The following is a 41,409-nucleotide window of genomic DNA, read 5'->3' on the forward strand; positions in this document are numbered from 1 at the left end:
GCCAGGCAAGCGTCGACTAAGCCATGCAGCGTGCGCGGGCTCTCCCGACGGGAAACGAAAAAGCCCGGTTTCAAACCGGGCTCGAACGAACATGCCTATTGACAATGGCTTTCTCATATTAGAAAAAAGCCCCGAGGCAACGCCCCAGGGCTCTTCACGGTTTTGATGGTGGACCTGACAAGATTCGAACTTGTGACCTCCCGGTTATCAGCCGGACGCTCTAACCAACTGAGCTACAGGTCCATCATGGTGGAGGTTAGGGGGATCGAACCCCTGACCTCAGGCTTGCAAAGCCCGCGCTCTCCCAGCTGAGCTAAACCCCCACGGAGACAGTAATAAACACCCCAGCGGCGACTCGGCTCTCGCTGGGGTGTTTATTGCGAAAGAAAGTGGTGGACCTGACAAGATTCGAACTTGTGACCTCCCGGTTATCAGCCGGACGCTCTAACCAACTGAGCTACAGGTCCATCGCGCAAGGGATATATTAGACGAGTCGTTACGCGCGCGTCAACAACTTTTTTGAAAATCTTTGGAGGGTGTGTCAGACGGCTGGGCGAGATGGGTTAGGTTTGCTGCTCGGGCAGTCCTGCGCAAGACGAAGGCCACATTAAGTGGCCTTCTTTGCGTGCGGAACTCGCGACAAACCTAACCCATCTCGCCCAGCCGTCTGACACGGGGTTCCAAGCTTGTCAAAAAAGCGGTCGGCGCGCAGTGCGCCGACCGCCGATATAAGGGGTTTGATGATTTTTACCAGTCAGGGCCTCTTACTCGTCGAGGAGATCCTCTGGCAGGTCGTTGCCGTCGCCTAGGTCGACTGGGGCTTCTTCGGTGTCGGCTGCGACCTCGGCACCTTCGCCCTCGGGCTTCTCTTTGGCGGTCGTCATGCGGGCTACGGCGCAGATGCGGTCGCTGTCGTCGACGGTCATCATCTTGACGCCCTGGGTGGCGCGGCCAGTCTGGCTGATCTCGTCGGTCTTAACGCGAATGACCGTCGCGCCCTCCGTCACGATGAACAGCTCGTGCTGTGGGCCCACCGTCTTCATGGCCGCAAGGTTACCCTTACGCTCGGTCATTTGGATGGTGTAGACGCCCTGGCCGCCGCGATTCTGCTCCGGGTAGTCCGCGACCGGCGTGCGCTTGCCGTAGCCGCGCTCGGTGATGACGAACAGATCGCCGTTGCCGTTAGTGACTTCCATGCCCAGAACGCTCACGCCGTCCTTCATACCAATACCGCGAACGCCGCTGGTATCGCGGCCGGTGGCGCGCACCTGCTCCTCGGAGAACATGATCGCCTTGCCCGCGGTGGTGGCCAGGATAATCTTGTCGCCCTCGCGCACGCGACGCACGTTCAATAGTGCGTCGTCGTCGCGCAGGTTGATGGCAATGAGTCCATCGCGGCGGCTGCGGTCATACGCGCTCATCACGGTCTTCTTGACCATGCCGCTCTTGGTGGCAAACATCAGGTACTCGTCGGCGGGGAACTCGCGGCAGCTGATGACGCTCGCGATCTTCTCGCCGTCCTCGAAGGGCAGCAGGTTGACGATCGCAGTGCCGCGGGCCTGTCGCGTACCCACCGGCAGTTCGTGCACCTTCAGGCGATAGACCTTGCCCTTGCTCGAGAAGAACAGCACGTACTCGTGCGTGGACGCAATAAACATCTCGTCGATAACGTCATCCTCTTTGAGGTTGACGCCCGACACGCCCTTGCCACCGCGCTTCTGGGCACGGTAGGCAGCCACCGGGATACGCTTCACATAGCCGGTGTGGGTGATGGTCACGACCATGTCCTCGTCGGCGATGAGGTCCTCGACATCCAGATCCTTCTCAACCTGGCTGATCTCGGTGCGGCGCTTGTCGCCGAACTTCTTGGAGATCTCGCGCATCTCCTCCTTGATGACGCCCAAGATCTTCTCCTCATGCGCCAGCAGGTCCTCATAGTAGGCGATGGCGCGGCGCAGGCCGTCCAGCTCTTCCTGGATCTTGTCGCGCTCCAAGCCGGTCAGGCGGCGCAGCTTCATCTCGAGGATGGCCGTGGTCTGCTCGGGCGTAAAGCCAAAGCGCTCGATCAGGCGGCTGCTGGCCTCGGAGTCGGTCTGCGAGGAGCGGATAATGCTGATAACCTCGTCGATATGGTCGAGGGCCATCAGGTAGCCCTCGAGGATATGCGCCCGCGCCTGGGCCTTCTTGAGGTCAAAACGAGTGCGGCGGGTGACGACGTCGACCTGGTGGTCGATATAGTGCTGCAGCATCTCGCGCAGGCTCAGGCATTTGGGCACGCCGTTGACGAGCGCCAGGTTGTTGGCGCCAAAGGTCGTCTGCAACGAGGTGTACTTGTACAGATTGTTGAGCACGACCTGCGGGATAACACCCTTCTTGAGCTCGATAACCAGGCGGATGCCCTTCTGGTTGGACTCATCGCGCATGTCCGAGATGCCCTCGATGCGCTTGTCGTTGACGAGCTGGGCGATCTTCTCCTGCAGGGTGCCCTTGTTGACCATGTAGGGGATCTCGGTAAAGACCAGGCGGTTGCGGCCGGTCTTGGTAGACTCCACATGAGCCTTGGCGCGCACGGTGATGGAGCCGCGTCCGGTCTCGTAACTCTGTTTGATGCCGGCGCTGCCCATGATGATGGCGCCGGTGGGGAAGTCCGGACCGGGCATGATCTGCATGAGCTCGTCGACGGTGGCGTCGGGATTGTCGATCAGGTAGCAGGTGGCCTCGATTGCCTCGGTGAGGTTGTGCGGGGCGATGTTGGTGGCCATGCCGACGGCGATGCCCTGGCTGCCGTTGACCAGCAGGTTGGGGAAGCGCGCGGGCAGTGCCACGGGCTCGGCGAGCGACTCGTCGTAGTTGGGCTGCCAGTCGACGGTATCCTTCTGCAGGTCACGTAGCAGCTCCATGGCGGGCTTTGCCAGGCGGCTCTCGGTGTAACGCATGGCGGCGGCGCCATCGCCATCGATGTTGCCGAAGTTGCCGTGGCCGTCGATGAGCGGTGTGCGCATGGAGAACCACTGCGCCAGGCGAACCATGGCCTCGTAGACCGCGAAGTCACCGTGCGGATGGTACTTACCGATAACTTCGCCGACCGTCCAGGCCGACTTCTTGTGTGGGCGGTTGGGGTAGATGCCGCTCTCGTTCATCGCGTACAGAATGCGGCGGTGGACCGGCTTTAGGCCGTCGCGCACGTCCGGCAGGGCGCGCGCCGTGATGACCGACATCGAATACTCGATGAACGACTGTTTCATCTCACGGCCGAACTCCGAAATCTGGAGCTGGCCGCCGTTTATATCCTCGCCGGCCGAGGCGCCACGGTCGACTTCGCCAAAACTCTCCTCGAGCTCGCCGTCGTCATCCTCTTCCTCGTCATCATCGACATCGGGGTTATAGGCGTCCGGGTCGCCGTCCTCGCCCTGCTCAGCACGGGCAAGCAGGCGCTTCAGATCGTCGGGCATGCCGGCATCGCCGGCCTCGTCCATACCCCCGTTATTGTTGATATCGTCTGCCACGTTACCTCCTCTTAAGCGTCAAGGAAACGCGCGTCATGCGCATGTTTTTCAATGTACTCGCGGCGATAGCCGACCTCGGAACCCATGAGCTCGCGCACGGCGCGGTCCGCCACCACGGCGTCCTCGATCGACACGCGCTGCAGGATGCGGGTCTTGGGGTCCATCGTCGTCGAGGCAAGCTGCTTGGGGTCCATCTCGCCCAGGCCCTTGTAGCGCTGGACGGTATAGCCCTTGCGCTTCTTGGTGATCTTGCCGTCCTTGGCCTTGCCGTCCTCGTCGTTATCGTCGGGGTTCAGGCCCAGACTCTGGATGGTATCGCGCAGGATCTCGTCTTCGGGCTGGCGGCCGTTGGGATACACGTAGTGGATCTTGTTGCGCACCTTAATGCCAAAGATGGGCGGGCAGGCAACATAGACGTAGCCGGCATCGATCAGCGGACGCATGTACTTGTAGAAGAACGTCAGCAGCAGGATGCGGATATGCGCGCCGTCGACGTCTGCATCGGTCATGATGATGATCTTGTGGTAGCGCGCCTTGGTGATATCGAAGTCGCCGCCGTCGCCGGCACTCGTCGTGACGCCGCAGCCGATCGCGGTAATCAATGACTGGATGGTGTCACTCGAGAACGCGCGATGGTCACCAACGCGTTCGACGTTCAAAATCTTGCCGCGCAGGGGCAGAATCGCCTGGATGTCTCGGCGACGGCCGTCCTTGGCCGAACCGCCTGCCGAGTCACCCTCTACGATGAAGAGCTCGGTCAGCTCGGCATCGCGCACCGAGCAGTCGGCGAGCTTACCGGGCAGGGACGCCGTCTCGAGCAGGCTCTTGCGACGGGTCGCTTCGCGCGCCTTGCGGGCGGCGTTGCGGGCCTTGCATGCCTGCTGGGCCTTCTTGACGATCTCGCGAGCGGGCTTGGGATGCTCCTCGAGGTAATCGGCGAGGCCGTCGGTCACGATCTTGAGCGTCAGCGCGCGCATATAGGAGCTGCCGAGCTTGGCCTTGGTCTGGCCCTCAAATTGCGGGTCGGGCAGCTTGACCGAGATAACGGCCGAAAGGCCCTCGCGCACATCGTCGCCGGTCAGGTTGGCGTCTTTTTCCTTGAGCAGGTTCTGTTTGCGCGCGTAGTCGTTGATCACACGGGTGAGCGCGGTGCGGAAGCCCTCAAGGTGCATGCCGCCCTCGGGGGTGTAGATGTCGTTGGCAAACGACATGACGTTCTCGCCGTAACCGCTATTCCACTGCAGGGAAACCTCAACCTCGCCCATCTTGGTCACAGGCGCGCCCGGGTCCGATTTGCCCTCGATGTAGATGGGCTCCTTAAAGGCCTCGGGGACGTCCTTGCCCTCGTTGAGGAACTTGACGAAGTCGATGATGCCGCCCTCGTAGCAAAACTCCTCCACATGGGGAGTCGCCTCGCGCTCGTCGGTCAGCACGATTTTGAGGTTCTTATTGAGGAACGCCGTCTCCTGCAGACGGTTGTGCAGCGTATCGAAATCGTAGATGCATGTCTCGAAGATCTCGTCGTCGGGCCAGAAGGTGACGGTGGTGCCCGTCGAATCCGAGGTGCCCACGACCTCCATCTTCTTAACGGTCTTGCCGCGCGAGAACTCCATCTCGTAGGTGTTGCCGTCGCGACGAACCTGAACGACCACGCGCTTGGACAGTGCGTTGACGACGGAGATGCCAACGCCGTGCAGGCCGCCCGAAACCTTATAGGCCGAGTTATCGAACTTACCGCCGGCGTGCAAGATCGTCATGACGACCTCGAGCGTCGGGATCTTTTTAACAGGGTGCTCGTCGACGGGGATGCCGCGCCCGTTGTCGACGACCGTGATGGAGTTGTCGGCGTGGACCGTCACCTGGATCTCGGTGCAGAAACCGGCCATGGCCTCGTCGACGGAGTTGTCAACGATCTCCCACACCAGGTGATGCAGACCGCTGGCGCTCGTCGAGCCGATATACATGCCCGGGCGCTTACGAACGGCCTCGAGACCTTCGAGAATCTTAATCTCGCCGCCATCGTAATCGTTTTCGTTTGCCACACGTCCTCCTTCAGTCAAGAAAATGTGTACAGCCTTACTAGTTTATCGTAAAAAAATACCCTCGGGAACGAGGGTATTTGGCTCTACAAGGCCACCAGATGCGATTTAAGGCTCTTTTTTGCTTTCTACGCCCTTGGCCCACTCGGCACTGGCTCTCATGGCATTCTCGAGGGCCTCGCGCAGTTTTTGGTCTTCGATGGGCGCCACTTGGCGCTCAATCTCGGTGCGCTCGGCCTCACTTAGGTCGGCGTGCGGGGCCGGCGGGCGCTCGGTCGTCGCCGGGCGCAGGCGCTGCTTGGCGGCGGGCGGCGTGTGACCCGGCGCGGTGGTTTTGAACACCAGGCCGTCCACATGCGCACCGGCGCGCTCCATGCGCGCGCGGATGATCTCGCGCAACAGCGTCATTTCCTGCGTCCACGAGGGCGAATCGAGATATACCAGCAGCTCATTGGACTCGGGCAGGTAGCGCAAGCCCGTCACATGCCGCCCCTCGCGCGTGCCCGAGCACACCGCGTTCCACGCGCGATAGACCGCGCGCGACTCCTCGGCAGCCTCCATCTGCGCGCGGCGCTCAGGTGTCGCGGCCGCCAGGATGCGCTGACGCTCTGCGTTCAAAAATCCACTGAAGGCAACCGTTTCGCTCTCGCGCTCGTAATTAGCACGTCTCACCCATGCTCACCACCTTGGCTCGATCAAGCAGGTCATCGGTAAAATACCCCAGGTTGGTCGTGGTTATGACCGTCTGGATATCATCGCCGATCAGCCGCAAAAAAGCACCGCGGCGTTCGCCGTCGAGTTCGCTCATCACGTCGTCCAAAAGCAGCAACGGGGCGGTGCCCAGGACATCGCGAGCCACGGCCACCTCCGCCACCTTCCAGGCCAGAACCAACGTTCGCTGCTGACCTTGGCTGGCAAATGAACGGGCGGAGCGACCCGCCACGGTAAACTCAATCTCATCGCGATGCGGTCCCACCAACGTCACGCCGCGGCGAATTTCCTCGTCGGCGTGCTCATCAAGGGCAGCCAGCATGCGCTCGTACGCCCAGCCCTTCAGCTCTTCGCGATCATCGACCTGGGGCAAATCCCCCAGCGTGGACGTATAGGTCACGTTGGCAGCCTCACCGGATGCCACTTGCCCGTAGGCAGTGTGCACATGGCCCGCCAGCCGGTCGAGCAGGGCCAACCGGTGCACAAGCAGGGCCGAGCCCGCGCGGGCAATCGAATCGTTCCACGCGCCGAGCATCTCGCGACAGCACCAGGTCTCCTTAAGCAGGGCGTTACGCTGGGTCACGCAGCGCCCATAGGTGCTCGCAAGATCGGCATAGCGTGCGCTCAGTTGCATGCCAAAGTCATCGAGGGCGGCGCGGCGCACACTGGCGCCTCTCTTAACCATGTCCAGATGGTCGGGGCAAAACAGTACGCTCGGCAGAGCCCCGCGCACACCGGCGGCAGAGCACCTCTTGCCGTTGCGGCTAAACGAGCGCTTACCGTCCTCCACGCTCAATCCCATATCAAGCACGCGGCCGTCGCCCTCGAGCCTCAGCTCGACCTTGCACGAGCCCACGCCGTCATGGACGAGCTCGGCTGCGGTCGGATGCCTAAACGAGGCGCCGCTCGTCAGCAGCTGCAGCGCCTCTATGAGATTGGTCTTTCCTGCCGCGTTGGGTCCCGCAAGTATCGTCACGCCCTCGTCCAGGGCAAGGCGATAGCTATCGAAGCTGCGGTAGTGCGCGACGGAAAGATCACGGGCGAACATGGTCATGGCGCAGCGCTAGATGCGGACCGGCATGACCAGGTACAGGTAGTTGATCTTGTCGTAGGACTTGAAGATACCCGCCTGCGAGTAGCTCTTGAGCTCCAGCGTGATCTCCTTCTCCTTGGACAGGGCGTTGAGGCAGCCGAAGATGTAGTGGTAGTTGAAGGCGATGGTACCCGACTCGCCCTCGGCCTCGACATCGATCGTCTCCTGCGCAAGGTCCTGGTCATTGGAAATGGAGGACAGGCCCATCTGCCCGTTCTCGACATCGATCTCGAACTTGACGGCGGGGTTGGCGCTCGCGATAACGGCCACGCGCTTGAGGGCGGCGTTAAAAGCGGCGACATCGATCTTGACGCTCGTCACGCACGAATCGGGGATGAGCTGCTTGTAGTTGGGATACATGCCCTCGATGCGGCGCGACACGTAGGTGGTGTTGCCGGCCTCGAAGACGACCTGGGTGTCGGTAGCCCCGATCATGATGGTCGCCTGGCTGGCCATGATGTTCAGCGCGTCGTTAAAGGCGTCAGCCGGAACGTTGAGCTCAAAGGAGCCCTCGAGGGTCGAGGTCTCGACCTGCGTATCGCACACGGCCAAGCGGAAGGAATCGGTCGCCACCAGGCGCACGGTATTGTTCTCGACCTTCATGTGCACGCCGCCCAGGATGGGGCGGGCCTTGTCGGTCGAGGTGACGCGCCACACGCGACCGACCATTTCGGACAAGATATCGGTCGGCAGCTCCACGGCGCTCTCGATGGCATAGGCCGGAAACTCGGGGAAGTCATTGGCATCGAGCGTGTTCAGCCTAAAAGAGCTCTTCTCGCAACCAATCAGCACCTGGCGCTCGGACAGCTCAAAGGTGACCGGGGCATCGGGGAGGGTCTTGGTGATATTGGAGAGCATCTTACAGGGGATAACCATCTCGCCCTCTTCTTCGACATGCGCCGCGATGCGATGACGGATCGAGATGGTGTAGTTAGAGGTCTGGAATTCCAAGATGCCGTCTTGGGCCTTGACGAGCACGCCCGACAGGATGGGAAGGGTGGATGCCGAAGCGACACCCTTCATAACGACGCCGATGGCTTGTGTAAGCGAGCTCTGGCTGACGGTGAACTTCATCTTTTAATACCTTTCTATAGATATAAATATCTTAATAATAGTAATAGCACTGACGAAACTGTTGATTACTCCCAAAGACGCAGGTCAGACCCAGAAAGAGAATCGACAGCAACCTGTGTGCAACAGGGGTGGTTTTCCACGTTCAAAACCTGCGCAAAACTTTTCATCATCGCGGGTTGGGTTTTAGACACCTTATGCCCGTGGTTTCGACAAGTTTTCAACAGGTGTCTCTATTTCCCTACGAGCGCAGTGTAATTTTATCGCGCAGCGACTTGAGGTCTTCGGTGACGGTGCGGTCTTCCTGGATCATCTTCTGGACCTTTTTGTAGCTCGTGCTGACGGTCGAGTGGTTGCGGTTGCCAAATTCGGCGCCCACCGCCGTGGTCGTCATCTCGCACATCTCGATGGCCAGATAGATGGCAATGTGGCGTGCCTTGGCGATATTGGCGTTGCGTCGCGGGCCGATGAGCTCCTCGTGCGTCACGCCGTACTGCTCTTCAATGACGGACTGAACCGTTTGCACGTTGATCTTTTTGGCCGATGTGTCGAAGTACTGGCCGGCGATGGCGTCGATATCGTCAAAGGTGAGCTCTCCGCCCTCGCGCTCGCGGTCGCCCGCCTCGCCGGCGCAGCGCTCGCAAAAGCTCTCGAGTTCGCGGATGTTGGTGCCCGAGACCTCGGCCATGTGTTTAAAGTGCTCGTCGGTCAGGTGTCCGCCGTCGCCCCCATAGGCCGCCAGCAGCGAGTCGTCGCCTGCCTCGGGAGCGGCGACGATGGTGTTTTCGTAATAGCGCTGCAAGATCTTGTATTTCATCTCGTAGCTGGGCTCTGCGACCAGGCAGAGCATGCCGGCGTTGAAGCGGCTGGTCAGACGCTCGTCCATGCTCAGGTCCTTGGGGGCGCGGTCTGCCGCGATGACGACCTTCTTGTTGTTGCGGATGAACTCGTCCATGAGCTGGAAAAAGTAGTCCACGCTCGCGCGCTTGCCGATGATGTTTTGGATGTCATCGATGATGAGTACGTCCACGCCGTGGTACGCCTGCATGATGGGAGCGTTGCTCTTCTTTTGACGGTCGAACTCGGTCATCAGGTCGTCCAGATACGCCTGGGAGTTGGCATACTTGACCTTGATCTCAGGCGACTTCTCGGCGAGCTCGTTTTTGATGGCAAGCAGCAGGTGCGTCTTGCCTAGGCCCGATTTGCCGTAGATGAACAGTGATGTGCATGTGCCGCGCTCGTCCGCGAGGGCGGCAAACTTGAGTGCCGAGCGATAGGCATGGCTGTTCTCTGGGCCGTAGACAAAGTTCTCAAAGGTAAATTTTGAGTTCGCGGCGAGCGGGGCTCCATCCGTATTCTGCTCGGCCGGCACGGTCGGTGCTGACATGGGTGAAGCGGGGGTCGCAGCTTGCGTGGATTTAGTCGGCGCTCCGCCCTTCATCTGGTTCATCATGCGACGAAAATCATCGGCCGAGAGCGTGTTTTTGATTGCAATGCCCGAATCCGCGCCCGCCGCTGCGTCGTGAGCGATGGGCATGTGCGTGACGGGTACGTTCGTTGACGTCGCCGCCGCGGTCGGCAACGGTGCCATGGTTTCACGGGAAACATCGCTGTGCTGGTGCTCGATCGTCGGTACGTCGCCTGCGGAGGCCGGCACCGCCGGGGAAGCGGCGGGAGCCGTGGCGGGCGCCGTCGTGGCAGCGGATTCCGTCGCGGCGCCTTGCGGTGCCACGACGTCGAGCGCAATCGGTGCAAAGGCGATTTCTTCCAGATAGGCCTCAATAGTCGGCTGATGCTTTTTGAGCTGCGCGATGGCAAAGCGCGAGGGTGCCTCGATCGTGAGCGTATCTTCGGTCAGGCTTATGGCGCGCGATTGCCCCAGCATGTTGATGAGGCGTGCATCTTGGCCGTCGCGCTGGCAAAAGGCGATGGCATCCCCCAGGATGATGCTTGCTTCCTCGTCCACTGTCTCTCCCGTTCTTTAGCTCTGAGCTCGCACGCGAGCGGCGCCGAGTTCGGTCAGATGGTATTTCTGGCCATGCTTGATGACCAAGCCGGCCTGCGCCAAGTCATTGAGCGTGCGTGACCAAGTGGGGGCCGAGTTTCCAAACGCCCTCGCCAGATCGGTTGCACCGCACGCTTGATTTTGCGCCAGATAGCCCAGCGCGGCGTTGCCGCGATCGCTTACGAACACGTCCGGTTGTGGCTGCGCATACTGATTTGCTGCATTAGGATACATCATTTGAGCTGCTGGTTGTTGAGAACTCTGCATCGGCGGCATTTGCTGTTGAAAACTTTGAGGCCACTGTTGGTAAGGCTGCGGAGGCATCTGCTGGGCCCAGGGGTTGTACTGCTGCTGCGGCATCTGCTGGTACGGCTGCTGATATCCCTGCTGGTACTGCTGCGGGAACTGCTGGCCATACCCCAGTGGCGGCATCTGCTGATATGGATATCCCTGTTGGTACGGCTGATAGCCCATTTGCTGGCCACCCGGCGCCCCCGTCGCCTGCTGCATTGCTGCTGCATCCTGATCCGCCAGCGGCATGGTCTCTGGCGTGTTTGTCGGCATCGACATCGATGCCGCCCGGGGTTCTTGTGTAGGTAGCATTCCGGGCTGCTGCATCTGTCCCACGGGGGGCTGCATCTGCTGCGCTGCCATGGGCTGCTGCGCAAAAGCTCCCGGCAGGGGATATGTGGGCTGTTCCGTCTCGGGCCGCACGGCAGCGCCGCGTCCGCCGGCACGCTCGATTTCCTGCACGCGTTTAGGGTTCAGGCTTACCGTAACCACGGTGCCGTTGCCCATGTTGTCCTCGATGGAAACGGCACCGCCGGCGTTTTCCAAATACTCCTGCACCATGGGAAACCCTGCTCCGGTTCCACGGATATAGCGCTTCATCTTGCTGTTTGCGCTGGTAACGCCAAAGTCGAAAGCGCGTTCCTTGTCGTCGATGCCTGGTCCTTGATCGGCAAAGCGGATGGTGTCTCCGCCGTCCAGAATCGAGATGATGGGCTCGGCAAAGTGCGCGTGTATAAAATTTTCGACAATCTCGCGGATGACCATGAGCGAGATATGGCCGCCTTGTTCTTTCATGCACTGGTAGACGGTGTTGGTCGTCTCTTCCAAATACGTGCGGACATCTTGCGGATCAATGACGATCACACGCGGTGTCGACAACATGTCGTCATAGACGGCGATGCGCGCAGCGTACATGGCTTTCGGCCCCTGCGTGGTCGTCTGTTCACCTTCGTCACGCTCTTCGCGCACGCCGGTGATGTGCTCGTTGTCGGGTGCCGGGTCTCCGGAATCGACCATGGTGTAAAAGTCGTCAGACATGCCACTCGCAATCTTCCAAAAGGTTTCGAACAAATAGTAGCTCACCGTGCAATGTTTCTCATCTTTCGACAACTTTCCAAAACCTGTTGAAAACTTTGGAAAACGGACGAAAAGTTCTCAACATTGCCAACATGACCTGTTGAAAACTCGATGAAATATCGTGAAAAGTTGCCATGCGCCGCTAAATCGAGCTTGGCTTATGGGGGAACCGTGTGAACTGCGCAACCTTTTACCTTTGATTTCTTGACATTTGAACATTGATTTCCCTACAATCTTCAAGCTCACGTGTCTATATCTGCGTCCGCGTCCCCGCGGACACTCGAAATGCAGCAGGAGGAACTTAAGATGAAGCGTACGTATCAGCCTAATAAGCGTAAGCGTGCCAAGACCCATGGCTTCCGTGCCCGTATGGCCACTAAGGGTGGTCGTGCCGTGCTCGCCCGTCGTCGCGCCAAGGGCCGCAAGCGTCTCACTGTCTAGCAGCGATACACACATCTCGCATGAAGACTATTAAGTCTCGGCAAGATTTCGAGCATGTGTTCAGTCAGGGGCGTCGTTTCAATCACCCTCTGATTCGAATGACCATATGTGAATCGGTTGGCGAAGGCGACTCCGGAAGGGTCGCCTTCGTTGGTGCTAAGCGACTCGGTTGTGCCGTCGTGCGCAACCGATCTAAGCGTGTGATGCGCGAGGCCGCCCGCAGCTGTGGATTTCCCGTTGCGGGTTATGACATCATCTTGTTTGCAACTCCCAAGACGAGGGTTTCCTCGCCGCAGGAGATGGACAAGGCGTTGCGTTCGCTTATGAAGCGCGCCGGCGTTGCCGGGGAGGAGCGATGAGCAATCACGTTTTGCGACGTGTTGCCATCGCTCCTATTCGCATATATCAACAGGTTATTTCGCCCTTATTGCCTGACGCCTGCATTTATTACCCAACGTGCTCGCAATACGCCATCCAGGCGATTGAGAAGTACGGTGTTTTGAGAGGCTGCTGGCTTGCCGTGAGGCGCATCGCTCGTTGCAATCCCCTGCACGTCGGCGGTTATGACCCTGTGCCCTAGCGGGCACTCGCTATCGGAGGAAAACTTACATGTGGGATTGGATCGTTAACATCCTTTTCGAGCTGCTCAAGCTCATCCAGACCTTTGCGGTCGACTGGGGCCTGTCCATCATCATCCTGGTGGTCATCATCCGTCTGCTGCTGACGCCGCTCATGCTCAAGTCGACCAAGTCGACGGCTCGCATGCAGGTGCTGCAGCCCAAGATGCTCGAGATCCAGGAGCGCTATGCCGACGATCCCCAGCGTCAGGCCGAGGAGATGCAGAAGTTCTACAGCGAGAACAAGTTCAACCCCATGGCTGGCTGTCTGCCGCTGCTGATTCAGATGCCTATCCTGTTCGCCCTGTTTACATTGCTGCGCAACCTGCCGCAGTACTTTAACGACGGCACGTTCTCGTTCTTCAACATCCTGCCCGACCTGACCACCACGCCGAGTGCTTCCTTTGCCGATGGCTTTATGGTTGCGCTGCCTGCGCTGATCTGCCTGATCCTGTTTGCTGTCTTGACCCTGATTCCGCAGCTGTATATGTCCCGCAATCAGACTGGTCAGCAGGCCCAGAGCATGCGCATGATGGCTGTCGTCATGACCGTCATGATGCTTTGGATGGGCTGGAGCCTGCCCGTCGGCGTTCTGCTGTACTACGATGTGTCTTCTGCCTGGCAGGTTATCCAGCAGATCTTCGTGACGCAGAAGGTTATCGACAAGGCCAAGGCCGATGAGGAGGAGCGCCTCAAGAACGCTCCGCTGCAGGTCGAGGTTACCCGTCGCGAGAAGAAGCCGCGTCCGCACAAGAAGAAGTAGTCGGGATATCAATCTTATTTAGGTACCTAACTTTTGGAGTACGTTATGTCTGAAGAGATCATCGAGGATATGATTGAGGAGGTTGCCCCGCAGATTGCGGGCGATTATCCCGAGATTGCACAGCGCTACAAGGCCGGTGAAGAGCTGACCGATGAGGAGCTCGACACCATTGCCGATGTTGCGATTTCCATTCTGCGTTCCATCCTTTCGCACTTCGATGCCGCCAACTCTCCTATTGATGAGTACGAGGGCGACGAGGGCGAGCTGATTTTGGATGTTACCGCTCCTGATCTTGCTGTTCTCATTGGCCGTCATGGTCGTACCCTTGATGCTCTTCAGGTCATGTTCTCTTTGCTGGTGAGCCGCAAGCTCGGCTTTAGGTATCCGGTTGTGGTTGACGTTGAGGGCTACAAGAGCCGTCGTCAGGACAAGGTTGCCTCAATGGCTCAGTCGGCCGCCGAGCGTGCCATCCGTACCCATAAGAGTGTTTCGCTTCCGCCCATGAATGCCTATGAGCGCCGACTGGTTCATATTGCACTTCGTGGCAATGATGCTGTCGATACCCATTCTGAGGGTTCTGACCCTGATCGCCATGTGGTGATTGTTGCTCGATAATCTACTCGAGCTTATGCTAAGGGGGCGTGGTTTCCACGTCCCCTTTTTTTGTCAAAAGTTCTCGATACACTGATTTTTGTCAGAAAGGAGCTTCTGTTGTTTGTACTTACTGATCAGCAGACTGACGAGATGCTCAGCCGTCTAACTTCCTATTGCAAAGAGTATTCCCTGAATATAACTGATGCTGATCTAAGGAAATGTATTCAGCATTTGGATTTGGTTCTAGAAACAAATAAGACAACCAACCTCACCCGTATTCTTAACGTAGAAGACGCTGCGGTACTTCATATCCTCGACTCACTTGTCTTGCTCCCTTATATCAATAAGGCTCCTGAGGGAGCTTTGCTCGATATGGGAACTGGTGCGGGTTTCCCTGGTATTCCATTAACGATAACCACGCATCGTAAAGCTACTTATATTGACTCTGTTGGCAAGAAGGTTGATGCTGTCAATTCTTTTGTTCATGCTCTTGGATTGAAATATGGTCATGCAGTTCATGATCGCCTTGAAGAATATGCTCGAAGCCATAAGAAACAGTTCTCTGTCGTAACCGCCCGCGCGCTGGCCCCTCTACCGATTCTTGTTGAGTATGCAGCTCCGTACCTCAAGGATGGAGGGCTATTTGTTATTACGAAGGGCAATCCATCGGATGAGGAGCTTACTTCCGGCATGTCAGCAGCTAAGATCTGTGGCTTCACTTTGCTTCTGAATGACGCAATCGATTTGCCTGAGGGCTTGGGCCACAGGGAGTTTATTGTTCTTAAGAAGAGTCATCCAGCATCCGTCTCATTGCCTCGTGCAAATGGCATGGCAAAGAAGAATCCGCTTGCCTAGATGTTTCACGTGAAACATAATGGATACTAACAACTTGCGGTGTTTCACGTGAAACATGGCGGTTGATATCGAATCGGAATGTTTCACGTGAAACATCCTCCGTTTGACAGCTTTAATACACACCAGGAGGGACCGTGGGATTTCGCGACGTTAAGCGTTCGAAAAGCGCAAAAGACACGCGTATTATTGCAATCATCAATCAAAAAGGCGGCGTCGGTAAGTCAACGACGGCTGTAAACCTTGCAGCAGCTCTGGGTGAACAGGGACGCAAGACGCTGATTGTCGATTTTGATCCGCAGGGAAACAGTACAAGTGGATTTGGAATTGAAAAAGAAGACCTTGATCAGTGCATCTATGATGCATTGCTGAATGACGTGCCGGCAGAATCGCTCGTTCTTGATACAAATTGCAAAAAGGTATTCGTTATTCCGGCGACAATTCAGCTTGCAGGCGCCGAAATTGAGCTCGTAAGCGCAATTGCTCGTGAAACCCGCCTCAAAGATTTGCTTGAGCCCATTCAAGACGAATTCGATTTTATTTTCATTGACTGTCCTCCTTCGCTCGGCCTGCTTACAATCAACGCTTTGACCGCAGCAGACAGCGTTTTGATTCCGATCCAGTGCGAGTATTATGCACTCGAGGGCGTAACGAAGCTGCTTGAGTCAATGAAGATGGTCAAATCGCGTCTGAACAAGGGCTTAGACACCTATGGCGTGCTTATGACCATGTATGACTCACGTACTTCTTTGTCGAATCAGGTTGTTGAGGAAGTTCAGTCGTACTTTGGTGATAAGGCTTTTAAGACCTTAATTCCTCGTACCGTAAAAATCTCTGAAGCTCCGTCTTTTGGAGAGCCGGTAATTACCTATGCGCCTCAAAATAAGGGTGCAAAAGCGTATATGAACCTTGCAAAAGAGGTGATCAAGCGTGCCTAGTGCAAAGAAACGTGGCGGATTGGGACGTGGACTCAATGCTTTGGTCTCAGAGGCCGAGTATGAGACCGGTGGTTCGGCTGCATCGGCTTCAAATGCCGCATCTGAAACAAAACTGCCTATTGAGGATATTGTCCCTAATCCAAATCAACCTCGAATTCACTTTAATGAAACAGAACTTCGCGAGTTGAGCGAGTCAATCCAAGAACATGGCGTTTTGCAACCACTATTGGTCCGCAAGCACGGAAATGGCTATGAGATTATTGCCGGTGAGCGTCGTTACCAGGCATCGAAACTCGCTGGCCTTGAAGAATTGCCAGTCATCATTAAGGAAGTTAATGATGAGGAAATGCTCGCTCTTGCACTTATCGAGAATCTTCAGCGTTCTGATTTGAACCCTGTCGAAGAGGCAAAGGGTTATCGTCAGCTCATTGATGCCAGCGGTATGACGCAGGAGGCGTTATCAAAGGCTGTCAGTAAGTCTCGTTCTGCAATTACAAATTCGCTTCGTTTGCTAGATCTTCCCGAAGTCGTACAGCAGATGATTTTCGAAGGCAAGCTTACTGCAGGTCATGCAAGAGCGATTCTTGCGGTTCCTTATGAAGATGCCAGGATTCGACTTGCTGAGAAAGTTGTCGCAGAAGGTCTTTCTGTTAGAGCGACAGAAAATCTTGCTCCGTTGTTTTCTGCCGGAGAGACGCCAAGGACTCCGAGACCGGCAACACCTCAGTCATTCAAAAAGGCCGCTCGAGTACTTCGTCAAGTTTTCAACACGAATGTACGTGTGAAGAGCTCGCGTGGCAAGAACAAAATTGAAATCGAGTTCAAAGACGAGGAGGAGCTCTCCCGTATCCTTGGCGAAATGATTCAATTTGGGCAGGAGGATCAGGATGAAGAATAAGGTTCTCGCGGCTATTGCGTTGGCAACCACCGTCGCCGCTGGTGCTTTTGCGGGGTATAAGCTTGCGACAGATGATGAACTACGCGGTCGACTGCTGCGCGGAGCTCAGGATATCGTCGATACATCAAAGAAGAAAATGGATGTGATGACCGAAGATGTCGCTATGCGCACTGCTCAGATGACTAAGAATCCCAAGATTAACCAAGACTGGGTTGACCATCAATGGGAAAATGTTGGTTATTAGGTACCTAACAATTACTTGCCTATTTTGAAGGGGCCTTGTCTGATTCATGAGACAAGGGCCCCTTATTTTGGCCATAAAGCTAAGTTCACGTAAATCAAGTCCACTAGGATGAAAACAAATGAAACAGCCCTGGTTGCATTATTTGCAACCAGGGCTGTCGGATGTTTCACATGAAACGTTATGGGGGGCAGACTCCCCTATGCGTTCTTCTGGACCTTGAAGCGTTGCTTCAGTTGACCGCAGGCGGCATCAATATCATTGCCGCGAGAATTGCGGATCGTGGTCTCGATGCCACGAGACTCAAGGCGGCGCTGAAGATCCTCAACCTTATGAATCGGCGACGGCTTGAGCGGGCTGCCCTCGATGTCGTTAAGCTGAATCAGGTTAACGTGGCACAGCGTTCCCTCGCAGAAGTCGCAGAGCGCCTGCATCTCGGGATTCGTGTCGTTGACGCCTTCGATCATGGCATACTCATAGGTCGGTCGGCGTCCGGTCTTCTCGGTGTAGAGCTGAAGCGCCTCGTGAAGGCGAAGTAGCGTGTACTTCTTAACGCCAGGCATAATCTTGTTGCGCGTGGACTGGATAGCGGAGTGCAGCGACACAGCGAGCGTGAACTGCTCGGGAATGTCGGCAAACTTGCGAATGCCTGGAATAACACCGCTGGTGGAGACAGTAAGATGACGGGCGCCGATGCCGATGCCATCGGGGTCGTTAAGGATGCGCAGTGCCTTGAGAACCTCGTCGTAGTTGGCAAACGGCTCGCCCTGACCCATGAAAACGACGCTTGTGGCGCGCTCGCCAAAGTCGTTGGATACATGAAGCACCTGGTCGACGATCTCTTGAGCGCTCAGAGAGCGCTTGAGGCCGTTGAGACCAGTAGCGCAAAAGGCGCAGCCCATGCCACAGCCAGCCTGAGTAGAAACACAGACGGAGAGTTTATTGCGGCGAGGCATGCCAACGGTCTCGACGGAAATGCCGTCGTGGTACTCGAGCAGATACTTGCGCGAGCCGTCCTTGGAAACCTGTTTGGTAAGCTCCGTCGGCGTGTCGAAGGCAAATGCCTCTTTAAGCTGCTCGCGGAAGGCCTTGGGAAGGTTAGTCATATCATCAAACGAACAAACGTTCTTCTCAAAGACCCATTCGATGAGTTGCTTGGCGCGGAAAGCGGGCTGGCCGAGTTCTGCCACGAGCTCGCGAATATCGTTTTGGCTCAAGTCGCGAATGTCCTGAGATTTAGTCCTGGGATTCATGGAAGCCTTTCGATTTTGGGGAAACGTAGAGGGTATCGCTACAATATGGTATCAGCTGCAGAAATTATAGAGGAGGAGTCTGCCCATGCCGGGTAAAAGCCTAGAGAACATGCACGTAGCGGTCTTGGCGGGCGGTCATTCCGCTGAGCGCGAGATCTCGCTCAATTCGGGAAAGAACGTCGTGGTGGCCTTGAAGGAGGCCGGCTACACTTCGGTGGAGCTGCTCGACACCGCCGCCGATGACTTTATGGTGACTATGGCGACCGGCGGCTTTGACGTGGCGTTTATCGCCATGCACGGCGCCGGCGGCGAGGATGGCGCCATGCAGGGGGCCATGGAGACCCTGGGTGTCCCCTACACGGCCTCGGGCGTGCTTGCCAGCGCCTGCGGTGCCGACAAGGAGGTCTCTAAGCTCTTGTACGCCAAGGCGGGCATCCCCATTGCCCCCGGCCTCGCGCTCGAGGTGGGCGATGAAGTCGATATCGATCATATCGTCGAGGTTTGTGGCGAGCGCTGCTTTGTGAAGCCGGCCGTCAACGGTTCCAGCTATGGCATTTCCCTGGTCCATGAGCCCTCCGAGCTGCCCGCGGCAATCGCCAAGGCGTTTGAGTACGGCGACAAAGTGCTGGTCGAGAAGTGCATCGAGGGTACCGAGATCACCGTCGGCGTGTACGGCGAGGACGACGTGCGCGCTCTGCCGATTGTCGAGATTCGTAAGCCCAAGGACTGCGAGTTCTACGATCTGGACGTGAAGTATGTCGACCCTACGGACATCCATCGCATTCCGGCGCAGATTTCACCCGAGAATTACACTCGCGCTCAGGAGCTTGCCTGCGCTGCTCACAAGGCCCTCGGTTGCCTGGGTATCTCGCGCAGCGACTTTATTGTGAGTGAGGACGGCCCCGTCATCCTCGAGACCAATACCATTCCCGGCATGACCGATACGTCGCTGTATCCGGATGAGATCCGCCACACCGACGACATGACGTTCCCGCAGGTCTGTGACAGCCTGATCCGTATGGGCCTTCGTCGAGCGGGCATTGCATGCTAATCGAGGACGCGGTTTCGTCAGGAACGCCGCAGTTTGTCATCGACTCCTATGCCACGCTTGCCGAACGCGCCAAAACGCAGTCCTTCGGCCTTATCGAGGAAGATGTAATTGTCCTCGATACCGAGACCACAGGTCTTTCGGTGCAGGACAACGAGCTGATCGAGATCTCGGCGGCCCGTCTTTCGGGCCGCGAGATCGTCGACCGCTTCGATACCTTCGTGCATCCCAAGCAGCTGATTCCCGCCGAGATTACCGAGCTCACGAGCATTACAAATGCCGATGTGGCAGATGCCCCGTCGGCCGTTGAGGCCGTAGCCGCTCTCGCCGATTTTGTCGGTGGTTGCCCGGTAATCGCACATAACGCCACGTTCGACCGCTCGTTTATCGAGTCGGTCAAAGGCGGCGTCAACGTGAGCGATATTTGGATCGATTCGCTGGCGCTGTCGCGCATCGCGCTTCCGCGCCTGGCCTCGCACAAGCTGTCTTTTATGGCCGATCTGTTTGGCTGTGACTCGGTATCACACCGTGCCAATGCCGACGTCGACGCCCTGTGTGGCGTATGGCGCGTGTTGCTCGTGGCACTCACCGACTTGCCCCAGGGCCTCATGGCGCGCCTAGCCGACATGCATCCGGACGTGCCTTGGTCCTATCGTCCAATCTTCTCATTCTTGGCGGGGCAGAACCCTGGTTCTATCTTCTCTCTCAGCGCCGCCCGTGCTGACGTTCTCAAGGCCGATCGCGCCGACGATCGGGTGGACGCCGACGAACTGCCGGTACTCAGGATGCCGAGTCGTGAGGAGATTGAGGCAGACTATGCGCCAGGTGGCCTGGTCAATCGCATGTATCCCACCTACGAGCCGCGTGATGAGCAGATCGCGATGGCGCTCGAGGTCTGCGATGCGCTGGTCACGGGCACTCATCGTGTAATTGAGGCGGGCACGGGCGTCGGCAAATCGATGGCCTATCTGGTGCCTTTTGCCGAGGCAGCACGCCGTAACAACATCACGGTTGGTATTGCGACCAAATCGAACAATCTTGCCGACCAGCTCATGTACCATGAGCTGCCAAAACTTGCCGAGCAACTGGACGGTGGCCTGTCATTTTGCGCTCTCAAGGGCTATGACCACTATCCGTGCCTGCGCAAGCTTGAGCGCATGAGCCGCGGCCAGGTCGAGATTACCACCAAGCGCGATCCGGCGGACACGCTCACGGCGGTCGCGGTCATTATGGCGTACGTCTGCCAATCAGCCGATGGCGACCTCGACTCGCTCGGCATTCGGTGGCGCAGCGTCAACCGCCCCGACTTTACGACGGCCTCGCGCGAGTGTGCTCGTCGCCTCTGCCCGTTTTTCCCTGATAAATGTTTGGTCCACGGCGCTCGACGTCGTGCGGCGCATGCCGACGTGGTGGTCACCAATCATTCCCTGCTGTTCCGCAATGTCGCGGCCGAGGGCAGGATTTTGCCTCCGATTCGTCATTGGGTAATCGACGAGGCCCATTCCATCGAGCGCGAGGCGCGCCGTCAGTGGGCGCGCGTGGTGTCGGCGGACGAATCACGCGTTCTGTTTGAGCGCCTGGGTGGCTCGAGCACCGGCGCGCTAAGCCAGGTTTCCCGTGATTTGGCAACCTCCGAGGGCTCTACGCTCTATCTGGGCCTTACTGCCAAGGCGACCTCGACGGTTGCGCGTGCGAGCATGGCGATCGCCGACGTGTTCGATGGCGTTCGCGAGCTCGGCCGCCGTGCCCGTGGGGGTTATGACAATGCCAATCTATGGATTGGCCCCGAGCTGCGCGAATCTGACGACTGGCATGATTTCTTACAGTCGGCTTACACTGCCATCGACGCATTGGAACAAGCTGACAAGAGCGTCGACGCGCTGGTACAAGCCGTCGCCGCCGACAAGCCCGAGGTTGTTGTCGACCTGGGTGATATCTCGCGCCGCCTGCACGAGCTGGCCGAGAACCTCAAGCTCATCATTGATGGCACCGATGAACACTACGTGTATTCGCTGCAGGTCAATCGCAGGCTGCGTGCCGGCGGAGAGTCAATGACCGCAGAGCGCATCGACATTGGCGAGGCCTTGGCAACCGAGTGGCTGCCCGAGGTTCACACGGCTATCTTTACCTCGGCGACCATGACGGTGTCCAAAAGCTTTGAACACTTTAACCACGCGGTCGGCCTCGATCGCATTGGTGCTTCAACATCCACATCGCTGCACTTGGACTCGAGCTACGACTTCGATTCGAACATGGCTGTAGTCGTTGCGGGCGATATCCCCGATCCGCGCGATCGTGAGAGCTATCTTACGGCGCTCGAGCGCGTGCTGGTCGACGCCCATCTTGCCATGGGCGGATCGGTGCTCACGCTGTTCACCAATCGGCGCGACATGGAAGACCTGTACGCCCGCGTTGAGCCCAAAATGGCCCGTGCGGGTCTGGAGCTCAACTGCCAGCAGCGCAACTCATCTCCTCGTCGCCTGCGCGACCGGTTTATCAACGAGCCGACCTCGTCGCTTTTTGCACTTAAGGCCTTCTGGGAGGGATTCGACGCCAGCGGCGAGACGCTGCGCTGCGTCATCATTCCCAAGCTGCCGTTCTCGAGCCCCACGGACCCGCTCTCGTGCGAGCGCAACCTGCGCGAAGACCGCGCTTGGGCGCGCTATTCGCTGCCCGAGGCGGTGCTCGAGGTCAAGCAGGCGGCCGGCCGCCTTATCCGCTCGTCGACCGATTGCGGCGTGCTGATTCTGGCCGACCCGCGCCTGGTGACGAAGGGCTACGGAAAGAAGTTCTTAACGTCGCTGCCCACGAGCTCCTACCAGCGCATCGAATCGGCGCAGATCGGGCACTATCTGCAACTGTGGCGTGCACGCCACGAGCGGCGGCGCTAAAGCGGACAGACGAGGGTTTTTGCCATATCGCACAGACGCTTTGACAGGGCGGGGTCATCCAAGATGTGGATGGCTCCGCCCGCTGCAATTATCTGGCTCAGTAGCCAACGCTCGGAGCCGTAATGCACGGTTACCGTTGCCATGTCTGCTCCGCTGCGCTCGATTAGGGTGATGCCGGCCCAGTCCAGATGCTCCGCCATATCGAATGGCATCAAGAGCTTTGCACTACGCTGCGTCCGGGCAAGGGAATCGTGGAGGGATGCGACGTCCGGTGCATGAGGCACGACGGAGTCTTCCGTCAAGGCGAGTCCCTCGATTTTATCCATGCGATAGGTGCGCTGCTCATCGACCGCGATGTCCCAGGCAATCAGGTATGTTTGGTCGCCGTTTGCCGTAATGCGCAAGGGGTCGACCAGACGCTCACGTGGCCGTGCATCGTCCATCGAGCGATACGAGATGCGGCAGCGAACGCCGTCCTGAATGGCGCAGCTCAGCTGCTGCCAGTGCGACCCGTGGTTGACGGTGTCAAAGACGCGCTGGTTATAGCCGAGCTCTTCGGGTAGAAGAGCATGCCGAATCCGGGCTGCCGTCTGTGGCTCGATCCCCAACGATTCAAGTTCGTGGTTGAGCACAGCGCCCTCGGCGGCACTCAGGCGCAACGGTAGAACACGCCCGGCGTCGCCGGTGAGGACCACACGCTCGCCGTGGCATTCGCAGATGATGCGCGCGCCCGATTCTCGGTCCGCGAGCGTCGAGACGATCTCGAGAATCTCGTCGAGTGACACCCCTGTGATGTCAAAGCGGCTGCAAATCTCGGCTCGTGTCATGCCGCTCTCGCCGGCGGCGTAGAGGGCCTCCATGATGTCGATGGCGCGCGAGAGTCTCTGCTCGCTGGTGAGTTTACGCACGGGCATGCTCGTGCACCGTCCTTTCAATGAGGCGGTTCCACGCCTGCTTGAGCGATTTGGGGGCCATGGGCCTCATGCCGTCCATGGCGTGGGCCATGCAAAATGAGGCGGCGGCTTCAAGGTCACGCACGTCAACGGTCCAGGTCCATCCCGCATCGGTGTGTGCGAGCTCACCTCGCCCGCGCGTGAGGCCGTTGATCATATCGATCTGCGTCTGAGGGGCGAACGAGAACGTGGCTGCAACGGGCGGTCGGTCGGCAAAATCGAATTCAAAGAACAGATAGTCGTTGAGATTGAAGTCCGCAGGGATGGCGTAGGCCTTCGAAGGACGCCAAGCGCGAACGATACGGTCGCAGCGGAATGTCCTGATGCCGTCGGTGACATTGTCGAGGCCGCAGAAGTACGCCACGCCCTCGCGTTCGAACATGCCGTAGACGCAGACGGTACGTTCTTTCTGCTCGCCGCGTCCGTTCTGATATAAAAATCGCAGCGCGCATCGCTCGGCAAAGGCGCTCCATACCGCATCGACGGTGGGAGAGCGGCGGATTGGTGCTTCGTCCACCGTCGTCCTACCGGTGAGATAGGCAATCTTGGAGCGAATATCGGCAAGCGGTGCGGCAAAAGTGGATGAGCCGGCCGCTAGTGTCTGGTCGATGGCGTTGAGCAGGATATCGGCGTCGTCTGCGGTGATGAGGCCGCCTGCTGCAAAGGTGTGCTCGCGGTCGATTGTCCACGAGCTTTCCTCGGTCTCCTGCGCACCGGCGGGGCGAACCTCCTTGATTAAGATGCCACGCTCGAGCAGTTTGTCACGATCGCGCCGAAACTTGCGCTTATCCGAGTCGATGTTGCCGGAGCCATATCCCAGGTCGGAATCCAAGACGATCTGCTCGGTCGTCAGCGGTTCGGGGGAGCTGTTGAGCACAAAGAAAAGATTGAGGATGCGCTGGGCCGTTTTATCGAAACTGGGCTCCGAATTCCCCTTTTTAATTGTCGCGGTCGTGTCGCTTGCCGTCATAGAGTCCTCGCATGAGAAGGTGGTTTGCTGCCATGATTTTAGTCCGATATGGAGATTAGGCTATATCCTTGTCCGCTCGGGGCGTTAAGATGGCCCGAATTCGGTCGTTTGCGCTCGCTCGGGGTATACTTTCGACTATATACGGTTCTAATGTGCATGCATTGGGCCTATTTGTCGGATTATGGATGTGGAGCGCACATGGCGAACACCCAGAACTATATTAACCACCTGCTGCAGAACACCGGCATTACGCCGGCATGCAGCGAAGAAGAGCGCTTGGCGGCCGAGGATATCGCTCAGATCTTCCGCAACCACGGCTTTGATCCCGAGGTTCAGGAGTTCAATGCCCCGGCGCCCAGTAGGTTGGCATTTGCCGTTACCGGTATTCTTGCGTTTGCCGGTGCCCTGCTGATGGGCATCGGTGGCGGTATCGGCTTGGTCGGCACCTTGCTGGCCATTGTCGGCGCCGTTCTTTACGTGCTCGAACGCACAGGGCACCCCGTGGTTTCGCGCCTGGGCAAGACGGGCGTGAGCCAAAATGTCATCGCCTACCACAAGGCCTCGGGCCCGCTCGCGTCTCCGCGCAACCGCCCGGTGGTCGTTGTCGCACACTACGACTCTCCCCGTGCTGAGCTGCTCGCCCGCGAGCCCTATGCTTCGTATCGTGCGCTCATCGCCAAGCTGTTGCCCGTTGCCACGGTTGCCCCTGCTGCCGTTGCCATCCTGCGTATCCTGCCGCTCCCCGGCGCGCTCAAGGTTCTGCTGTGGATTGTCGCGATCCTCGCTTCCCTCGTTGCACTTGCCAACGCGGCAAACATCATCTCTAACCGCCACGTTCTTCCCTATACGTCCGGCGCGGTGTGCAACAAGTCTTCTGTCGCCGCTATGCTCGGCGTTATGGACAACGTTGCTCCCTTCCAGGGCGAAAACGAGTTTCCCGACGATGTTCCGTTCGATACCTATTTTGGGGAGCAGAAGCGTCGTGCCGAGGAAATGGCGCGCGCGGCGGCGGAGTATGCCGCGGCCCAGCAGCAAAACGACTACGGCAACACCATCGAGTACGAAGAGCCTACCTACGCCGAGGACGAGTTCGGTCAGCCGATTGCTCGCGACGCTCAAACCGAGCCCGAACAGGGCGAGGCTTTTGACGAGCAGATCGAGGGCTTTGAGGGTGCGTCTGCCGACGAGACGCTGATTGGCGCCATCGTGCCCGAGGATCAGAATCAGGCTGTCCAGGCCGAAGAGTTCAATGACGAGGTTCCCGCTGCTGAGCCGGCGGAGGAGCCTGCCGCGGCTGAGCCCGAGCCCAAGCTCTATCGCAATGCCGCCGGCAACATCCGCTTTGGTTCGGATGCCATCCGTGCGCTCGGAATGCTTCCCGAGTCCTGCACGCTCGATTACGAGGAGGGCGAGGAGCCGACGTTTGAGCCCGAGCCTGCCCCCGTCGTGGCTGCGCCTGCGCCCGTTGTCGCTGCGGATGATGAGTCTGCCGCGGTTACCTCTGCCGTTGCCGAGCCCGAGGCGGTGTCCGCGATCGATCCCGCGGCAGGACTGGACATTTTGGCTCCCGCCGCGCCGGCGCAAGACGTTGCGGACGAGTCTGACGACGATTACGTTGAACAGCCGAGGCGCGTGTCTTACGAGAGCGATACTGATTTCTCGGCCGAGATTCCCGCGGCAACGCCCCATGCCGATATTGCATCCGCGTTCTCTTCGATTGGCGCCAGCGCTTCCAACTTCTTTAAGGGCGCGCTTGCAAAGGGCAAGAAATTTGTCGACGATTTCGAGAAGAAGCGCGCTGCCGCACGCGAGGCTGCCGAGCAGGAGGCTATCGCTCAGCAGCAGGCAGCCGAGGCGGCACGTGAGCGCGCGGCGCAAGAGTTCGAGCAGAACGAGGCTATGCAGTCCGTACCCGTCGACGCTGCCGAAGCTACAACGTCTTTCGAGGCTCAGCAGCACGTCGATAGCACCATGTCGTTTGATGCCGCGCAGTTCGATTCCACGATAACGTTTGAAAAGCAAGGTACCGCGATTGCCGAGCCCCTTCCTGCTTCCGATGAGCAGGACGACGCGGCGGGCGATGGCGAGCCCATTGATGCTGCCGAAATTCAGGATGCGACCGAGGACGAGCCCGTCGAGGTCAACTCTGACGAAGAGCAGTGCGCGGCAGCCGAGCAAGATGATTCGACCGAGGTCGAGCAGGAGGAAGTGTCTGCGGTTTCCGAGGCTCCCGAGACAGATGAGTCGAGGCCTTACTCCACGCAGATTTTCACCATGCCGACTCCGAGTGGTTCCGGTGCCACGGTTGCCAATGTCGCTCCCACCCAGGACGAAACGGTCGATTCCCTTATGGCCCAGATTTCCTCCCAGGCATCGCCGCGTCCGCAGATGAATGTTCCCGATCCGGCGTCGGCACCGTCGCCTGCGCCCTCCTCGTCTCCGCTGGCTTCGGTCCCCGATCCATCGCTGCCGTCGATGAAGCAGGCAAACGTTGCGTCTCGCACGTCGCTGTTCGACCTTCCCGATCCCTCTGCCCAGGTCAACGACCCCTTTGCTACTGCTCAGGGTCCCGAACCCACATCGGCACCCGTTGCGCCTCCTATGCCCGTTGCGCCGGGCGCGCAGCCGATCGAGACCATTTCAGCTCCCGCCCCGGCGGCACCCAAGTCTCGTAAGCGCGGCCTGGGTGGCCTGTTCGGTCGTAAAAAGAAAAACGAGCAGGACAGCATGAGTGACTGGCTGGGCGTCGAAGACGATTACGATGCCAAGAAGTCCGGTCGCGGTATCGGTTCGTGGGATAACTTCGAGGACGATAAGGATGGCTGGAAGGGTGGCGCTACGTCTTCCGATGGCGCTTCTTCCGAAGATATGCTCTCGGCTGTCGCCTCTATGGGCGATGATGAGCTGCTCGGTCACGATATCTGGTTTGTGGCAACCGGCGCCTCGGATTGTGATGGCGCCGGCATGAAGGCCTTCTTGGCTTCGCATCGCGATAAGCTCCGCGGCGTATTCTTCATCAATCTTGAATCCGTCGGCGCCGGCAGGCTTTCGGTGGTGACGGTCGAGGGCGAACAGCAGCTGCTCAAGGGCGATCGCCGCATCATGAACCTGGTCAGCAAGGTGTGCAAGTCGTTCCATGTCGATTGTGGCGCGCTCGAGATGCCCTATGCCAAGACCGATGCCTATGCCGCGCTTGAGGCGAGCCGCCGAGCCCTCACCATCGCCGGCGTGGACGGCACGCGTCTGGCTTGCGCTCGTACCGAGGACGACCTGCCCCACAATGTCAACCCGACGAACATTGCCACGGTATCCGAGGTCGTGACCGAGGTTATCCGCCGTTCGTAGACGGAGCTCTAAGGAGTCAACGTGTTTTCGTATATTAAGCGCCATTGGCCTGTCTACGTGATTTTGACCTTGATTGCCATTGCGTTAGGATTTGGGGCTGCCTACATCGTGGGTGCAAAGGGCTCGACCCCCGCCTCCGCAATCAGCGAAGAGGTGGAGCAAGAACAGAGTACGGGTGCCGATGGGATTCCTGAGTCCGAGCAAGCAATCGTTGATGGTGGATCTTCGTCTGCAGAGTAGATACGGCGATTTACATGATTGAAAGCGGGCGAGCCAGGGGACTGTCTCGCCCGCTTTTTCATCGCGCTAGCGCTTCTTTGGGATCGACCTAAGGCGAGCGAACCATAGGGCTGCGACACCCGAGGTCAGGAGCGCGGTGATGCAAGCGGCGATGGGAGCTGATCCTGTTGCCGGTAGGTCCTGCGGTAGGGTACAGCGTTGAATGACGCTGTCCTCGTCATGTGACTCAAGTTTATCGCCGCCACCGTTGCGGCAAAGATCGACGCGCGCGCTGTTGGTGAGTGCGGTTTGGGGCGTATAAGCCGACGTTGCCTGCATGTGTACGACTGCGCCCCGAGCGTCTGTGCCAAGGATTGCTTTGGCATCGTCAAGGTCGTCGTGCTCATCTTTGAGATCATCGCGGGTCCAAGAATCCACATCGCTTCGAGTCGTAAAGTCGGCGGCTACCGCACCGTATTCAATTCGAATGCCCGTTACGACGGTATTGGACGCAAGGTCGAGTTCTTTCGCCTCGAGTGTGGTGGATTCCGTGGTCGAGACATCCGCCTTCCAGAGGTGCCAGCCGTCGTAATCGACGAGGCGGCAATCCTCACCCAGACTCTCCCTTACTTCGTCGGACTCAAGCCAAGGATTTTCGTGCCCATCGTCAAGTGTCGCGTTTGCCGGCTCATCGACGTCTGTCGAGTCCAACGGCGTCGTGCGATACCACACGTTGCACAGACCATTGAGGTCGCCGATGGCGACGGGGGTTTCGATTGAGACGAATCTCGCCGTATCGTCCTCGGCACACTCAAGATCATCGGTAATTGTGAACTCATCAACCCAGGTAGTTGAATCGTTTCGAGCGTCGATGGTATAGGAGAAAAGCCCATCCGTATTGGTTTGCATCGCGGCACGGTTTTTACCATCGCCGTTAGCCAACAGGCCCTTTTCGATAGGTTGGACAAGTTCCTGACGCTTGTCGACCTGCCCCTTGATCTCGATGGGCGCATCCTTCATCGCGACGGATTGGACTTCTCCCGTATCCTTTATTTCAAACGTTATCTCCTCGGCAAGGTCATAGGTCCGCGGAGACATCATTTCGCGCAACGAGTAGGTGCCGGGTGCAAGATGTTCGACGCGGTGTGGCTTGTCGGATGAGGTCCAGGAGTCTATTTCGGTTTTATCGGGACCATATAAGGCGAGCTGTGCGCCTTCCACTTCCTGCTCACCGCTTGCATCGACCTTGGAGATATCAACCTTGGTGTAATCGTCGGATACGTTAAGCCGTGCTTCTACAACGGGTGTTTTCTGGTCGGCATAAGTAAGGTCGACAATATGGGTTGTCTGATCGAGCAAGAAGCCTGCCGGCGCTTGAGTCTCGACAACCTCGTAGCGTGCGGTGCCAGATCCCAGTGGGAGGTTGCCCGCGCGTGCTTCTCCAGTTTCATCCGTCGTGACGGTCGCGACAGTCTCACCGTCGAGCGCGGCAATGCTACCGTCGGGGCGCACGATATCACCCGAGGCACGGATCTCAAAGACGGCGCCCGCGAGGCTGCTGCCGTCTATGGCATCGGTTTTAACGATCCTGATGTTTCCGGTCGCGGCGTGGTCATAATATGAGGCGATTGCAACGGGCGTTAGGTTCATGTCGGCGGGTATGTTTACCTCGATCTCTTCGCCGACAAGATAGGGCTCTTTGGCCGAGGTTTCGCGTACATAATAGGTGCCCGGCACGAGCGATTCGGGCAGTGTGACGGTCCCGGTCGCGTCAGTCGTAAAGGTGTCCATTACGTTATGTGCTGGATACCAGCAAGTTTGTGAGACAGGTTCGTGATTGCTGTCGAGGAGTTGGAAGGTGAATCCGGCTAGGGGAACAGAAGCGCCTGTTTGGGCATCGCGTTTTACAATCTGGAGATGCGTCGACAGAGCGTGGTTGTCCACGATATATTGAAGCTCGGCGCCGTCGGAAATCTGATTGGCCCCGACGGTCCATTCCCCTGCACGTTTAAAACCCTCGGGGACGGTTTCCGGAACCTCGCGAACCGTGTAGCCGGCACGGTCGTATGGGACGGCTCCGTGGACACCGGCGGGTCGCTTGCCTGTGCCGAACCATGCTTCGGGCTGATCTTTGGTGGAGGCAAAGCCATAGATGTTTGTGATCAGTGTGCCAACAACCTGCTGAGAGCTGTTGCTGACAACCTCAAAGACAACACCACCCGCCGGCTGCTCCAGGCCGGATTGGTCGCTATTGCCGTAATCCTTGAATTTGGAAATCTCAAGGTTAAACGCAACGGGGATATCGGAAACGCGAGATTCGATCTCGACCACGCCTGAATCGCCGAGCTGGTCGGCTCCAACGGTATAGGTCCAGCTGTCGTTGGATGGCAGGTAGCCCTCGGGGGCTTTTGATTCGTAGATGGTAAAGGTTCCTAAGGGGACATCGGCGAGGGCGGCCCGACCGCTTTCGTCGGTCGTGAGGATTTGTGCCCATCCAGGGGTTGATTGCGACACACACGTGAACTCTGCTCCTGCGAGTGAAGATCCCACCTGGGGGCCGGCATTCGTCGCGGCATCGAGTTTTACGATACGCAGGTTGATGGTGCCGGGCTGTTCTTCAATGGCGACCCGCCCGCCGTCATTCCCCGTGGTAAAGGCAATACGATCGTGGCGGGGGACATAGCCGGCCGGCGCCTTCGTTTCAACTAGGTAGTATGCCGTGTTGGGCAGAAGTGTTGCTTGCGCTCGACCGTTGCTGTCCATCTTGATGGTGCCGACACGCGCGCCGCTGGCGCTCTCAAAAATATCGAATGTTGCCCCGGTAAACTGATAGGTATTGTTTCCGCTGGTAATAACGGTGTCAGCAGACTGCTTTTGGAAGGAAACAGAGACCGCCGGCAGTACATAGAGCATGTCTTGACGTTTGCTGCCGCCCGATACGGCTCCTAGATAGCGTCGCGCGCGGTGCGGAGCGGCTTTGATGCTTCCTGATTTTGCGCTGTCGTGGAGCCACCGCGCAGCCGCCACGACTTCATTGTCGGCGGTAAAGTGTCCGCTCTTGGTTTTGCCCTGAGCGGTCGTGTAGGAGTAGGTGCCGTCGACATGGGTAGTGCCGTTGAGCATCCATACGGCAAGCTGGGTGGCGGCGCGGGCGCGATCGGGTGAAAGATGGTAACCGCCAAACGACGTGGCGGTAGGATATCCGTGACAAACGATTGCCGCGAACTCGTCGTCGAGCCACACCCAGCCTTGATCAAAGTTGAGCCATGGGCCGCCCGGTTTGGTGGGGCCGGGGCGCTCCTGGTTCATGCAGTAGGCAATCGAGGTGTCTTGAGCTTCATACTTGCCGATGAAGAAGGGTCCACAATCATCGCTAATAGTGCGGAAGCCGAGCTGGTCGTAGCCATCGACGGCAAATGCGGCTCCCGGTGCCAGGCAGCCGAAAAGCAGGAAGAGGAGCAGGAGCAGCGGACCTGTTGCGATTGCGCTGTGGACAGAGTGCGTGGGTGCGTTGGACATGGCTGCTCCTTATCCCTCGTGCGCCGCACGGGGAGGCTGCGACGCGTAGGATGAGGCTACCCCCGAGGTTCATGCGGGTAAGTACCGGAGCCTGACCAAAAGCTTGCCCAATTCCTGACAAATTGAGCTCAAATACAACAATCAAGCAAAAGTGCAGGTAGAAGATAGGGAGAACAGGAGGTTAAAGGTCCTCGTCTCCACAATTGACGCGATTTTCAAACGAATCTCCACAGCTAAAACAAGCATCGCCACCCTTGTATCGAACAAGACAACCGCGTTATACTAGCCAACACACAAGCGGGCATCGCCAAGTGGTAAGGCATCAGCTTCCCAAGCTGACACTCGCGGGTTCGAGTCCCGTTGCCCGCTCCAGCTAGAAGCACAAGCACGGCACCATTACGGTGCCGTGCTTTTTTCAATAAAGTGCCGGGACTCGAACCCGACAGGGTGCGAGCGTTAAATAAACGCGAAGCGTTTATAGCGAGCAGGCAAGGGCGCCGATAGGCGACCGCAGCCGGTGCGTATTTGCGAAGCAAATACGCGGATGTCCCGTTGCCCGCTCTACCGGGCACGGGAGACATGGGGACGGCTAATTCAACAAAGTCTTCCCCTTCGGCTTCGTGAAGCTGAGGGGCTCGCCTGAAGCCGGTGCGGATTTGCGAAGCAAATGCGCGGACGTCCCGTTGCCCGCTCCAATTCCAAAATGTTAGGTTAATGCCTGCTGCCCATACTTGCACCTGCGCACGGTACAATGGATGGGTTACGACCAACGTGCCAATAACCAAAAAGGAGCCGCTATGATCGATCGCTATACCCGCCCGGAGATGGGACACATCTTCTCCCTCGAGAACAAGTACGCCATTTGGCAGGAGATCGAGGTTCTGGCCTGCGAGGCCCAGGCGGAGCTCGGCAAGATCGGTATTTCCAAAGACGAGGCCCAGTGGATCCGCGACCATGCCAACTTTGAGAAGGCGAAGGTCGATGAGATCGAGGAAGTCACGCGCCACGACGTCATTGCCTTCCTGACCAACATGAAGGAGTACATCGATGCCGATGTTCCCGAGGGCGACCCCAAGCCCAGCCGCTGGGTTCACTATGGCATGACCAGCTCCGATCTGGGCGACACGGCCCTGTGCTACCAGCTCACCCAGGCCTGCGACCTGATCATCGAGGACGTCAAGAAACTCGGCGAGATCTGCAAGCGTCGTGCCTTCGAGGAGCGCAACACGCTCTGCGCCGGACGTACTCATGGCATCCACGCCGAGCCGATGACCTTCGGCATGAAGTTTGGCTCTTGGGCCTGGGAGCTCAAGCGCGATCTGGACCGTCTTGAGGACGCCCGCAAGAATGTTGCCTTCGGTGCTATCTCGGGCGCTGTCGGCACGTACAGCTCCATCGAGCCGTTTGTCGAGGAATATGTCTGCGAGCACCTGGGCCTGGTTCACGACCCGCTGTCCACGCAGGTTATTAGCCGCGATCATCACGCCTACCTCGCCGGCGTTCTTGCCACCACCGCGGCCACCTGTGAGCGCATCGCTACCGAGGTTCGCAATCTGCAGAAGACCGATACACTCGAGGCCGAGGAACCGTTCCGTAAGGGTCAAAAGGGCAGCTCAGCCATGCCGCACAAGCGCAACCCCATCACCATGGAGAAAGTCTGCGGCCTGTCGCGCGTCGTGAAGTCCAACGCCCAGGTTGCCTTCGATAACGTCGCCCTGTGGCACGAGCGTGACATTTCGCACTCCTCTGCCGAGCGCGTCGCCCAGGCCGACAGCTTCATCGCCCTCGACCACATGTTCCAGTGCCTCATCCGCGTTATCGACGGCCTGCAGCTGTATCCCGCTCGCATGATGGCCAACCTCAACAAGACGCGCGGCCTCATCTTCTCCTCCAAAGTGCTGCTCGCCCTCGTCGACACGGGCATCACCCGCGAGGACGCGTACGCCATTGTGCAGGAGAACGCCATGGCGACCTGGCACGAGGTACAGGATTGTGTCTCCGGCCCCACCTTTAAGGAACGTCTCGAGGCCGACCCGCGCTGCACCGTCAGCCAGGAGAAGCTCGACGAGATCTTTGATCCATGGGACTTCCTCACTCGTATCGACACGGTCTTTGATCGTCTGGAGCAGCTGAGCTTCGAGTAGGTTCGGGCATAACGTTAGCTTTTTAGGGCGCTTTGCTGGTAATGTGTGTTGCCGGCAAAGCGCCTCGTTGCATTTAGGGAAAGACGGGGATAATAGTCGTCTCGAATAACATTCTGAGAGGGGATCGCATGATTTCGTTTGATTACAAGCCTCAGGGCGTGTGTGCTCGCAATATTCACCTTGACCTTTCCGATGACGGCAACAAGGTGATAGGCGTTGAGTTTACCGGTGGCTGCGACGGCAATCTCAAGGCAATCTCCAAGCTGGTCGAGGGCGCTCCTGCCGATCGCGTAATCGAGGTTCTCGCCGGTAATACCTGCGGTATGAAAAAGACCTCCTGCGCCGACCAGCTTACGCGCGCCATCGAGGCCGCTCGCGCCGAGATCGCCTAATGGGTATCGCCGATCACATCAAGAACGGAATATCGCGTCGCGGCTTTGTACTCGGTGGGGCTGCCGCGGGCGCTGCCACGGTGCTTGCCGGATGCTCGAAAAAAACGGGTACCAGCGATGATGCCGCCGGCGAGCCGCAGGTTATCAAGGACGATTCCAAAATTATCTCGATTACGGATGAGTATGAGGCTGTCGACATCGATCTTGAGCCGGCGGCGTCGTGGACGCTGCCTCTGGGTACGCTGCTGTACTACTGCGACGGCGATTACGCCGCGGCGATGATGGCGCCCGCATCGGCATTGCACGCCAACACGCTCGGTGTGCTCAACCTGGGCGATGGCTCGCTTACCACATTAATCGAGGATCCTATCGAGGGCACGGGATATGCATTCTACGATGTCCGCGCCGGCGACGGCGTATTCGCGTGGGTTGAGATGAACTTTGCCAATTCATCGTGGAAGCTCTACGCTCAAAATCTGTCGGGCGCTTCGCTCTCTGGCGATGTGGTTGAGCTCGATCGAGGTGGCAAGGACTATGATCCGCCCCTGTTTACGGCGTTCGGGTCATCAGTCATCTGGTATAAAATGCCTTCGGCAGGCGGCAATAAAACGAGTAGTGATTCGTTTTGCTATCGTCGCTCACTTGATGAATCCAAGGCCGAGACAATTTGGAAATCGACGGGCCGCTTTGCATCGGCCCCGCGCGCGAGCGACGGCATTTTGACCATCTCGCCGCGTGTCCGCAACGACGAGGGCGTCTACTACGGCATAACGGCAATCGATCTGACCGACGGCAACAACACCAAGCGTGCCCAGCTAGTCCTTCCCTCGTCAGTCTCGCCTTTCGAGGCCGTGTATATGGGCGATACCTTCGTGTTTTCTATCGAGGCGGCCTATAGCGGCGTGGGCAGCCTGGGCAATATGGGCACGTATATCGGTAATGAGGGAGGGCCGTACCTCTTTCTGTCACGCGAGCCGCTCGCATGTGCGGCTGGCAAGAAGAATAAATACCTTGTTAAGGTACAGGCGTCGCATTTCCTGATCGACACCTCTGCCAAGACCTATGGCTCGCTGCTGTCGCCCGACCGCGCTTTGGAGTATGGCGATTATCCAGCTACGGCGGGAAAATCGGACTCATTCCTTACGTACGCCACGGTGCGCAACAGCCAGGGTATACCAGAGACGGTCGCTGCACGCCTATTCTCTCTTTAAGCTTAGAGGGGTTAAAAAGGCGCCAACAGGGGAATAAACGCGTTGTAATTGTGAGTACCGCCCGCCGAGCTGCCGCGTCATAGCGGCATCCGGCGGGCTCAGGTGCGTTAAAATGGGCTTGTTCTTAGCTAATTGAGACAGGGGGGCCGTGTTATGGCTTCAGATGCAAAAAAGATTCTGCTGGTCGAGGATGAGAAGGCAATCCGTGACGCCGTCGCTGCCTATCTCGAGCGCGAAGGCTACTGGGTTGTGGGCGTCGGCGACGGCCAGTCCGCGATCGAGGAGTTCGAGAAGCATCAGTTCGACCTGGTCGTGCTCGACCTTATGCTCCCCAAGATTCCCGGCGAGCGCGTTTGCCGCACCATTCGCGATACCTCAGATGTCCCCATCATCATGCTGACGGCTAAGGGCGAGATCGAGGACCGTATTATCGGTCTTGAGCTCGGCGCCGACGACTATCTGATTAAGCCGTTCTCGCCGCGCGAGCTCGTCGCCCGCGTTCGCGCTCTGTTCCGCCGTGCCCATCAGGCCGACGAGCCCGCCGTCGAGGTACTCGACTTCGGCGATCTGGTCATCGATATCTCGGGCCACAAGATCTTGGTCGAGGGCAAGGAAGTCGATCTGACGGCTTCCGAGTTTAAGCTGCTCACCACGCTTGCCCGCCATCCCGGCCGTGTGTATAACCGCATGGAGCTGGTCGAGAAAGTGCTCGGGTATGACTTTGAGGGCTATGAGCGCACCATCGATAGCCACGTGAAGAATCTTCGCGCCAAGCTGGGCGATGATCCCAAGAAGCCCAAGTGGCTCTACACCGTCCATGGTGTCGGCTATCGCTTCGAGGCTCCGGCCAAGACCGATAAGTCGGACGAGAAATAGGGAAATCACATATGACACCTGCGCGCTTTGAAATCGGACAAAAGCACAAGCAGGAGAGCGAGGCGGGTTCCAAGGCTAGTTGGAACACGCCTCGTTCCGATTCACGGCCAACGATGAGCTATCCCTCGCGCATGGCACTTGCTTTTGCTCTGACATCGCTCATGACGGTATTGGTGCTGGTGGGCGTTGTCTCTGTTGTGTGGGGCACGGTCTTTTCGGATTACACACGCTCCAATATCGTCGAAATCGCAAATTCCGCTGCCGAGAAGTTGGCGACCTCATATGAGGAAAACGGCTCTTGGACCGCGGGAGAACTGCGCACGGTCGCAACGTCGAGTTTGGTTTCCGACGATCTGGGCATGCAGGTCGTCAATAAAAAGGGTGTGATCGTTTATGACGATTCCTGGCCCTCGGCAAGCGCCACCGCCGATGTACGCGAAAACCAGGCTACGACCGACGACACGAGCGGCAAGAGGGCATCGCATAGCCCGGTCTCGTCTGCTCCAACCGACTCCGATAGCGTTGCTAACGTCGAGATTGTAACGTCTTCCGGCGAGCATGCCGGACAGGTAAAGCTGTGGGCCATCGGCTCCGACGCTCTGCTCACCAAGGCGGACTCTGCGTTTAGGGAGAAGACCTTTAACGCCATGGCCCTCGCCGCGGTTGTTGCAATCTGCATTTCGGTCGTTATCGGATCGCTCGTGTCGCGCATGCTCACCAAACCGATTCATCGCATCACCAGTACCGCAAAGCAAATCCGTGACGGCGACCTGTCGGCTCGCACGGGGCTGCGCGGTGATGACGAGATCGATCAGCTGGGTGAGACCTTCGATGAGATGGCCACCTCGCTCGAGAAGGATATGAAACACGAGAAGCGCCTGACCTCAGACGTTGCACACGAGCTTCGCACGCCGCTTATGGCCATGCTCGCAACGGTCGAGGCCATGCAGGATGGCGTGTATCCCACCGACGATGAGCATTTGGAGACCGTTGCTTCCGAGACGCGTCGCCTGGCTCGTCTGGTGCAGCAGATGCTCGACCTATCGCGTATGGAAAACAGCACGGCTCCGCTCAATCTAGAACCGGTGGACATGGTTCCGTTCGTGCGATCGATTGTGAACGGCCAGGAGCGTCTGTTTGCCGACCGTGACCTTCGTCTTCGCTTTGCAGATGAAACCCAAGGGCACGACGATGTCGTCGAGGCCGATCCCGACATGATCACGCAATGTGTTATCAACCTCATGAGCAACGCCATGCGCTACACCCCCGAGGGCGGTTGGGTCGTGGTGTCGGTGCTCAGTGACCGCAGGCACGTCAGCATTGCCGTTTCTGATACCGGCATCGGTATTGCCAAGGACGATCTGTCGCGCATTTTCGGGCGGTTTTGGCGCGCCGATGCCAGCCGCGCCCGCGAAGCTGGCGGCCTGGGCGTCGGCCTCGCCGTGACCAAGCAGATCGTCGAGCGTCACCATGGCTACATATCCGTGGAGTCGGAGCTTGGAAAGGGTACGACTTTTACAATTCATCTGCCCCGCGAGCACACGGCGGACGCGGCATCTACTACAATGGAGCACTAGCTTTTCGCTATTCGGTGAAGGAGGGGCCGCGTCCCTGCCGCTCCGAGTTTGCGAAAACGTGCGGGAAAGAACCCGCATTACTGTCGTATTTTGGTAAGGAGTGACTCACGTGACAACGATGGAGCGTCGTCCGGATTCCCGTGGCAAGGTTCGTGATATTTACGATGCCGGTGAAAACCTGCTGATGGTCGCCACCGACCGCATTTCTGCGTTCGACTTCATTCTTCCCGACGAGATTCCGTTTAAGGGAGAGGTGCTCAATCGCATCTCGGCATTCTGGTTCGATAAGTTTGCCGACATCGTCCCCAACCATCTCGTTTCCATCGACCCGGCGGATTTCCCCGAGGAGTTTGCTGAGTATCGTGACTACCTCGCTGGCCGCGCCATGCTGGTTAAGAAGGCCCAGACGATTCCTATCGAGTGCATCGTCCGCGGCTATCTGACCGGTTCGGGCAAGAAGACCTATGACGAGAACGGCACCGTCTGCGGCATTCAGCTGCCCGAGGGTCTGACCGAGGCCTCAAAGCTTCCCGAGCCGCTGTTCACGCCGTCCACGAAGGCCGAGATCGGCGACCACGACGAGAATATCTCGTTTGAGCGTTGCTGCGAGATCGTGGGTGAGGACATCGCCGCGCAGATTCGCGACCTGTCCCTCAGGATCTACAAGGCCGCTGCCGAGTACGCCGCGACCCGTGGCATCATCATTGCCGACACCAAGTTCGAGTTTGGTGTCATCGATGGCAAGGTCACGCTGATCGACGAGTGCCTCACGCCCGACTCCAGCCGTTTCTGGCCTGCTGCCAGCTACGAGGAGGGCAAGATCCAGCCTAGCTACGACAAGCAATTCGTCCGCAATTGGCTCAAGGCCAACTGGGATATGACGGGGGAGACCCCGCACCTGCCCGCCGAGGTCATCGATGGCACGTCCGAGCGCTATCGCGAGGCCTTCCAGATCATCACGGGCTCCCAGTTCACAAGCATGAAGGAGAACGCATAAGTGAGTACCCGTAGCGCCACGAACAAGCGCACGCAATCCCACGAAGTTACCGGGGTTGCGCGCAAGTCTGCCGCATCTGCTAAGCCCGCCCGCCAAGCAGCGAGCTCCGTTCGCGTCGTGCCGGCTTCGTCTAAGGCACGCCGCAAAGAGCTCGAGAAGGGCGAGAACCTCGAGGGCCTCTCTAAAGAGGAGAAGCGCGCCCGCAAGGCTAAGCAGCGCGCCAAGGAGGACCGCATCTATACGGTGTCGAATATCCTCCTCAAGCAGGACGAGGACTACACCAAGCGCCGTCGCATCTGGTGGATTGTGCTCGCCATTGGCATGGTGCTCGTCGTGGCAATTTGGGCCTCGCTGTACTTCGCTCCCGCTGGCATGGTGTCCAGCCCTGTCCAGATGGTCGGCATCGTTTTGTCCTATGTCATCATCCTAGGTGACTTTATCTACGACTTCGCTCGTATTCGTCCCTTGCGCAACATGTACCGCGCGCAGGCCGAGGGCATGTCCGAGAACAAGCTCAACGCTCTTATCGAGCGCGCAGCTGCCGAGGAGGACAAGAAGGACTCCAAGAAGAAGTAGCGTTTGCATCCATACTTATCGCTAAGATATAAGGCGCGTCGTTTTTGCGGCGCGCCTTTTTACTGTTCTATAGATAGATGGAGTGGCACATGATTCGAGCTGCCCTGACGGTCGAAGAGGCCCTGGAGGGCATGAAGTCCCTGGAGCCCAAGATTAAAAACTATGCGCGCCTGGTTGTCCGCAAGGGCGTAAACGTTAAGCCCGGCCAGGAAGTCGTCGTTCAGTCTCCGGTTGAGTGCGCGCCGTTTGCGCGCGTGGTGGTCGCGGAGGCCTATGCTGCCGGCGCCGGCCACGTGACGGTCATCTGGGCCGATGATGCCGTGACGAGGCTCACGTACGAGCATGTCGAGAAAAGCTATTTTGAGCAGACGCCCGAGTGGAAGCGCCTGCAGCTGGATTCCCTGGCCCAGGACGGTGCCTGCTTTATCTTTATCGAGGGTGCGGACCCCGCCGCCCTTAAGGGCATCGATCCCGCTAAGCCCGCTGCAGCTTCTAAGGCAAAGAACACGCAGTGCAAAGTTTTCCGCCGTGGACTGGATTACAACATCAATCCGTGGTGCATCGCCGGCGCTCCGGTCGTGGCTTGGGCGCGCGAGGTGTTCCCGGGAGACGCCGATGAGGTTGCAATCTATAAGCTGTGGAATGCGATTCTGCACACCGCTCGCGCCGATGGCCAGGACCCAGAGAGCGACTGGGAGCTCCACGACGCCGCATTCGAAAAGAACCTGCGTTTCCTGAACGACAATCGTTTCGACTGCCTGCATTACACCGCGGCAAATGGAACCGATCTGATGATTGGCATGACGAAGGGTCACGAGTGGGCCGGCGGCAAGGGCAAGACGCCCGATGGGCACCCCTTCTTCCCCAACATTCCCACCGAGGAAGTCTTCACTTCGCCCGATCGCATGCGCGCCGACGGTATCGTGTACTCGGCCATGCCGCTCATCCACCACGGCAATAAGGTCGACGATTTTTGGATTAAGTTCGAGGGCGGCCGCGTGGTGGACTACGACGCCCGCGTGGGCAAGGCAACGCTTGCAAGTATCATCGATACGGACGAGGGCGCTGCTCACCTGGGAGAGGTCGCGCTCATTTCCAAGAACACGCCGATCCGCGAAAGTGGTGTTCTGTTCTACGATACGCTCTATGACGAGAACGCTAGCTGCCATCTCGCGCTAGGTGTCGGTTTCCCCGAATGCATCGAGGGTGGGTACGACATGTCCAAGGAGGAGCTCCTGGAGCATGGTGTTAACGTCTCGAGCACGCACGTCGATTTTATGATCGGCACGGACGACATCGATATTACGGGCATTACGCCTGATGGACGTGAAGTTGTGATTTTCCAGAACGGCCAATGGAGTTGGGAATAGTCCCAGACCGTGGTACAATGCCACCCGCGGGCCGTTAGCTCAGCTGGCAGAGCAGGGGACTTTTAATCCCAAGGTCCAGGGTTCGAACCCCTGACGGCCCACCCAAAGATTGTTGAGACGGTCAACTTCGGTTGGCCGTCTTTTTTGTTGCCGGTGCACGGGTTCGAACCCGTCGGGGCGCGGAGCTGAGTAAACGCGTGAGCGTTTGCCAGCGCAGCGCGCAAGGCGCGAAAGCGCCGCAGCGGCCGCCTGCGGAGCAGGCTGAACCCCTGACGGCCCACCCAAAGATTGTTGAGACGGTCAACTTCGGTTGGCCGTCTTTTTTGTTGCCGGTGCACGGGTTCGAACCCGTATCTATCTATATATAAGAACGCTTGGCGAACAAAACCCGCCTTTTACCGATGGGAAACAAATAGCTGATGCCTTTGGAGTAAAGTAGCGCTCCAGAGATGACCGATGTCTCAATACTCATAAAACAGCTGGTCATCGCCAATATCAGAAGCCAATGCTTCAGTTTTAACCTCAGTGACGCGACTGAGGGATCTATTCATTTGTGAACAAAATATGGAGTGCGCGATTCCCGCCCCCGGGGCCCCTCCGGTCTGGCAATATATCTCCTTGCCGCGCGGCCCGGTGGAACCGGATGAGCCGCAAAGCGTGCACCTTGAGAACCGGATACTGCGAGGATGGACACACCAGATGTGTCGCATCCGGGCAGACATCGAACCATTTGAAATGGTCTAACTTGGATTTGTTTTTCGCAAGGCCGCCGAGAGGCGGCCCCGAGAAATTCCTTTTCCTATACTAGAACCATATGAATCGAACGGAACCGATCAGCTAATAGTTGTGAGGACCGGACGGGCTCGAAGCCCATTTATTTTGGACGGAGAGTTCGATCCTGGCTCAGGATGAACGCTGGCGGCGCGCCTAA

32 protein-coding genes and 5 tRNA genes are annotated in these 41,409 nt (G+C 58.2%); 23 read left to right on the forward strand and 14 right to left on the reverse strand.

The window, feature by feature from the left end:
- Positions 1 to 166 precede the first annotated feature (166 nt).
- The 10 genes from NBH09_RS08555 to NBH09_RS08600 form a co-directional block, all read right to left on the reverse strand.
- Positions 167 to 243, reverse strand: a tRNA-Ile gene (locus tag NBH09_RS08555).
- A gap of 4 nt (positions 244 to 247) precedes the next feature.
- Positions 248 to 323, reverse strand: a tRNA-Ala gene (locus NBH09_RS08560).
- 67 nt (positions 324 to 390) lie between these two features.
- A tRNA-Ile gene (locus NBH09_RS08565) sits at positions 391 to 467 on the reverse strand.
- Positions 468 to 764: 297 nt separating this feature from the next.
- On the reverse strand, positions 765 to 3,476 hold the full coding sequence (gene gyrA / locus NBH09_RS08570) for a DNA gyrase subunit A (protein ID WP_284703143.1): 2,712 nt from the start codon (positions 3,474 to 3,476) through the stop codon (positions 765 to 767).
- 41 nt (positions 3,477 to 3,517) lie between these two features.
- Positions 3,518 to 5,548 (reverse strand): DNA topoisomerase (ATP-hydrolyzing) subunit B, encoded by a 2,031-nt coding sequence (gene gyrB / locus NBH09_RS08575; RefSeq protein ID WP_250787711.1) that lies wholly within the window; start codon positions 5,546 to 5,548, stop codon positions 3,518 to 3,520.
- A gap of 105 nt (positions 5,549 to 5,653) precedes the next feature.
- On the reverse strand, positions 5,654 to 6,217 hold the full coding sequence (locus NBH09_RS08580; protein ID WP_117746866.1) for a DciA family protein: 564 nt from the start codon (positions 6,215 to 6,217) through the stop codon (positions 5,654 to 5,656).
- On the reverse strand, positions 6,204 to 7,310 hold the full coding sequence (gene recF, locus NBH09_RS08585; protein WP_117746865.1) for a DNA replication/repair protein RecF: 1,107 nt from the start codon (positions 7,308 to 7,310) through the stop codon (positions 6,204 to 6,206). The genes NBH09_RS08580 and recF overlap by 14 nt, the downstream gene beginning before the upstream one ends.
- A 9-nt stretch (positions 7,311 to 7,319) precedes the next feature.
- Positions 7,320 to 8,423, reverse strand: coding sequence for a DNA polymerase III subunit beta (dnaN, locus tag NBH09_RS08590; protein ID WP_138341047.1), 1,104 nt, complete (start codon positions 8,421 to 8,423; stop codon positions 7,320 to 7,322).
- Positions 8,424 to 8,661: 238 nt separating this feature from the next.
- On the reverse strand, positions 8,662 to 10,386 hold the full coding sequence (locus NBH09_RS08595; RefSeq protein WP_350446092.1) for a DnaA ATPase domain-containing protein: 1,725 nt from the start codon (positions 10,384 to 10,386) through the stop codon (positions 8,662 to 8,664).
- Between the two features lie 15 nt (positions 10,387 to 10,401).
- Positions 10,402 to 11,826 (reverse strand): ATP-binding protein, encoded by a 1,425-nt coding sequence (locus NBH09_RS08600; RefSeq protein ID WP_250787712.1) that lies wholly within the window; start codon positions 11,824 to 11,826, stop codon positions 10,402 to 10,404.
- A gap of 273 nt (positions 11,827 to 12,099) precedes the next feature.
- On the opposite strand from NBH09_RS08600, the gene rpmH reads away from it, so the two are divergent.
- The 9 genes from rpmH (at position 12,100) to NBH09_RS08645 (ending at position 17,140) form a co-directional block, all read left to right on the forward strand.
- On the forward strand, positions 12,100 to 12,234 hold the full coding sequence (rpmH, locus tag NBH09_RS08605) for a 50S ribosomal protein L34 (RefSeq protein WP_019127408.1): 135 nt from the start codon (positions 12,100 to 12,102) through the stop codon (positions 12,232 to 12,234).
- Positions 12,235 to 12,254: 20 nt separating this feature from the next.
- Complete coding sequence (gene rnpA, locus NBH09_RS08610; protein WP_006236191.1) at positions 12,255 to 12,593, forward strand: ribonuclease P protein component; 339 nt, start codon at positions 12,255 to 12,257, stop codon at positions 12,591 to 12,593.
- Positions 12,590 to 12,814, forward strand: coding sequence for a membrane protein insertion efficiency factor YidD (gene yidD / locus NBH09_RS08615; protein WP_117584026.1), 225 nt, complete (start codon positions 12,590 to 12,592; stop codon positions 12,812 to 12,814). The genes rnpA and yidD overlap by 4 nt, the downstream gene beginning before the upstream one ends.
- A 29-nt stretch (positions 12,815 to 12,843) precedes the next feature.
- Entirely contained in the window at positions 12,844 to 13,614 is a 771-nt protein-coding gene (locus tag NBH09_RS08620) for a YidC/Oxa1 family membrane protein insertase (RefSeq protein WP_250787713.1), read from the forward strand.
- A gap of 45 nt (positions 13,615 to 13,659) precedes the next feature.
- Entirely contained in the window at positions 13,660 to 14,229 is a 570-nt protein-coding gene (locus NBH09_RS08625; RefSeq protein WP_250787714.1) for a Jag family protein, read from the forward strand.
- A gap of 96 nt (positions 14,230 to 14,325) precedes the next feature.
- Positions 14,326 to 15,063, forward strand: a complete 738-nt coding sequence (rsmG, locus tag NBH09_RS08630) for a 16S rRNA (guanine(527)-N(7))-methyltransferase RsmG (RefSeq protein WP_250787715.1) — start codon at positions 14,326 to 14,328, stop codon at positions 15,061 to 15,063.
- Between the two features lie 134 nt (positions 15,064 to 15,197).
- Complete coding sequence (locus NBH09_RS08635) at positions 15,198 to 15,998, forward strand: ParA family protein (protein WP_118238235.1); 801 nt, start codon at positions 15,198 to 15,200, stop codon at positions 15,996 to 15,998.
- Positions 15,991 to 16,896, forward strand: coding sequence for a ParB/RepB/Spo0J family partition protein (locus NBH09_RS08640; RefSeq protein WP_250787716.1), 906 nt, complete (start codon positions 15,991 to 15,993; stop codon positions 16,894 to 16,896). The genes NBH09_RS08635 and NBH09_RS08640 overlap by 8 nt, the downstream gene beginning before the upstream one ends.
- Complete coding sequence (locus tag NBH09_RS08645; protein ID WP_250787717.1) at positions 16,886 to 17,140, forward strand: hypothetical protein; 255 nt, start codon at positions 16,886 to 16,888, stop codon at positions 17,138 to 17,140. The genes NBH09_RS08640 and NBH09_RS08645 overlap by 11 nt, the downstream gene beginning before the upstream one ends.
- A 197-nt stretch (positions 17,141 to 17,337) precedes the next feature.
- On the opposite strand, the gene rlmN is transcribed toward NBH09_RS08645, so the two are convergent.
- Positions 17,338 to 18,390 carry a dual-specificity RNA methyltransferase RlmN gene (gene rlmN, locus NBH09_RS08650; RefSeq protein WP_250787718.1) on the reverse strand — a complete coding sequence of 351 codons (1,053 nt, stop codon included), beginning with the start codon at positions 18,388 to 18,390 and terminating at the stop codon, positions 17,338 to 17,340.
- Positions 18,391 to 18,475: 85 nt separating this feature from the next.
- Here rlmN and NBH09_RS08655 point away from each other — a divergent pair, with 85 nt between their 5' ends.
- Both NBH09_RS08655 and NBH09_RS08660 read left to right on the forward strand, forming a co-directional pair.
- Positions 18,476 to 19,441, forward strand: coding sequence for a D-alanine--D-alanine ligase family protein (locus NBH09_RS08655; protein ID WP_250787719.1), 966 nt, complete (start codon positions 18,476 to 18,478; stop codon positions 19,439 to 19,441).
- The gene (locus tag NBH09_RS08660; protein WP_250787720.1) at positions 19,435 to 22,329 is read left to right on the forward strand and encodes a helicase C-terminal domain-containing protein; all 2,895 of its coding nucleotides are present in this window, start codon (positions 19,435 to 19,437) and stop codon (positions 22,327 to 22,329) included. The genes NBH09_RS08655 and NBH09_RS08660 overlap by 7 nt, the downstream gene beginning before the upstream one ends.
- On the opposite strand, the gene NBH09_RS08665 is transcribed toward NBH09_RS08660, so the two are convergent.
- On the reverse strand, positions 22,326 to 23,243 hold the full coding sequence (locus NBH09_RS08665; protein WP_250787721.1) for a helix-turn-helix transcriptional regulator: 918 nt from the start codon (positions 23,241 to 23,243) through the stop codon (positions 22,326 to 22,328). The genes NBH09_RS08660 and NBH09_RS08665 overlap by 4 nt on opposite strands.
- Positions 23,230 to 24,252: a helix-turn-helix transcriptional regulator gene (locus NBH09_RS08670; RefSeq protein ID WP_250787722.1), complete on the reverse strand. Its 1,023-nt coding sequence runs from the start codon at positions 24,250 to 24,252 to the stop codon at positions 23,230 to 23,232. The genes NBH09_RS08665 and NBH09_RS08670 overlap by 14 nt, the downstream gene beginning before the upstream one ends.
- Before the next feature lie 198 nt (positions 24,253 to 24,450).
- Here NBH09_RS08670 and NBH09_RS08675 point away from each other — a divergent pair, with 198 nt between their 5' ends.
- Together NBH09_RS08675 and NBH09_RS08680 are read left to right on the forward strand one after the other, a co-directional pair.
- Positions 24,451 to 27,597, forward strand: coding sequence for a hypothetical protein (locus NBH09_RS08675; protein WP_250787723.1), 3,147 nt, complete (start codon positions 24,451 to 24,453; stop codon positions 27,595 to 27,597).
- A gap of 21 nt (positions 27,598 to 27,618) precedes the next feature.
- Positions 27,619 to 27,837 carry a hypothetical protein gene (locus NBH09_RS08680; protein ID WP_022094153.1) on the forward strand — a complete coding sequence of 73 codons (219 nt, stop codon included), beginning with the start codon at positions 27,619 to 27,621 and terminating at the stop codon, positions 27,835 to 27,837.
- Between the two features lie 66 nt (positions 27,838 to 27,903).
- On the opposite strand, the gene NBH09_RS08685 is transcribed toward NBH09_RS08680, so the two are convergent.
- Positions 27,904 to 31,335, reverse strand: a complete 3,432-nt coding sequence (locus tag NBH09_RS08685; RefSeq protein ID WP_250787724.1) for a SpaA isopeptide-forming pilin-related protein — start codon at positions 31,333 to 31,335, stop codon at positions 27,904 to 27,906.
- Positions 31,336 to 31,632: 297 nt separating this feature from the next.
- Between NBH09_RS08685 and NBH09_RS08690 the strand changes: the two genes are divergently transcribed.
- The 10 genes from NBH09_RS08690 (at position 31,633) to NBH09_RS08735 (ending at position 40,579) form a co-directional block, all read left to right on the forward strand.
- Positions 31,633 to 31,707 (forward strand) — tRNA-Gly (locus NBH09_RS08690).
- A gap of 425 nt (positions 31,708 to 32,132) precedes the next feature.
- Entirely contained in the window at positions 32,133 to 33,479 is a 1,347-nt protein-coding gene (purB, locus tag NBH09_RS08695) for an adenylosuccinate lyase (RefSeq protein ID WP_055251306.1), read from the forward strand.
- Positions 33,480 to 33,607: 128 nt separating this feature from the next.
- Entirely contained in the window at positions 33,608 to 33,871 is a 264-nt protein-coding gene (locus tag NBH09_RS08700) for a TIGR03905 family TSCPD domain-containing protein (protein WP_022093796.1), read from the forward strand.
- The gene (locus NBH09_RS08705) at positions 33,871 to 35,082 is read left to right on the forward strand and encodes a twin-arginine translocation signal domain-containing protein (RefSeq protein WP_250787725.1); all 1,212 of its coding nucleotides are present in this window, start codon (positions 33,871 to 33,873) and stop codon (positions 35,080 to 35,082) included. The genes NBH09_RS08700 and NBH09_RS08705 overlap by 1 nt, the downstream gene beginning before the upstream one ends.
- Before the next feature lie 153 nt (positions 35,083 to 35,235).
- Positions 35,236 to 35,958, forward strand: coding sequence for a response regulator (locus NBH09_RS08710; protein WP_006236208.1), 723 nt, complete (start codon positions 35,236 to 35,238; stop codon positions 35,956 to 35,958).
- Positions 35,959 to 35,969: 11 nt separating this feature from the next.
- Entirely contained in the window at positions 35,970 to 37,535 is a 1,566-nt protein-coding gene (locus NBH09_RS08715; protein ID WP_250787726.1) for a sensor histidine kinase, read from the forward strand.
- Positions 37,536 to 37,653: 118 nt separating this feature from the next.
- Positions 37,654 to 38,532: a phosphoribosylaminoimidazolesuccinocarboxamide synthase gene (locus tag NBH09_RS08720; protein WP_250787730.1), complete on the forward strand. Its 879-nt coding sequence runs from the start codon at positions 37,654 to 37,656 to the stop codon at positions 38,530 to 38,532.
- Positions 38,533 to 39,108 (forward strand): ABC-2 transporter permease, encoded by a 576-nt coding sequence (locus NBH09_RS08725; protein ID WP_022093792.1) that lies wholly within the window; start codon positions 38,533 to 38,535, stop codon positions 39,106 to 39,108. It begins immediately after the preceding gene.
- Positions 39,109 to 39,197: 89 nt separating this feature from the next.
- A complete protein-coding gene (locus NBH09_RS08730) occupies positions 39,198 to 40,478 on the forward strand; it encodes an aminopeptidase (RefSeq protein ID WP_250787727.1) in 1,281 nt (426 codons plus the stop codon).
- 28 nt (positions 40,479 to 40,506) lie between these two features.
- Positions 40,507 to 40,579, forward strand: a tRNA-Lys gene (locus NBH09_RS08735).
- Positions 40,580 to 41,409: the final 830 nt, after the last annotated feature.

The sequence above is a fragment of the Collinsella sp. BG-O-102 genome (genome assembly GCF_023656745.1).
GTDB lineage: Bacteria > Actinomycetota > Coriobacteriia > Coriobacteriales > Coriobacteriaceae > Collinsella.

Coding starts and splice junctions, on each gene's coding strand:
- gyrA (WP_284703143.1), bottom strand. CDS start 3,476: ATGGACGAGGCCGGCGATGCCGGCATGCCCGACGATCTGAAGCGCCTG.
- recF (WP_117746865.1), bottom strand. CDS start 7,310: ATGACCATGTTCGCCCGTGATCTTTCCGTCGCGCACTACCGCAGCTTC.
- dnaN (WP_138341047.1), bottom strand. CDS start 8,423: ATGAAGTTCACCGTCAGCCAGAGCTCGCTTACACAAGCCATCGGCGTC.
- rpmH (WP_019127408.1), top strand. CDS start 12,100: ATGAAGCGTACGTATCAGCCTAATAAGCGTAAGCGTGCCAAGACCCAT.
- rnpA (WP_006236191.1), top strand. CDS start 12,255: ATGAAGACTATTAAGTCTCGGCAAGATTTCGAGCATGTGTTCAGTCAG.
- yidD (WP_117584026.1), top strand. CDS start 12,590: ATGAGCAATCACGTTTTGCGACGTGTTGCCATCGCTCCTATTCGCATA.
- NBH09_RS08620 (WP_250787713.1), top strand. CDS start 12,844: ATGTGGGATTGGATCGTTAACATCCTTTTCGAGCTGCTCAAGCTCATC.
- NBH09_RS08625 (WP_250787714.1), top strand. CDS start 13,660: ATGTCTGAAGAGATCATCGAGGATATGATTGAGGAGGTTGCCCCGCAG.
- NBH09_RS08645 (WP_250787717.1), top strand. CDS start 16,886: ATGAAGAATAAGGTTCTCGCGGCTATTGCGTTGGCAACCACCGTCGCC.
- rlmN (WP_250787718.1), bottom strand. CDS start 18,390: ATGAATCCCAGGACTAAATCTCAGGACATTCGCGACTTGAGCCAAAAC.
- NBH09_RS08655 (WP_250787719.1), top strand. CDS start 18,476: ATGCCGGGTAAAAGCCTAGAGAACATGCACGTAGCGGTCTTGGCGGGC.
- NBH09_RS08660 (WP_250787720.1), top strand. CDS start 19,435: ATGCTAATCGAGGACGCGGTTTCGTCAGGAACGCCGCAGTTTGTCATC.
- NBH09_RS08665 (WP_250787721.1), bottom strand. CDS start 23,243: ATGCCCGTGCGTAAACTCACCAGCGAGCAGAGACTCTCGCGCGCCATC.
- NBH09_RS08670 (WP_250787722.1), bottom strand. CDS start 24,252: ATGACGGCAAGCGACACGACCGCGACAATTAAAAAGGGGAATTCGGAG.
- NBH09_RS08675 (WP_250787723.1), top strand. CDS start 24,451: ATGGCGAACACCCAGAACTATATTAACCACCTGCTGCAGAACACCGGC.
- NBH09_RS08685 (WP_250787724.1), bottom strand. CDS start 31,335: ATGTCCAACGCACCCACGCACTCTGTCCACAGCGCAATCGCAACAGGT.
- purB (WP_055251306.1), top strand. CDS start 32,133: ATGATCGATCGCTATACCCGCCCGGAGATGGGACACATCTTCTCCCTC.
- NBH09_RS08700 (WP_022093796.1), top strand. CDS start 33,608: ATGATTTCGTTTGATTACAAGCCTCAGGGCGTGTGTGCTCGCAATATT.
- NBH09_RS08705 (WP_250787725.1), top strand. CDS start 33,871: ATGGGTATCGCCGATCACATCAAGAACGGAATATCGCGTCGCGGCTTT.
- NBH09_RS08710 (WP_006236208.1), top strand. CDS start 35,236: ATGGCTTCAGATGCAAAAAAGATTCTGCTGGTCGAGGATGAGAAGGCA.
- NBH09_RS08715 (WP_250787726.1), top strand. CDS start 35,970: ATGACACCTGCGCGCTTTGAAATCGGACAAAAGCACAAGCAGGAGAGC.
- NBH09_RS08720 (WP_250787730.1), top strand. CDS start 37,654: ATGGAGCGTCGTCCGGATTCCCGTGGCAAGGTTCGTGATATTTACGAT.
- NBH09_RS08730 (WP_250787727.1), top strand. CDS start 39,198: ATGATTCGAGCTGCCCTGACGGTCGAAGAGGCCCTGGAGGGCATGAAG.